Below are 56029 nucleotides of genomic sequence, written 5' to 3'. Positions count from 1 at the left end.
CATCTCCGGCAGCACCTCGGCGGAGACCGGCTCCGGGCAGGTCGAACTGTCCCGGGTCAGCGGCGCCGTCTGGGCGAAGGGCGGATCCGGCCAGATCATCGGCACCGGGCTGACGTCGGCGGAGGCCAGACTCTTCTCCTCCTCCGGCCAGGTCACCCTGCAGTACGACCGCCCGCCGACGTCGGTGACGGCCCGGCTGGCCTCCGGCAACTTCGTCCTCCAGGTCCCCGACGACGGGAGCCAGTACCGGATCGACCTCAGCAGTGACGGCGGCCGACAGGAGATCGATCCGGCCCTGCAGGACTCGGCCTCGCCCCGGCTGCTCGACATCGTCACGGCCTCCGGCACCGTCACCCTCGGCCGGCGCGAGCGCCACTGACCGCGCGGCCCGCCGGTCCGGACCCGGCAGGTCGGCGGCGGACGGCCGGGCCCGGCGGATCGCGGCCGCCACCCGGTCATCACCGGTCACCACGCGGCCGACAGCGCGCCCGGTCGGGGGAGCCCGTGGGCGTCCCGACGGGCCGAAGTGGCACGCGCGGGCGGTGAGGGAGAATGGAGAGTCCGGAACTCCCGCCGCTGGGCCCCTACCCGTTTGAGGATCTGCCGCGCATGACCATCACGCCCGACTCCGCCCAGGCAACGCCGGCAGCACCCGAGGCGCCGGAGTTCGCCCCGCTGAACATCGGGCCGATGCAGGTGTGGCCGCCAGTGGTGCTCGCGCCGATGGCCGGCATCACCAACGCCCCGTTCCGCACCCTGTGCCGGGAGCAGAGCGGCGGCCGGGGCCTGTACGTCTCCGAGATGATCACCACCCGGGCGCTGGTCGAGCGCAACGCCAAGACGATGCAGCTGATCAAGTTCGATCCGAGCGAGAAGCCCCGGTCGATCCAGCTGTACGGCGTGGACCCGGAGACCGTCGGCAAGGCGGCGCGGATGATCTCCGAGGAGGGGCTCGCCGACCACATCGACCTCAACTTCGGCTGCCCCGTCCCCAAGGTCACCCGCAAGGGCGGCGGCTCCGCGCTGCCGTACAAGCGCAACCTGCTGCGGGACATCCTGCGCCAGGCGGTCGGCAACGCGGGCGACCTCCCGGTCACCATGAAGATGCGCAAGGGCATCGACGACGACCACCTGACGTACCTCGACGCCGGTCGGATCGGGGCCGAGGAGGGCGTGGCCGCGATCGCCCTGCACGGCCGCACGGCGGCCCAGCACTACGGGGGCACCGCCGACTGGTCGGCCATCGCCCGGCTGCGGGAGTCCGTGCCCGACGGCATCCCGGTGCTCGGCAACGGCGACATCTGGTCCGCCGACGACGCGGTGCGGATGATGCGCGAGACCGGCTGCGACGGGGTGGTGGTCGGCCGCGGCTGCCTCGGCCGGCCGTGGCTGTTCAAGGACCTGGTGTCGATCTTCGAGGGCGACGTCGACTACGCCCGCCCGACCTTCGGTTACGTGGCCCGCGCCATGGTCCGGCACGCCCAGCTGCTCGGGGAGTGGCTCGGCGACGAGGCCCGCGGCGTCATCGACTTCCGCAAGCACGTGGCCTGGTACACCAAGGGCTTCTCGGTCGGTTCCGAGCTGCGGGTGAAGCTCGCCAATTCCAGCTCGCTCGACGAACTCGCCGAAACCCTCGCGCTGGTCGACCAGGAGCAGAGCTGGCCGCTCGGCGCCGACGGCCCGCGCGGTCGAACCAGCGGCAACAACCGGGTGGTCCTGCCCGAAGGCTGGTTGGACGATCCGTACGAGTGCGCCCGGCTCAGCGAAGATGCCGAATCGGACACCTCTGGCGGATGATCTGTACGACTCGGCGAAAATGGTTCCGATCGAAGCCTGGCCGAACCGTCCCAGCCGACTTGTCCAAGATGGACAGCAGGGTGCCTCAAAGGCGAAATTCCGCCACGCAGAGCGGTGATCCAGTCAACAGAAAGCGACGGTTGGCGTAGAGTTCCTCGGCTCGACAGTTGAGATGCGCTCGTGACGCTGGCCACATATCGTGGCAAGTGACGACCAGTCAGCAGACTTCGCCAAGGTGTACAAGTCCGGATCGCTTCCCGAACGGGCTCCGGGGCGGATCGCCGCGGCTGGTTGCAGGAAATCAAGCCGGGGAACCGCGGTGAGGCCTGTGTCGTCACTGTGTGTCCGGTTCGAGTGAGCTTCGCGTGGCGATGTGTTCACTTCTTGAAGCATCGCAAACGTCATCCGGACGATTTCAGCAACGCAGGCAAACGCCCAATCGGGCATTCGATCTGCTGGTCAATCGCCCGGTTAGCGGCTCGTACGAGCTATTCGCTCCCCTAAACAGCCTTCGAAATGGGTATGTTCTCCGGCGTCAGGGCAACCGTGTGCGAGGAGAACGACCCGTGGCGGCGCAGCAGAAGTTTGTTTACTCCTTCACCGAAGGAAACAAGGACCTGAAGGATCTTCTCGGCGGGAAGGGTGCGAACCTCGCCGAGATGACCAACCTGGGCCTCCCCGTCCCTCCGGGGTTCACCATCACCACCGACGCCTGCAAGGTGTTCCTGGAGACCGGCACCGAGCCGGCCTCGCTGAACGAGGAGATCACCGGCCACCTGGCCGCCCTCGAGGCCCAGATGGGTAAGCAGCTCGGCCAGGCGGACAACCCGCTGCTGGTCTCGGTGCGGTCCGGTGCCAAGTTCTCCATGCCGGGCATGATGGACACCGTCCTGAACATCGGCCTCTCCGACGCCTCGGTGACCGGGCTCGCCGCCCAGTCCGGCAACGAGCGCTTCGCCTGGGACTCGTACCGCCGCCTGGTCCAGATGTTCGGCAAGACCGTGCTGGGCGTCGACGGCGAGCTGTTCGAAGAGGCGCTGGACGAGGCCAAGCACGCCAAGGGCACCGCCAACGACCTGGACCTCACCGCCGAGGACCTCAAGGCGCTGGTCGAGACCTTCAAGGCGATCGTGCTCCGGGAGACCGGCCGCGAGTTCCCGCAGGAGCCGCGCGAGCAGCTCGACCTGGCCATCCACGCGGTCTTCCACTCCTGGAACGGCGACCGGGCCCGCCTGTACCGTCGCCAGGAGCGCATCCCGAACGACCTGGGCACCGCCGTCAACGTCTGCACCATGGTCTTCGGCAACCTCGGCGAGGACTCCGGCACCGGTGTCGCCTTCACCCGCGACCCCTCCACCGGCACCCAGGGCGTGTACGGCGACTACCTGCAGAACGCGCAGGGCGAGGACGTGGTGGCGGGCATCCGCAACACCCTCCAGCTGGCCGACCTCGAGCAGCTCGACAAGAAGTCGTACGACGAGCTGATGTCCATCATGGAGACCCTGGAGAACCACTACCGGGACCTGTGCGACATCGAGTTCACCATCGAGCGCGGCAAGCTGTGGATGCTGCAGACCCGGGTCGGCAAGCGCACCGCCGCCGCCGCGTTCCGGATCGCCGTCCAGCTGGTCGACCAGGGCCTGATCGACCTGGACGAGGCGCTGCACCGGGTCACCGGCAACCAGCTCGCCCAGCTGATGTTCCCGCGCTTCGCCCCCACCTCCGAGACCCGTCCGGTCGCCTACGGCATCGCGGCCTCGCCCGGCGCCGCGGTCGGCAAGGTGGTCTTCGACTCGTACACCGCGGTCAAGTGGTCGCGCTCCGGCGAGAAGGTCATCCTGGTCCGCCGCGAGACCAACCCGGACGACCTCGAAGGCATGATCGCCGCCGAGGGCATCCTCACCTCGCGCGGCGGCAAGACCTCGCACGCGGCCGTGGTCGCCCGCGGCATGGGCAAGACCTGTGTCTGCGGCGCCGAGGAGCTGGAGGTGGACACCAAGAACCGGAAGTTCACCACCACCGACGGCCAGGTCGTCCACGAGGGCGACGTGGTGTCCATCGACGGCGCCAACGGCAAGGTGTACCTGGGCGAGGTCCCGGTGCTGCCGTCCCCGGTGGTCGAGTACTTCGAGGGCACCCTGCACGCCGGCGCCGACGTCCAGGGCGGGCTGGTCCAGGCCGTGCACCGGCTGATGTCCCACGCCGACGGCCGCCGCCGCCTCGCGGTGCGCGCCAACGCCGACAACGCCGAGGACGCGAACCGCGCCCGCCGGTACGGCGCCCAGGGCATCGGCCTGTGCCGCACCGAGCACATGTTCCTCGGCGAGGAGCGCCGCAAGGAGGTCGAGCACCTGATCCTGGCGGACAACGACAAGGACCGCGAAGCCGCGCTGTCCGCGCTGCTGCCGCGGCAGAAGGGCGACTTCCTGGAGCTCTTCCAGTCGATGGACGGCCTCCCCGTCACGGTCCGCCTGCTCGACCCGCCGCTGCACGAGTTCCTGCCCGACATCACCGAACTGTCGGTGCGGGTCGCCCTCGCCGAGGCCCGCAAGGACCCGAACGAGAACGACCTGCGCCTGCTGCAGGCGGTCCACCGCCTGCACGAGGCCAACCCGATGCTGGGCCTGCGCGGCGTCCGCCTCGGCCTGGTCATCCCCGGCCTGTTCGGCATGCAGGTCCGGGCGATCGCCGAGGCCGCCGCCGAGCGCAAGCTGGCCGGCGGCGACCCGCGCCCCGAGGTGATGATCCCGCTGGTCGGCACCGTCCAGGAGCTGGAGCTGGTCCGCGACGAGTGCGAGCGGGTGCTCGCCGAGGTCGCCTCCTCCACCGGCGTCAACCTCGACATCAAGCTCGGCACCATGATCGAGCTGCCGCGCGCCGCCGTGACGGCCGGTCAGATCGCCGAGGCCGCCGACTTCTTCTCCTTCGGCACCAACGACCTGACCCAGACCGTGTGGGGCTTCTCCCGCGACGACGTCGAGGCCTCCTTCTTCACCGCGTACCTGGAGAAGGGCATCTTCGGGGTCAGCCCGTTCGAGACCATCGACCGCGACGGCGTCGGCTCGCTGGTCCGCAGCGCCGCGAAGGCCGGCCGGGCCACCCGCCCCGACCTCAAGCTCGGCGTCTGTGGCGAGCACGGCGGCGACCCCGACTCGGTCCACTTCTTCCACGAGGTGGGGCTGGACTACGTATCCTGCTCTCCCTTCCGGATTCCGGTGGCGCGCCTGGAGGCAGGCCGCGCCGCCATCGAGACGGCGGGAAGCGACTCGCGCTGACACGAAGCAGCGCGGATCACTGACCGCACCCCTCCGCAGGGGAGGGGCGTACGGCGGAGCTCGGCGCAGGAGAGCCGCCGTACGAAGCAGCCGGGGCGGGAACGGACAATGGCGTCCGTCCCCGCCCCGGCGGCGTTTTTCTGTCGTGCCCGGAGTGCTCCAGCGACCCGGCGCGGCGCGCGATCGGCGGCGACGGCCGCTGCGCCGTCCCCACTCGCACGCGCGGTCGGCGGCGGCCCTTGTGCCGTCCCCGCTCGGCACGCGCGGAGCCTCCGCCGTTCGGGTGAGCGTGTCGGGCAAGCTTAGGCCCATGAGCAGCCGCAATCGCCTGATCAGCCTCGCCGTCCTGGTACTCGTCGGCATCGTCGCCGCAGTGGCCGCCCTGCTGGACGGCGGAGGAGGCTCCGGCAGCCCCGCCGCCGCGAAGTCCCCGTCCGCACCCGCCGCCGCGGCGACCCGCAGCGGTACCGCGACCGCCCCCAAGCCCTCCGCCCCGGCGAAGACGCCCTCCGGCGGGGCCACCTGGGTGCCGACCTCCACCGCGCTGGCCGACGTGTGCCGGAGCAAGCTGCCCCCGCAGGCCATCGACACCCTCAACCTGATCGCCAAGGGCGGCCCCTACCCGTACCGCTCGGACGGCATCGTCTTCGAGAACCGGGAGAGCCGCCTGCCGCGCGAGAGCAACGGCTACTACCACGAGTTCACCGTGGTCACCCCGGGTTCGGACGACCGCGGCACCCGCCGGGTCGTCACCGGCAACGGCGGCGAGCAGTACTGGACGGCCGACCACTACGCCTCCTTCCAGGAGATCGATCCGCGCTGCTGAGAGCGTCGCTGACGGTCCGTCGGAAAATTACTTTCCATCGCGGAAAGTATGTGCCAGAGTGGCAGCACTTGATCCGGCAGCGGGCCGGATCCGACGGCACGCCGCCCGGGGGATTCGATGGCCGACGACAAGCAGTTCACCAACGGAGAGACCGACGGGCTCCCGCCCGGAGCCCTCGCACCCGCCGAGGCGCTGGCCATCGCCGGCCGTGCCGAGGCCGCCGCGCGGCGGCCACTGCCACTGCCCTGGTGGTACGGGCCCGGCGTGGGGCTCTCGATCGCCGCGTACGGGGCGGCCATAGGGCAGTCCTTCGAGCATCAGGCGCAGTGGCTGATACTGCTGTGCCCGCTCGGCCTGGTGCTGGTGCAGGCCGCGATAGTGCGGGCGACCACGCACGCCCGGGGCGTCGCCAGACTCGCCGAGCGCGGGCTCCCGCCGCACACCCTGCAGGCGTTCGGCGCCGTCGTCCTGGTGGCGGCGCTGTCCGGCCTCGCCGCCTGGCTGGCCACCGGAGACCAGACCTGGATAGGGGCCTCCGCCGGCGCGGGCGGCGGCGTCGCACTCTGGGGCGGCATCGTCCTGCTCAACCGTCACCTCAAGGAGCAGAGCATGAGCAGCGCACAGTGAACGGGCTCGAACCAGCCCTCCACCAGCCCACCAGGCTCACCGTCCTGGCCTTCCTCAGCGGGTGCCAGGAAGCGGAGTTCTCCGTGGTCCGCGACTACTGCCAGGTCTCGGACTCGGTGCTCAGCAAGACCGCGGCGAGCCTGGAGACGCTCGGCTACCTGCGGGCCCGCAAGGGCTATGTGGGCAAGCGTCCGCGCACCTGGCTCTCCGCGACCCGGCAGGGCCGGGCCGCACTCGCCGCCCATCTCTCAGCACTCCAGCAGTTGGCCGCCGCCGCGGAGGCCGCCGCCGCAGAGACCGCCGGCTCGGAGACGGACGGAGGCGGCGGCTCCGAGAGCGACCGGGCCGAGGGCTGAGGCGGATGCAGGCCCCGGGTGGGCCCAGGCCTGGCGAAGTGTCAGAAGGATCACACACCGGGACGGGAGGTGGCGCCAATCCTCATGAGGCCCACGCTCCTTGACAACTCGACAGAGCGTCGAAGTCCACGGCCGCGAACCGTCCGGGGCGGGAGCGCGGAGGCCGACCCCACACGCTCCCGCCCCGGACGGGTCGGCGCCACCGGAGCGGCAGCCGAACGGGCGCTCAGGCGGCCGGGAGCAGCGAACTGCCGATCACAGGCTCGCCGACCAGGGAGCCGCCGTGTCTAAGGCACTCCTGGTTGAGCGGCGCCGGGTCCGGCGCACTGGGCGAGGTCGCGGCGGCGATCCGCAGCTCGATGATGTCGCGGACGGCCGGCCACTCCTCGTCCAGGATCGAGTAGAACGCGGTGGACCTGACCACCCCGTCCAGGCCGCGGGAGTGCGCCCGGCGGATCCCCTCGGAGGTCGCGCCCAGCCGCTCGATGGCGACCCGGGAGCGGGCGTTGCGGGCATCGGCCCGCAGCGAGATCCGCTGCACGCCCCAGACCTCGAAGGCGTGCCGCAGCATCAGCAGCTTCGCCTCGGTGTTGATGCCGGTGCCCTGCGCGCGCGGCGACAGCCAGGTGTTCCCGATCTCCGCCGCATCGGGCACCGCTTCGAGCGGATCGCCGTAGGGGATCCCCGGCACGGGCGGCCAGACCAGCGGCCCCTGCCAGTAGTCGAGTTCGAGGAACCGCGTCGAGCCCACGACCCGGTTGTCCGCCGTGCTCACGGTGGCGAACGGCATCGACCGGCCCGCTGCCTGATCGGCGAGGGCGCGCGCGATGTACTCCCGGGCGGCTTCCAGGCCGTGCGGGACAGGGGTGAAGGCGTAGGTCGTACGGTCCTCGGCGCCGGCCTCGGCCAGGGCCGCGGCGTGGTGCTCGGCGAGGGGCTCCAGCCGCACGGTGCGGCCGTAGAGGGTGACGGGTACGGGCACGGATCCTTCGGTCCTTCGGCTGTCGTCGGGGCCCGCGTGCCGGGTTCGCGGCGTGCGGGCAGTGGTCGTTCGCCCCGGCCCCGGACGACGGCCGCCCGGGCGCGCTACGCCAGAGGCTCGGGCGTGCGACGGGTCGGCAGCCCGGAGGCGGGCAGCGCGGTGCCGGTACGGACACGGGTCGACGGACCGATCCGGCGGGATGAGCGACGGGACAGTGTGCGTCCGCGAGATGGCCGAGAGAGAAACGAGATCACGAAGCGAAGCAGGCGGCCAGGTGAAGGCAAGGTGCGCAATGGATGGCTGGCCGCGCAACGGACCGGGGCGTGGCCCACGACGTGACAGACGGCGTGGCGCGACGACGCGACGATGCGAGGCAGCGAGAGGACGATACCCGCCAGAAGGCGGTGCGTCACTTCGCGGCGCGCCAACGGGGGCGCGCAGGTCCTTTCGGCACGCCGAGACGCCCCGTCATCCTACTGCCCGCCCGCCGCGCCACCGCCACGACCAGCGACTTTGGCAGGAGGTGAGAGGATTCGAGAGACGGGGTGAAGACTCGTGCGTGGGCGGGAATTCCGGCGAGCCGTCGCACGCTGGACAGATCAGATCCGAAAGCATTCCGAGACGACGAGACGGAACGGGGTTGGGTGGGCAGTGCGTGATCCCAAGGAGCTGTACGAGCTGGAACCGCAGGGCGTGACCGCCCTGGCGGCGGCCCGCGCCGCTGCCGAGGCCGGGGCCGGCCTGGTGCTGCTGTACCACTTCGAGGGCTTCATGGACGCCGGCGAGGCGGGCGGCCAGGTCGTGGCGCACCTGCTGGAACACGGGTCGCCGCAGGTGGTCGCCAGGTTCGACCACGACCGGCTGGTCGACTACCGGGCCCGCCGCCCAGCAATGACCTTCGACCGGGAGAGCTGGACGGACTACGACCCGCCGGAGATCCTCCTCCAGTTGGTGCGCGACTCGGTCGGCGCTCCGTTCCTGGTGCTCACCGGCCCCGAGCCGGACACCGAGTGGGAGCTGTTCGCCGCCGCCGTCCGTGATCTGGTCGAGCGCTTCGAGATCCGGTTGGCCGTCTCCTTCCACGGCATCCCGATGGGCGTGCCGCACACCCGGCCGGTCAGCCTCACCCCGCACGGCAACCGGGTCGACCTGGCGGCCGGCCACCCCAAGTGGTTCGACCAGGCGCAGGTCCCGGGCAGCGCACAGGCGTTGGTCGAGTACCGGCTCGCCGAGGCCGGCCACGACGTGCTGGGTTTCGCGGCGCACGTCCCCCACTACATCGCCCGCTCCCCGTACCCCGCCGCCGCGGTGGTGATCCTGGAGGCCGCCCAGTCCGCGACCGGCCTGGTCATGCCCGGCAGCGAACTGCGGGCCCGCGTCAACGAGGTCTACGCCGAGATCGAGGACCAGCTCTCCCAGGGCGACGGCGAACTGCGCACGGCGATCCAGGGCATGGAGAGCCAGTACGACGCGGTCTCCGGCGCGGCCGACCGCGAGAGCCTGCTCGCCGAGACGGCCGACCTGCCCTCCGCCGACGAGTTGGGTCGCCGCTTCGAGGAGTTCCTCGCCGAGCACGAGCGCGGCGCGGAGTAGGTGCGCCGCCGCCTGCTGGCCGCCGCTGCCGCGGTGCTGATCGGCACCGCGGCATGCAGCGCCGCCGAGACCTCCCGGACGCCGGGCCCCGAGGGCCCGGCGTCGTCGAGCCGCTCCGCGACGCCCGTCACCGGGGCCTACGTGGCGGCCGGGGACTCCTTCACCTCCGGCGTGCAGATCCCGCCCCAGGGCGGCTCCCCCCAGGGCTGCGGCCGATCCGGCGTCAACTACCCCTCCCTGGTGGCCCGGCAACTCGGCCTGAAGGACTTCACCGACGTCAGCTGCAGCGGGGCCCGGACGACGGAGCTGACGACGGCGCAGCAGACCGGCAACGGGGTCAACCCGCCTCAGCTGGACGCGCTCGGCCCGGAGACCGGCCTGGTGACGCTCGGCATCGGCGGGAACGACCTCGGGTTCATGGACGTACTGGGCCGCTGCGCGGTGGAGAACGTCCGCCACACCCTGACCGGCGGCAGCAGCGACGCGCCCTGCCGCAGCTACTACACCGACGGTGCCGGGCGCGGTGAGATCGGACGGCGGCTGCAGGCCGCCGACGAGCGGCTCGCCGCCGCCCTCGCCGAGGCCAAACGGCGGGCACCGCAGGCCCGGGTCCTCCTGGTCGGCTACCCGGCGCTGCTGCCGCAGGACCCGGCCCGGTGCGCCCAGACCCTGGGCAACGGGATAGCGGCGGGCGACGTCGAGTTCGTCGGCGCCCAGGAACAGCAGTTGAACGCCATGCTCCGCAGACGGGCCGAGGCCGCCGGTGTGGGCTTCGTCGACACCTACACCCCGTCCCTCGGCCACGACCTGTGCGAGCCGCAGGACACCCGCTGGATCGAACCGCTCAGCGCTGCGGCCGGGCTGGCGCCGATACATCCGAACGCGCTGGGCGAGCAGGGCATGGCCGGTGCCGTCCTGGCGGCCCTGGGGCAAGCGCACTGACTCTGCCGCCCGGCCTCCACGGGCACTGATCCTGCCGCCCGGCCGCACGAGCGCCGATCCCGGCCGCCCAACCTCGGCGGGGGCCGGGCGGCAGGGATCGGGGCTGTGCCGACCGGATCTGGCGACCTGTCACCCCTGCCGGACCCGTCAGACCGGTCGGACGGAATGGACGGCGATCCGGACGCCGTCGTCGTCCAGGCACACGCCGGTGGCCAGGTCGAAGCGCTGCTTGAGCAGCGGGGAGGCGACGTACACCCGGCCGTCCGCGGTGGAGCCGAGCAGGCCGCGGGAGAGCACGTACGCGCCGGTGAACGGGTCGCGGTTGTCGGTGGCGTAGAGGCGGTCGTTCGCGTCGCGGAACACGGCGACCTGCCGGCCGTCGGGCAGCAGGGCGGCGACGCCGCGGCCGGGGGCCAGCAGGTCCCAGTCGCAGACCGGCGACCAGCCGGCGGGGGTGAGCAGTTCGACTCGGGCGGCCGAGGCGGTGACGGTCATCGGACTTCCTCCAGCGGGCGGGCGGACAGGGACGCGGCGAGGCCGGGCCGCAACGGCACCTCGCCGGACAGCAGCACCAGGTCGGGCTTCACCTGGTCGCGTTCGGGCACGAACCGGATGCTCGGGTCGGGCACGCCGGGGGCGTTGACGAAGGAGACGAACCGGCGCAGCCGGTCGGGATCGGCGAGGGTCGCCGCCCACTCGTCCTGGTAGCCGTCGATGTGACGGGCCATCAGCGACTCCAGTTCGGCGGCGAGGCCGAGGGAGTCGTCGACCACCACCCGGCGGACGTGTTCCAGGCCGCCGTCGATCCGCTCCAGCCACCCGGAGGTGCGCTCCAGGCGGTCAGCGGTGCGGATGTAGAACATCAGGAAGCGGTCGATCAGGCGGAGCAGGTGTTCGTCGTCCAGATCCTGGGCGAGCAGGTCGGCGTGCCGGGGCGTGGCGCCGCCGTTGCCGCCGACGTAGAGGTTCCAGCCGGTCGCGGTGGCGATCACCCCGAAGTCCTTGCCCCGGGCCTCCGCGCACTCCCGGGCGCAGCCGGAGACGGCGGCCTTCAACTTGTGCGGCGAGCGCAGGCCCCGGTAGCGCAGTTCGAGCCGGATCGCCATGGCCGCCGAGTCCTGCACGCCGTACCGGCACCAGGTCGAGCCGACGCAGGACTTCACGGTGCGCAGGGACTTCCCGTACGCGTGGCCCGATTCGAAGCCCGCGTCGACCAGTCGGCGCCAGATGTGCGGCAGTTGGTCCACGCCCGCGCCGAGCAGGTCGATCCGCTGACCGCCGGTGATCTTGGTGTAGAGGCCGAACTCCTTGGCCACCTCGCCGATCACGATGAGTTTCTCCGGGGTGATCTCACCGCCGGGGATCCGCGGCACCACCGAGTAGGAGCCGTTCCGCTGGAGGTTCGCCAGGAAGTGGTCGTTGGTGTCCTGCAGGGCGGCCTGCTCGCCGTCCAGGATGTGCCCGGAGACGCCCAGTTCGGGTGCCAGCGAGGCGATGATCGAGGCGACCGTCGGCTTGCAGACCTCGCAGCCCTCGGCCCCCTCGGGTGCCCGGCCGTGCTCGGCGAGCAGCTGACGGTGGGTGGAGATCCTGCGGACCAGGACGATCTCGTACAGCTCGGCCCTGGTGTGGGCGAAGCACGGGCACAGGCCGCGGTCGATCTCGGCGCCGCTCGCCGCCAGTTCGTCTCCGACGATCGTGCCCAGCAGCTTCACGCAGGAGCCGCAGTTGGTGCCGGCCCGGGTGCAGGACTTCACCTGGGCGACGGTGCTGCAGCCGTGGTCGGCGACGGCGGCCCGGACGGCGCCCTTGGTGACGTTGTTGCAGCTGCACACCACCGCGTCGTCGGGCAGCGCGGAACCGCCCAGCCGGACGGCGGAGTCCGCGCCGGCCGGGAGCACCAGCGACTCGGCGGGGACGGGCAGCGGACGGCCGGTGCCCGCCAGCGGGCGCAGCGTCGCGTAGGCCGAGGCGTCGCCGACCAGGATGCCGCCGAGCAGCGCACCCTCGCCGGAGACCACCAGCTTCTTGTAGACGCCGGCGCGGGCGTCGGAGTAGACCACGTCGAGCGCGCCGGGCGTGCTGCCGAAGGCGTCGCCGAAGCTGGCGACGTCCACGCCGAGCAGCTTCAGCTTGGTGGACAGGTCCGCGCCGGTGAACGGCTCTGCGGCCTGCCCGGCGAGCCGCCGGGCCACCGAGACCGCCATCTCGTAGCCGGGGGCGACCAGGCCGTACACCCGGCCGTCGGCCGCGAGGGCGCACTCGCCGATCGCGTAGACGTGCGGGTCGGACGTGCGGCAGTGCGCGTCGACGGCGATGCCGCCGCGCTCACCGACGGTCAGGCCGGCATCCCGTGCCAGCTGGTCGCGGGGGCGGACCCCGGCGGAGAACACCACCAGGTCCGCGGCCAGTTCCGAGCCGTCGGTGAAGGACATGCCGGAGGCCCGCCCGGCCGAGACGGTGACCGCACTGGTGCCGACGCCGGTGTGGACCACCACGCCCAACTGCTCGACGGACCGCCGCAGCGCGGCGCCGCCGGCCGGGTCGACCTGAACGGGCATCAGGCGCGGGGCGAACTCCACCACGTGGGTCTCCAGCCCGAGTCCCCGCAGTGCCCCGGCCGCCTCCAGTCCGAGCAGGCCGCCGCCGACCACCGCACCCACCCGGGCCCCGGCGGCGTAGGACTCGATCGCCTGCAGGTCCTCGATGGTGCGGTAGACGAAGCAGCCCTCCGCGTCCCGGCCGTCCACCGGGGGCACGAACGGGGCGGATCCGGTGGCCAGCACCAGGGTGTCGTAGCGGAAGACGTCCCCGGCGGCGGTGGTGACGGTCCGGGCCGCCGGGTCGAGAGCGACGGCAGGAGAGGAGAGGTGCACCCGGAAGCCGTGCCGGTCGGCGAACCCGGGGTCGGCGAGCAGCAGGTCCTCGGGGGTCCGGCCGGAGAAGTACGAGGTCAGGGCGACCCGGTCGTAGGCGGGCCGGGCCTCCTCGGCGAGCACCACGACGTGGTGGCGGTCGGCGGCCCCGGTCTCGGCCAGGGCTTCCAGGAAGCGGTGGCCGACCATGCCGTAACCGACCAGCAGCAGGGTGGGCTTGGTGGTGGTCATCGGGAAGTCCCTCCAGGATCGTGCCCCGGTGCCGCCGGAGCGCCGACCGGTGGGACCACTCCTCGGCACCCCGGTCGCTGTCGTGACACCGAGCCTCGCCCGGGGGTGTTTCCCGGCCCGTGCGGCACGGTTTCGCCGCCGGAACTTCGGTCTCAGCGGTGGGCGGCGGCAGGTGTGAGAGCGGCGACGCGATGCGGCGGGTCCTATAGCAGGTGACGGGCTCCGGCGCGGGCAGGATCGCGGATCCCGCAGGAGATTCCCGAAGAACTGGGTACGACGGGGTGGGGGAGTGCGTACCCTGCACGCAGAGGAGCGGATTCGAAGATCGGCTCCGAGTCCGGCCGGGGAGCTGGCATGGCAGCTGACGTGCGGGTGAGGGGACGTGCCGCCCACTCCGCGGTGCTGCGCGAGCTGCACCGGCTCTGGGAAGCGGCCCGTACGACCGGGGACCGGACGATCACCCAGAAGCGCCTGGCCCGACTGGGCGGCATCGGCCCGTCCACTCTCAACGGCTGGCTGACCGGCCGCTCCGTTCCCCGGGAGACCGACCGACTCGCCGTCGTGGCGGGGGAGTTGGCCCGTGCCGCCGGTCGGCCGGTGCGCCGGGCCCGGTACTGGGCCGCCCTGCTGGAGGCCGACCGGGCCCGCCAGAGCGGGAGCGTGGCGGTGTCGCGCAGGTCCGGCCGGTTCGTCGCAGCGAACGCCGTCGCTGCCCCGAGCGGCGGCGGTCGGCCCGCCGGATGCCGGCGTGCGTCCGCCAAGACCGCCGGGCCGGCCGGGGCGCGGCTGCTCAACCGCCATCGCTCGGTGCCGGCCGCCGCCTCGCAGTCCCTGACGGGCTGTGAGCGCGAGATCCCCGCCGCGAGTCGGGCGACCGAGGCGGGTTCGTGCCGTCGGACGGCGAGCCCGGGTCAGGACGCTCCTCCGGCGGGCAGCCGGACACCGGGCGGCCCGACCACGGTCGACGACTGCGCGGAGGTCGCCGAACCGGGTGCAGCGACAGCCGAGGTGCACCTCCCCGAGGGGAGCCGCGCCGTCGAGACCGTCGGCCGGTACGCCCGGGAGGGGCAGTTGCTCGTCGGTGCTGACGGTGTCGACCAGGCCCGCCACGGGGCTGAGCGGGCCGACCGGCTGGCGGGTGGCGGACGGTTCGGGGTACCGGCCGAGAGTGGCGAGGTCCGGGTGGCGGTCGGGGGAACGGGCCAGGCGATCGTCCGGTGGGGAAGCGCGTGGGAACAGGGGGTCACCACGGTGCGCAAGGCAGTGGAAGTACGGAAAGCGGCAGGCCGGATCGACGAGGCGGTGGCCTGCCGGGAGCAACGGGGAGCTGCCGGCGACGAGTTGGCCTGGCAGGAGGCCGCGGCGCCGTTCGCCCGGCAAGGCCGGTGCGGAGAGCCCCAGTTCGCCTACCTCGGCGATCCGCACGCACTGCGCGAGCGCGCCGAACAGTGCGAGCGGGACCGCGACCTGGCGGGCGCGCTGCACTGGTACCGCAAGGCGGCCGGAGCCGGCAGCGAGGCGGCCCTGTTCCAGGCCGCGGACATGCTGGAGCGGAACGGCGACCGCGTCCGGGCGGTGCACTGGTACGAGCTGGCCGCCCGGCGCGGCGACGTCTACGCGATGCGTGAACTCGGTCGTCTGCTGGGCGAACTCGGCCGGACCAGGGAGTCCGCCGCCTGGTACCGGGTCGCCGTCCGCGCGGGCGGCCGACCCGAACGGTCGGAGTCCGTGGGCACGGTGGAGCAGTACGACCGACAGTCGGCGGCCACCCAGCCGACCACCGGGGCGACCGGGGGCGCCCGACCGGCCGACCCGCCGGCCGGGACGGTCGTGCCCCGGTCCGCCGGGCGGCCGGGCCCTGCGGGCGCCGCACCGGGCCTTGCGGATTCCGCGCTGCTGCCCGCCGCGGTGGAACTGCTGAAGGACGGTGGCCGGTACTTCGAGGCGGACCTGCTGCTGCGCTCGGCGGACCGCCCGGAGCAGGACCGGCTGCGGGAGGCGTCCCGGATGCTGTGCGGCTCGGTGGCCTCCGACGGGGCCGTCGAGTGGGTGCAGCGGTTCGCCGACACCGGGGACCGGCAGGCCGTACGGGAGGCGGCCGAGATGCTCGAGAACCGCGGCCGGATCGAGGAGGCGCTCGACTGGTACGCGCGGGCCGCCGCCGACGGCGACCGGGACGCCTTGGTCGCGGCCGCCCGGATGCTGGCCGACCGCCACCAGGTGCAGCGCGCCCTGGACTGGTACCGGCGGGCCACCGATGCGGGCGTTCAGACCGCCGAGCACGAGGCGCTGATCTTCCGTCAGCAGGTGGACGCGGCCGAGGAGCGGGCCGTACGGCGGCGCCGCGAGCGGGAGCAGCGGACGCTGTCGGCCGCACCGGCGGTGCCCGTCCCGCCGGAGGCCGGGGGCGCGACGGCCGGACCCTCCGGACCCACGCCCGTCCCCGTCCCCGTCTCCGCGCCCGTCCCCGTCCCCGTGCCCGGGCCCGCGTCTGCCCCGTCACCAGGCCCCGTCCGCGGCCCGCACTGACCCGCCAACCCAGCCCGGAGACCGCCCGGAGACCGCCCTCACCCCGGCCGATCTCTGGCCGGCCGTCAGGCCACGTGCCCGCACTCACCCGTGTGAGGCCTGGGAAACCGGCCGTGACCGGCGGGCAACGGGGGTGAAACAGGCGTCCGGCAGGGTGGCGGAATGACGACCCCCTCGTTTCCCGGCCGTCCCGCTCCGCTGCGGGTGCTGCACGCGGCCCGCCGTCCGGCCCTGGTGCTCGTGGCGCACGGGTCGCGCGATCCGGCGGCGGCCGTCGAACTCGGACGGCTGCACGCCAGGTTGCGCGGGGAGCGGCCGGAGCTGGACATTCGGCTCGGGCATCTCGGGCTGAACGAGCCGCTGCTGCCGCAGGTGCTGGACGGGCTGAGCGGCCGGGCGGTGCTGGTGCCGCTGCTGCTCAGCCGTGGCTACCACAGCAGGACGGACATCCCGCGGACGCTGTCCGCCGCCCCGCACCTGGCGGGGGAGTGCGCCCCGCCGCTGGGGCCGGACCCGCTGCTCACCGGTGTGTTGGCCGACCGGCTGGCCGAAGCCGGATGGCGGGGGGAGCCGGTGGTGCTCGCCGCGTCGGGCTCCCGGGTCCCGGACGCCGCCGAGGACGTGGGAGTGCAGGCCGCGCTGCTGTCCGCGCGGCTCGGTGTCGACGTCCGGGTGGGGTTCGTGTCGGCCGGCGGTCCGAGCGTGGCTGCCCGGGTGGCCGAGCTCTCGGCGGAGGGGTACGGGCGGGTCGCGGTCGCCTCGTACTTCACCGCCCCGGGTGACTTCGCCCGCCTGGCGGCCGCGGCGGGCGGTGCCCTGACGTCGGCCCCGCTCGGGGACCACCCGCTGCTGGCACGGCTGGTGCTGGAGCGGTACCGGTCCGGTGTCCCCAGCGCCCTGCGCCCGACCGGTTGAGCGGACACCTGGGAGTTGAGGGCGCGTCAGGTCGCGCAGGGCACCGTCGACGCGGGCACGTCGGTGGCGTCCGCGGTGTCCAGTGGTCGGCGCTCGGTGGGCAGGTCGCGGACGCGGCGCATCGGGGAGCACCAGAGGATCAGCGCGGCCAGCGGCACGCCGACGGTCATCAGCCACATCGCCGGGCGCACCCCGATCTGGGTGCCGAGGAAGCCGGCCAGCAGCGCGCCGAGCGGGATCGAGCCGAAGTTGAGCACCGCGCTGCTGGCGGAGATCCGGCCGAGCAGCTCCGGCGGGCAGTAGCGCTGCTGGAAGGTCGACTTGATGACGTTGCCGGCGACCACGCCGGCGGAGGCGCCGAAGCCGCCGATCAGGTACCACGCCAGGCCGAGGCCGCGGCCGGTCAGCGGGATCAGGACGGTCAGGGCGGGCAGGGCGAGTTCGAGCACCAGCATGGCGCGCGAGGTGCCGAGCCGGGCGGCGACCCGGCGGGCGAACGCCGCGCCGACGATGCCGCCGGTGGACGCCAGGCCGACCAGCAGTCCGACGGTGCCCTCGCCGATGCCGACCTCGCGGATCAGGAAGACCACCAGCAGGGACTGGTAGCCCGTCAGCACCAGGTTGGAGGCGGCGCCGAACAGGGTGAAGGTGCGGAACCAGACGTCGGAGCCGAGCAGGCGCAGTCCCTCGCCGATCTCCTGGCGCAGGGCCCGGCGGGGCCGGTCGGTGCGGGCGGTCTCGCGGTGGCCGATCCGGGCGGTGCAGCAGAGCGAGAGCAGGAACGTCGCGGTGTTGGCGAGCAGTCCGTTGACCGGTCCGGCGAGTTGGGCGATCAGGCCGCCGCTGCCGAGTCCGACGATGCCCGCGGCGGAGGCGCTGCCGTGCAGTTTGGCGTTGCCCTCGGCCTGGTCGGCGGTGGCGAGCAACTGCGGCAGGTAGGCGGTGTACGCGGTCTGGAAGAACACCCCGGCCGCTCCGGCGAGGAGGGCGACGGTGAGCAGGTGCCACAGCGTGAGGGTGCCGGCGAGGGCGGCCAGCGGGACGGTGGCGTACAGCACCAGCGAGACGGTGGTCGCGGTGAGCATGATCGGGCGGGACCGCAGCCGGTCCACCCACACGCCGGCGGGCAGGCCGATCAGCAGCCAGGGCAGCCAGCCCGCCGCAGTCAGCAGGCCGATCTGGAAGGTGCTCGCGTGCAGGGTGCTGACCGCGATCAGCGGCAGGGCCAGGCCGGTGACGGCGGAGCCGTACTTGTTGGCGGTCTCGCCGATCCACAGCAGCCGGAAGTCGCGGTGGCGGCGCAGCAGTCCGGCGGGTCGGCGGGCGGCCGGGTCGGCGGGGAGCGGCCCCGGGCGGAGCGGCTCGCCGGGGGGCGCGGTGCGGCGGGGCCGAGCAGGCGTGGGTGACGTCATGGCCGGTCGGGGTCCTTTCGGGGCAGTGCCTGGATCTGGACGAGGACCGGCCGGGCGTCGGGGTCGGGGGCGGCGTCCGGGTCGGGGGTGTGGCGGGCGACGACGGCGCTCAGCTCCTCTCCGAGGGCCAGTAGTTGAGCGGGCGTCAGGCGGAGGCTGTTCCAGCTGCTGATCAGGCCGGAGCCGTGCCAGTCGCCCTCCCACTCGGCGGCGAGCGAGTCGGCGACCCGCTGGAACTGGGTGCGCAGGTTCTCGGCCTGGTAGAGGGCGACCGCGGCCTTGGCGGCGGGGTCCTCGTCGAAGTCGGCGGCCGCGACGGTGATCGCGCCCGGAGCGGCGCGCCACCAGCGTTCCCGCTTGGTGCCGCGGCCGGTCTCCTCCTCGATGAACCCGTGTTCGGCGAGGTGCCGCAGGTGCCAGCTGACGGTGCCGGTGGACTCGCCGGTGCGGTCGGCGAGCCGGGCGGAGGTCGAGGGGCCGTTCAGTCGGAGCTCCTCCAGCAGCCGCATCCGCAGCGGATGGGCCAGCCCGCGCAGGCTGCCCGCGTCGAGTCGGCGTCGCGGGGGCTCGTTCCTCGGAGCGGGTGCGGCGGGCCCTGGTGCAGCAGACCCGGACGCGGCGGACTCGGGTGCGACGGGGTGTTCTTCGGGGCGGTGCTCGTTCATGGGGATCACACTAGAATGCAGAGACTCCTCTGCATAGACCTCTTTGCAGAGAAATCTCTGCAAGATTCGGGCGGTCGGCCCGAGCGAGTCGGCACCCGCCGTACAGGGCACCCGTCCGACGTCCGCCGTTCGCGCGGCGCACGGCCGAATGTCCGTCACCCGGCGTACGGTGGCGGATATATGAAGACCACCCCGTACGATCCGCAGTCCGAGGCACGCTGGGTGCCGGAGCCCGACAAGCGGCCCGGCCGTACCGCCTTCCAGCGCGACCGCGCCCGCGTGCTGCACTCCGCCGCGCTGCGCCGCCTGGCCGGGACGACCCAGGTGGTCGCGCCGATGCGCAGCGACTTCCCGCGCACCCGGCTCACCCACTCGCTGGAGTGCGCGCAGGTCGGCCGCGAGCTCGGCGCGGCGCTCGGCTGCGACCCGGACCTGGTGGAGACCGCCTGCCTGGCCCACGACATCGGCCACCCGCCGTTCGGCCACACCGGCGAGGAGGCCCTCGACCAGGCCGCCGAGGAGTGCGGCGGCTTCGAGGGCAACGCCCAGTCGCTGCGCATCCTCACCCGGCTGGAACCCAAGCGCTTCGCCCCGCTCGACGAGCCCGAGGTCCGGCTCTCCCCGTGGCCCGGCCGCAGCGTCGGCCTCAACCTGACCCGCGCCGCCCTGGACGCCGCCACCAAGTACCCGTGGGCCCGCGGCGGGCACCCCGCCGACCCGGCCTCCACCAAGTACGGCGTGTACGGCGACGACCTGCCGGTCTTCCGCTGGATGCGGACCGGCGCGCCGGACGGCCGCAGGTGCTTCGAGGCCACCGTGATGGACTGGTCCGACGACGTCGCGTACTCCACCCACGACGTGGAGGACGGCCTGCAGGCCGGCCACATCGACCCGGCGGCGCTGTACGCCCCGCACGAGCGGGCCGAGCTGTTCCGGATCGCCGAGCGGTTCGCCGCCGGAACCGACCCGGAGGAGTTCGGCGAGGCCCTCGACCGCCTGCTCGCCGCGGAGTGGTGGCCCGCCTCGTACGATGGGACGGCCCGCGCCCGGGCCGGCCTGAAGGACCTCACCAGCCAGCTGATCGGCCGGTTCTGCCTGGCCGCCGAGCAGGCCACCCGGGCCCGCTACGGCCCCGGCCGGCTCACCCGCTACGCCGCCGAGCTGGTCGTCCCGCGCGAGGTCCGGCTGGAGTGCGCGGTGCTCAAGGCGGTCGCCGTCCGGTACGTGATGCAGCGCGACGAGCAGGCCCAGCTCCGGTCCCGCCAGCGGGTGGTGATCGCCGAACTCGCCGAGGCCCTGCTGCGCACCGCGCCGGACGGGCTGGACCCGGTGTTCGCCGCCCTGTACGCGGAGGCCGAGGACGACCGCGCCGCCCTGCGCACCGTGATCGACCAGATCGCCACCCTGACCGACGCCTCCGCCCTCGCCCTGCACACCAAGCTGGTCGGTCGGTGAGGCCGGAGGCGTAGCACGTCCGCTCCCGTAGACTTTCCCAGTGGCCGGGAGGATCAGGGACGAGGATGTGCAGGCGGTGCGTGCCGCCCTGCCGATCGATGCCGTGGTCGGCGACTACGTGCAGTTGGCCAACGGCGGCGGCGCCCAGCTGAAGGGCGTGTGCCCGTTCCACGACGAGAAGTCCGCGTCGTTCTACGTGCACCCGGGCAAGGGCGTCTTCCACTGCTTCGGCTGCGGCGAGTCCGGCGACACGATCACCTTCCTGATGAAGATCGAGCACTGCTCGTTCGCGGAGGCGGTCGAGCGGATGGCCGCCCAGGCGGGCATCACCCTGCGCTACGAGGAGGGCGGCTACAGCCCGCGCCACCAGCAGGGCGAGCGGACCAGGCTGATCGAGGCGCACAAGGTCGCCGCCGCCTGGTTCCAGGAGCAACTGGCCACCCCCGAGGCGGAGATCGGCCGTCGCTTCCTCGCCGAGCGGGGCTTCGACGAGGCCGCCGCCAAGCACTTCGGGGTGGGCTACGCTCCGGCCGGCTGGGAGCACCTGGTGCGCTTCCTGCGCGGTCGCGGTTTCACCGACAAGGAGATCTCGGTCGGCGGCCTGGCCTCGCAGGGGCAGCGCGGCGGCCTGATCGACCGGTTCCGGGGCCGTCTGGTCTGGCCGATCCGGGACAGCGCGGGCGACGTGGTGGGCTTCGGCGCCCGCCGGCTGCGCGAGGACGACAACGGACCGAAGTACCTGAACACCCCCGAGACGCCGATCTACAAGAAGTCGAACGTCCTGTACGGCATCGACCTGGCCCGCAAGGAGATCGCCAAGTCCGGCCGGGCGGTGGTGGTCGAGGGCTACACCGACGTGATGGCCTGTCACCTGGCGGGCGTCACCACGGCGGTGGCCACCTGCGGCACCGCGTTCGGCGAGGACCACATCAAGATCATCCGCCGGCTGCTGATGGACACCTCCACCTACCGCGGGGAGACGGTGTTCACCTTCGACGGCGACGCCGCCGGCCAGAAGGCCGCCCTGCGGGCCTTCGAGGACGACCAGAAGTTCGCCGCCCGCACCTCCATCGCCATCACCCCCGGCGGCATGGACCCGTGCGAACTGCGCCTCGCCCAGGGCGACGAGGCGGTCCGCACCCTGGTGGAGAACCCGGTCCCGCTGTTCGAGTTCGCGCTCCGCTCGGCGGTGGCCCGGCACCGGGTCGACACCGCCGAGGGCCGCGCCGCCGCCCTCGAAGAGGCCGCCGGAATCATCGTCAAGATCAAGGACCGCTCGATCCAGCACGAGTACGCCGTCCAACTGGCCGGCATGGTCGGCATCCTGGACGAGCAGTTCGTGGTCCGGCGGATCTCCCAGCTGGCCCGCTGGCAGCGGGAGAACCAGCAGAACGGCCAGCACCGGCAGCTGCGCCGCGCCGAGCCCGCCGGGCAGCAGCCCGTCCGCCCGGAGCGGCCGGCGTTCCGGCTCAACCCGCGCGACCCGGCGCAGTTCGTCGAACGCGAGCTGCTCAAACTCGCCCTCCAGCACCCGGACCTGGTCAGCCCGGCCTTCGACCAGTACGGCGAGGACGAGTTCCCCACCCCGCCCTACCGGGCCGTCCGCCGCGCCATCGGCCAGTGCGGCGGCGCCGCGTACGGTGCGAGCCTGCCCGACTTCACCGGCGCCGTCCGCGAGGCCAGCCCGGACGACCGGGTCCGCGGGCTGGTCACCGAGCTGACCGTGGAGCCGATCCGTTGCCGTCGCAAGGTCGACGAGGTGTACGCGGGAGAGTTCCTGGTCAAGCTCCGCCTGCAGGCCGTGGACCGCCGGGTCGACGAGGTCCGCGCCCACCTGCGCCGACTGGGCGACCGCGCCACCGCCGAGGAACTGCACCCGGTGCAGAGCGAGTTGTGGGCCCTGCAGCAGTACGGCCAGCAGTTGCGCTCGCGCGGCGTCGCCGCGCTCTGAGCCGCCCGGGCCGCGCCCGGCCGCCGACCGTGCGGTGTGGCATCCGGGCACCCGTCGGGTGCCGAATGTCCGGCTCGCGGATGCCCGCAGGTGCCCGGGCCCGTCGGGCTGGGTATCCCCTCCGGTGTGGCGCGGCACCCCCAGGCCGCGCGCGGCCCCTGGAGGGATGCCCGTGGAGCTGTCATTCGCCCGCCCGCACCGATCCGCCCCCGCCCGCGACGCCGCGATCCCGCTCCAGCCCGGTCCGGCCGGCCCCGAACGCGCCGGCTGCACCGGCCCGCACCCCGGGCCGCCCGCCGGTGACCCAGGCACCGCCGAGGACGCCTTCGGGGCCACCCCCGGTCCGGCCGCCGACGAGGTTCCCGACGAGCCCCCGGAAGCCGCCCTGGACGAGGGCACCGGTCCGGCCGCCGACCTGCTCCGGCAGTACCTGCGCGAGATCGGCCGGATCCGGCTGCTCACCGCCGCCGAGGAGGTCGAACTCGCCTGCCAGATCGAGGCCGGCCTGTTCGCCGAGCTGGCGCTCGACCGCACCCCGGGCGGGGACGAGCGGCTCACCGACGACCTGGACCGGCTGGTGGTGCTCGGCCGGATCGCCAAGCGCCGTCTGATCGAGGCCAACCTGCGGCTGGTCGTCTCGGTCGCCAAGCGCTACGTGGGGCGCGGCCTGACCCTGCTCGACCTGATCCAGGAGGGCAACCTCGGTCTGATCCGGGCGGTGGAGAAGTTCGACTACGCCCGCGGCTACAAGTTCTCCACCTACGCGACCTGGTGGATCCGCCAGGCGATGAGCCGCGCCCTCGCCGACCAGGCCCGCACCATCCGGGTGCCGGTGCACGTGGTGGAGCTGATCAACCGGGTGCTGCGGGTGCAGCGCGCCCTGCTGCAGGAGCGCGGCGTGGAGCCGACCGCGGCCGAGGTCGGCCTGGTGCTGCAGCTGTCGCCGGAGCGGGTCCGGGAGATCCTCAAGCTCGCCCAGGAGCCGGTCTCGCTGCACACTCCGGTCGGCGAGGAGGACGACGTCGCCCTCGGCGACCTGATCGAGGACGCCGACGCCGCCTCCCCGCCGGAGAGCGCCGCCTTCCTGCTGCTGCGCGAGCACCTGGAAGCGGTGCTGGCCACCCTCGGCGAACGCGAGCGGCAGGTGGTCCAGCTCCGGTACGGCCTCGACGACGGCCGCCCCCGCACCCTGGAGGAGATCGGCCACCTGTTCGGCGTGACCCGGGAGCGGATCCGGCAGATCGAGGCGAAGACCCTCCGCAAGCTCCGCGAGCACGCCTCGGCCGACCAGCTCCGCGGCTACCTGGACTGACGGCCCGTCAGTGGTGGAACCCGGTGCGCTTCGGAACTCCCAGCTCGCTGAGCGGCGCGGGCTGGCGCTCCAGCTCGGGCAGCAGCCGCCGCAGGTCGGCGAGCAGCAGGTCCGCCAGGTCGCGGGTGAACCCGTTGCGGCACACCACCCGCAGCACGGCCAGGTCGGTGCGCCCCTCGGGGAAGGTGTACGCGGGGACCTGCCAGCCGCGTTCGCGCAGCCGCCGGGAGACGTCGAACACGTCGAACGGGCTCTCGGCGACCGTGCTGAACGCGAACACCGGCAGCTGGTCGCCCCGGGTGATCAGCCGGAACGGGCCGAGCTTCTCGATCTCCCCGGCCAGGTACTGGGCGACGTCCCGGCAGGCCTGCTGGACGGCGTGGAAGCCGGAGCGCCCGAGCCGCAGGAAGGTGTAGTACTGGGCGACCACCTCCGCGCCCGGCCGGGAGAAGTTCAGCGCGAAGGTCGGCATCTCGCCGCCCAGGTAGTTGACCTTGAACACCAGTTCCTCGGGCAGTGCCTCGCCGTCCCGCCACAGCGCCCAGCCCACGCCGGGGTAGACGAGGCCGTACTTGTGGCCGCTGGTGTTGATCGAGGCGACCCGGGGCAGCCGGAAGTCCCACACCAGGTCCGGGTCCAGGAACGGCGCGACCATGCCGCCGGACGCGCCGTCCACGTGCACCGGCACGTCGAGCCCGGTGCGCCGCTGGAGGTCGTCCAGGGCGGCGCAGATCTCGGCGATCGGCTCGTACGAGCCGTCGAAGGTGGAGCCGAGGATGCCGACCACGCCGATGGTGTTCTCGTCGCAGTGCGCCGCGGCCTGGTCGGCGGTCAGGTGGAAGCGGTCGCCCTCCATCGGCACCAGCCGCGCCTCGACCTCCCAGAAGTTGCAGAACTTCTCCCAGCAGACCTGCACGTTGATGCCCATCACCAGGTTGGGCCGGGCCCCGGCCGCGTACCGGTCGGCGTTGCGCCGCATCCAGCGCCGCTTGAGCGCCATCCCGGCGAGCATGCACGCCTCGCTGGACCCGGTGGTGGAGCAGCCCACCGCCGCGCCGGGGTCGGGCGCGTGCCACAGGTCGGCGAGGATCGCCACGCAGCGCCGCTCCAGTTCGGCGGTCTGCGGGTACTCGTCCTTGTCGATCATGTTCTTGTCGCGGCACTCCGCCATCAGCCGGTCCGCGTACTCGTCCATCTGCGTGGTGACGAAGGTCGCCAGGTTGAGCTTGGCGTTGCCGTCCAGCATCAGTTCGTCGTGGATCAGCTGGTGGGCGACCGACGGCGGGATCGGCACCCGGGGCAGCCGGTGCAGCGGCGGGGCCACCTGCATCGCGCCCAGCGGATCGGTCAGCACGTGCAGCGGGCTGAACGGCAGCCGGCGCTCCTCCCGCCCGTGCTCCGACCCCTGCCCCTTGTGCAACGCCATGACGAACCGTCCCTCCACTGGTGAGAGCCCCCACGTTGCCACCGCGCGGCTGCTGACGCATCCTCAGCAGCCTGCCGGAGGACGGTTCCCGACGCCGCGTCAGGACGAGGCGGCGGTCTCCGGGTGGTGCTGCTCGCGCATCGCCGCGTACTGCTGGCGCACCGCGTTGCCGACCGCCAGGTCGTGCTCCTGCTCGGGGGCGAGCAGGGTGACGTCCGGCAGCTCCCAGTGCGGGGGCTCGGGCGTCCCGGCGAGCGCCCAGGCGGCCTGCCGGGCCGCGCCGCGCGCCGCGTGGTCGCCCCGCGGCGGAACCACCACGGGCAGCCCGAACACCAGCGGCGCGATCTGCTGGACGGCGGGCAGCCGCCCGGCCGTCCCCAGCAGGAACACCCGGTTCACCGTGACGCCGTTCGCGCGCAGCACGTCCAGCGCCTCGGCCAGGTTGCACAGCATGCCCTCGACGGCGGCCCGCGCCAGGTGCTGCGGACCCATCGACTCGGCCCGCAGGCCGGTCAGGGTGCCCGCCGCCTGCGGCAGCTTCGGGGTCCGCTCGCCGTCCAGGTACGGCAGGAAGACCATCCCGTACGCGCCCGGCGAGGACTGCAGGGCCAGCTCGGACAGGCCCTCCAGGTCGGTGCCGAGCATCCCGGCAGTGGAGCGCAGCACCTGTGCGGCGTTCAGCGTCGCCACCATCGGCAGGTGCCGGCCGGTCGCGTCCGCGAACGAGGACACCAGGCCGGACGGGTCGACCACCGCCCGGTCGTGCACCGCGAAGATCGTGCCGTTGCCGCCCAGCGACACCACCGCGTCGCCCGGGACCAGCCCCAGGCCCAGCGAGGCCGCCATGTTCTCGCCGGTGCCCGCCGAGATCAGCAGCCCCTCGGGGGTGTGACCGGCCGGCTCGGCCGGGCCCAGCACGTCCGGAACCTTCAGCTCGTGGCCGAACGCCAGCTTGATCAGGTCCTGCCGGTACTCGCCGGTGATCGGCGACCAGTAGCCGGTGCCGGACGCGTCGCCGCGGTCCGTGGTGCGCCGACGGGCGCCGCCCAGCAGCTGGGAGACCAGCCAGTCGTGCGGCAGCAGCACCTCGGCGATCCGCTGCGCCGACACCGGCTCGAACTCGGCCAGCCAGCGCAGCTTGGCGATGGTGTAGGTGGGGCCGGGCACCGCGCCGATCGCCTCCACCCAGGGCTCCGGCCCGCCGAGCGCGTCCAGCAGCGCGGCCGCCGAGCCCGCCGAGCGCGGGTCGTTCCACAGCAGCGCGGGCCGGACCAGCACGCCCCCGGCGTCCAGGCCGATCAGGCCGTGCTGCTGGGCGGACACCCCGATCGCCCGGACGCCCTCCAGCAGGCCGCCGGCCGCGGCGTCGCCGAGCGAGTGCAGCCAGGTCTGCGGGTCGACCTCGGTGGATCTGGCGTCGTCGCCCTCGGGGAGCGGATGAGGGGCCCGGCCCTGTCGCAGCACGGCGCCGGTGTCGGCGTCGCACGCGACGATCCGGGTGCGAGTGGTGGAGCTGTCGATGCCCGCGACGATGGCCATGCCGAGATCATGCCGCAGTCGGCGGCCGGGGCGGGCCCGACTGCCGCAAGTGTTGCCCAGTCGGTACCGGAACCAACCCCGCCGCCGACCCTCCGTGCCTGCTCGGGGGCGTTCCGTGCCGGGCCGGGGACTTCAGTGCGGTCAGGGGCGGACGGTGCCCCAGCCGTCGTCCTCGCCGTGGTGCTTGGCGAAGTACGGGACGCGCTCGGTCAGCGCGTTCGGCAGCTTCTCCCCGACCTTGTCGGCCACCGCCCCGGCGGCCTTCCCGGCGACCGCGCCCGCCTGCTGCTTGGCCTTGCCCGCCGCGTCCTGCACCCGCGGGTTCTCCCGCAACTGCTTGGCCGCGCCGGCCAGCTGGTCGTACCGCTCCCGGCCGGCCCGGGCGCCGAGGACGTACCCGATCCCGACGCCCACGATCAACGACACCTTCCACATGCCCTGGTTCCACCCTTCGTCACCGCGCGATTGTGTGCCGCGTCTACCCGTCCGGCCGGGCCGTGAACCGCCCCGCCGGTGGCGGGTCCGGGCCAGCCGGAGCCGCCGTGCACCAGCATCCCCGTCCGCACCGTGCGGCGCGCGCGGGGCGCGCCGGACCGGGCCCGTCGCCGAGGTGGGGGAGGCGGGGGCCGAAAGCGATTGGCGGAACACCCCCCTGAGTGCGCTAATGTATGTCCCGCAGCGAGCACCGTGGGCCCCGGAGAGATCCGGAGACCGGGGTGGGCGAGGCGGAAGCACGATCCTCCATAGCTCAATTGGCAGAGCAGCCGACTGTTAATCGGCAGGTTATTGGTTCGAGTCCAATTGGAGGAGCGCGGTCCCCCATAGCTCAATTGGCAGAGCAGCCGACTGTTAATCGGCAGGTTATTGGTTCGAGTCCAATTGGGGGAGCTTCACCGGACGTCACGGTGATCAGTACAGAGCGAAGGCCCTTCGGTGAGACCGAGGGGCCTTCGTGTTCTCCGTCTTCGGTGCGTCGTCCCCGTGTTCTCCGTCACGGTCGGGGTCGCGGACGCGTCAGCCGCCGGCCTGCCGGTAGAGCGCGGCGAGGCGGTCGCCGAAGGCCACGCTGTAGGAGATCTCCGGGCTGATCCCGCCCTGCTGGTAACCCCCTATCACCCCGACCACCTGGCCCTTGTCGGTCACCCAGGGACTGCCGCTGGTGCCGTCGGTGAAGCCGGCGCAGTCGAAGCGCTGCTGGGTGGCGCTGCGCGAGGTGGTGCGGCCCTGGCAGGTGATCGGGGAGCCGGCCGAGTTGGGGTAGCCGGTGACCGTGACGTTCAGCCCGAAGCCCAGGCCGGTGGCGACGGTGTCGGCGCCCACCACGTCCTCGATCTGCCGGCCGTTCAGCGGGGCGACGACGAGGAAGGCGACGTCGTACCCCTCGTCCTCGTCGGTCCCCCAACGCGGGTCGAACAGGACCTCGGAGACCTGCCAACTGCCGTACGGGGCCTGCTGGTCGCGGTATCCGGGGGCGAACACCAGGTCGTCCAGCGCGGTGCCGCGCGGGGCCGCGCAGTGGGCGGCCGTGATCAGCAGGTTGTGGCCGCGGCTGTGCACCACGCCCGCCGTGCAGGCCCGCAGGCCGTCGGTGCCGTCCACGAACAGCGCCCCGATCCGGTTGCCCGCCGCGTCCGCCGGGGCGGGCCGGGCGGTCGGACGGCTGCCCTCGGTCTTCGGAGCGGAGTCGCAGCCGGTCGCGGCGGTCGCCAGCAGGAGCAGTGCGCAGGCCGCTGCGGCCGTGACACGGCCGGTTCGGGGAGAGGTGCGCGGCACTGTCACTCGCTTCCGCTCGGCGGCCCGCCCGAGGATGTCGAGCGGCGGACGCAGCAAGATCTACCAGGGCCCGCGCCACACCGGCAACCGCCTCGGCGGTGGGCCGGCCGCCCGCGTGTCGGGAACGCCGGAACGCCCGCCGACCTGGTGCGAACTGCTGTGCGGAGGGCCTCCTTCCCGTATCCCTGTCCGCGCCCGGCGTCGCCCGGGCGATCGGGCGTGGCCGCCGCTGCGCGACCGCTGCGGGCCGCTACCGGCAGCGACGGCCGGACCGGCGGGCCGGGGGCGCGAACCGGCGGCGCGGGCGGGAGCGGACGGGGCGTACCCGGATGAGCCCCCGGCGCGCACCACGGGTGATCGACCGGCTATGCTGCCGGGGGCGGCCCTGAGGGGCCGTCTGCTGCTGCCAGGACCGCTCGTCGGCCCCGGCGGGTCGAGTCGGGGGGCGGTAGCTCAGCCGGTTAGAGCAGGGGACTCATAATCCCTTGGTCGTGGGTTCGAGTCCCACCCGCCCTACCTCGGCCGCTGACCGTTCCTCCGCCGATGGGCCCCTGAGCAGGCGAAACGCCCGGGCTCGCCACGCAACTGTAGAGCACCGGCGCATCCGGCGGCCCGGTTCTCCGCCGAGATTCACCCTCCAGTGGACATCTCCTGGACAACTTGCCGTACAGCCGCCGCTTCTGACGCCGCCTCAACTGCGCGCCGCAGCGGCCCGCAAGCCCGCTGCCGCACCTGCTGCCCGCTCGTGCATCCACCGATCGGATGATGCCGGTGTCAGCCGGAAAGCTCGCCAGGACTGGCCGGTTCGCCGACGAAGCGACGGGGCGGGCGGGGCAAGTATGAAGTGGAACCGGCTTCCGCCCCCACACCGCGTCTGTTGAGGCATTCCCGTGCTGTACCTGCCGTCCCTCAGGAGGAGGAGCGTGATGACGACCGCAATCGACCAGCGCCTGCTCGGTGCCGCGCACACCGGCGATCTCGACGCTGTCAGGGCCGCCCTGGAGGACGGCGCCCAACTGGAGGCCCGCGACCCGCAGGGGCGGACGGCGCTGCTGAGGGCCGCGCTCGCCGACCACGTGGCCGTCGCCGAGTTCCTCGTCGCGGCCGGTGCCGATCCGGATGCGCAGGACCACCGCGAGGACAGCCCCTGGCTGGTCACCGGCGTCACCGGCAGCGTCGCCATGATGCGGGCGCTGCTGGTCGCCGGGCCGGACTTCGGGCTGACCAACCGGTTCGGCGGGATCAGCCTGATACCCGCCGCCGAGCGGGGCCATGTCGCCTACGTACGGGCCGTGTTGGAGGAGACCGATCTCGACGTCGACCACGTCAACCGGCTGGGGTGGACGGCCCTCCTGGAGGCCGTGATCCTCGGCGACGGCGGCCGCCCGCACACCGAGATCGTCCGCCTGCTGCTCGCCGCGGGCGCCGACCCCCGGCTCGCCGACGCCGACGGCGTGACGGCCCTCCAGCACGCAGAGCGCCGCGGCTTCCGGTCCATCGCCGCCCTGCTGCGCGAAGCCGCACCCGATCAGGAGAAAGGAGTCGCCCCATGACCGGCCGCCACCGTCACCGGCACACCGTGCCGCTGCTGCTCGCCGTCGTGTCGACGCTGGCCGCGCTGCTGGCCGGCTGCGCCACCCGGGCCGACAGCTCGCCGGCCTCGCCGCCGCCGGGCGCGGCAGCCGCGTCACCGCCGCCGACCGTCGCATCGACCGACGGAGCGTCAATCACCGGGCCCACCCCGCCGGGAACGCTCCTGGTCGCGGACTTCGGGGCGGACACCGCGACCTTCGTCGATCCGGGGCGCGGCGCGATCGGCTCGGTCCGGGTCGGCACCGCCCCGTACGCCGTGGCGCTCGGGGTGGACGGGCGGGCCTGGGTGAGCACCGCGGAGGGCGTCACCGAAGTCGACACCCCTACCCGCACGGTGCGCCGGACCATCGCCCACCGCACCGACACCGGCCCGGCCGGGGGCGGCGAGTACCGGGGCGGCGCCATGGGGCTGGCGCTCTCGCCGGACGGCAGCCGGCTGTACGTGGGCGTCAACATACCGGGGCGCAACGGGGTGTTGGAGGTGGTCGACACCGGCTCCGGCCAGGTCGTGGGGGTCGCCCCGGTGGGGCGCCGACCATTCGACGTGGACGTGTCGACGGACGGACGGGAGGTGTACGTGACCGGCCACGACTCCTTCGACGTGACGGTGGTGTCCGCCGACGGTCTGGCCACCCGGCGGATCGAGGTCGCACCGTACGGGACGGAGGGCGGGCTCGGCTCCTGGCTGAAGCCGCACTACGCGGCCGTCCGGCCGGGCGACGGGAAGCTGCTGCTGCCGTTCGAGGGCGAGCGGCTGGCGGTCGTCGACCCCGCCACCGGGCAGGTGTCCGTGGAGCCGATGACGGCCGACACCCACCAGCACGGCGTCACCGTCGCCCCGGACGGCCGACTGCTGGTGGTCGGCAGCGGCCCGATCACGGGAAGCGACGCCGGCCCCAGCCTGACCGTCCGTCAGCCCGACGGCCATGAGCGGATCTACCCGCTCGGCATACCGCACGAAGCCGTCGCCCTCTCCCGGGACGGGCGGACGGCCTACGTCACCGGAGGCTTCACCCGGGACGGCTACTGGGACGGGATCACCCTGGTCGACCTCGGCTCCGGCGCCACCCACCGTCTGGAGGCCGGCCACCGGCCCCTGGGGGTTGCCGTGCTCTGACGGCCGGGCGGGGCACTCGTCCCGCCGATTCCGGGCCGGGCCGAGTCCGCGCCGCCACCGCGGGGCAGCGCCCGTGTACCGCCGGGGCTCTGATGCTCCGTCGCCTCGGCGGCCCGGTCGGAAGGGCTACTCCCGGGGGAGCGAGGCCAGGGCCTGGCAGAGGGCGTCGACGGCGGCGGGGAAGGCGTGGTCGGGCGGCGTGCCGTAGCCGATCACCAGGCCGTCGCGGGGCGGCATCGTGCTGTCGGGGTGGCGGTAGGGGCGCAGGCCCTCCAGGGCGAGGCCCAGCCGGCGGGCGGTGCCGAGGGCCAACGGCTCGGAGCCCGGCGGGAGTTCGAGGACGGCGTGCAGGCCGGCGGCGATGCCGCTGACCCGGACGTCGGGGGCGCGTTCGGCCAGGGTGCGGACCAGCAGGTCGCGGCGGCGGCGGTAGTGGCGGCGCATCCGGCGCAGGTGGCGGTCGTAGGCGCCGTGGGCGATGAAGTCGGCGAGGGTGAGTTGGTCGATCACGCCGGAGGTCAGTTCGCGGGTGCCCTTGGCGGCGAGCACCGGGTCGACCAGGGTGTCGGGCAGCACCATCCAGCCGAGTCGCAGCGCGGGCGACAGGCTCTTGCTGGTGGAGCCCAGGTAGACCACCCGGTCGGGGTCGAGGCCCTGGACGGCGCCGATCGGCTGGCGGTCGTAGCGGAACTCGCCGTCGTAGTCGTCCTCCAGCAGCAGGCCGTCGTGGGCGCGGGCCCAGTCCACCACGCCGGCGCGGCGGTCGGCGTGCAGCGGTCCGCCGGTGGGGAACTGGTGCGCGGGGGTCAGCAGGGCGGCCCTGGCGCCGGTGGCGGCCAGTTCGTCGGTGCGGGCGCCCGCCCGGTCCACGGTGAGCGGGACGGTGCGGCGGCCGGCCGCGGCGAGCAGGTCGCGGTAGAACGCCAGGCCGTACGACTCGACCGCGACGGGTCCGTCCAGGATGCCGCCCAGCAGGCGGAGGGCGTGGGCGAAGCCGGCGCAGACCACGATCCGGTCCGGGTCGGTGCGGACGCCTCGGGCGCGGGCCAGGTACTCGGCGAGCGCGGTGCGCAGTTCGGGACGGCCGCGCGGGTCGCCGACACCGAAGGCGTTGCTGGGGGCGGCGGTGACGGCCCGGCGGGCGGAGGTCAGCCAGTCGGAGCGGGGAAAGGCGGAGGCATCGGGCGAGGAGGGCATCAGGTCGTGGACGACGGGACGGGCGGCCGTCGTGCGCGCGGGGGCGCTCCGGCCGGTGGGCAGCGGGGCGGCCCGGTGGGCGACCCGGGTGCCGGAGCCCTGGCGGGCCGACAGGCGTCCCTCGGCGACGAGTTCGGCGTACGCGTCGGCCACCGTGTTGCGGGCGATGCCCAGGTCGCGGGCGAGACTGCGGTACGGGGGAAGGCGGGTGCCGGGGGCGAGGCGTCCGGAGTCGACGGCCTCGCGCAGGGCGTGCATCAGCTGGGCCCGGCGGCTGCCCCGGCCGGAGAGTTCGAGGTGCAGGTCGGTGCCGAGCGGCTCGGCGGCAGCGGGGCCGTCCGGCTGTTCGCGCGGGCGGGGGACCGCCCGCGGCGTCTCGGCGGGGGCGGGCTCCGACGGGGAATTGACCCATGTTTCCGGCACGGACATGCACCCTACTGCCGGTCGGTCGGTTTCCTAGGGTTGAGTCATGACAACGCATCAGGTACCGCAGCGCATGAACTTCTCCGCCGTCGCCCCGAAGGTCTTCAAGGCCGTCCTGGCCCTCGACGCCGCCGCCCGCGAGGGGCTGGACCCCGAACTGCTGGAGCTGGTGCAGATCCGGGTCGCCCAGGTCAACAAGTGCGCGTACTGCATCGGCTACCACACCGCGGACGCCCGGAAGGCGGGGGAGAGCGAGGAGCGGATCTACCAGCTCACGGCGTGGGAGGAGTCCAGCCTGTTCACCGAGAAGGAGCGGGCCGCGCTGGCCCTGGCGGAGGCGGTCACGCTGCTGCCCTCGGGTGTCCCGGACGAGGTGTACCAGGAGGCGGCGAAGCACTTCGAGGAGCGGGAGCTGGCCCAGCTGATCGCCCTGGTGTTCACGGCCAACGCGTGGAACCGGATGAACGTCACCACCCGCAAGACGCCCGGCACGCTCTGACCGGGCACTTCGGAGTCCGGGCACGCCGGGTACCTGAGGCCTCCGGGTCGCCGGGCCCGCGGGCCCTCGGTGGAAGGGGGTCCGACGGGGACCGGCGGGGGGCGGCGGTCCCCGGTTAGGGTGGGCGGGTGCTCGTGCCCGCTGATCTGCCCACGCCGTTGACGGTGGTCGACGACCCGGAGCTGGCCGCGGCGGGGGTGGAGCTCCGGCTGAAGCGGGACGACCTGGCGCATCCGACGGTGCCGGGCAACAAGTGGCGCAAGCTCGCGCCGAACCTGGAGCGGGCGGTCGCGGACGGCAGCCGGGCGCTGCTCACCTACGGCGGGGCGTACTCGACCCACGTGCGGGCGGTGGCCGCGGCGGCGCGGGCGCTGGGGCTGGGGAGCGTCGGGGTGATCCGCGGGGCCGAGCTGGCCGGGATGCCGCGCAACTGGTCGCTGGCCAGGGCCGAACGGGACGGGATGGTGCTGGAGTTCGTCGAACGCTCCGTCTACCGCGAGGTCGCCTCCGGCCGGCAGGAGCGCCGGCCGGAGCACTTCGTGCTGCCCCAGGGCGGCTCGAACGCGGCGGCGGTCCGCGGTGCGGCGGTGATCGCCGCGGAGCTGGCCGCCCAGCTGCCGGAGCCCGGCGACCGGGACGTGGTGTGCTGCGCGGTCGGCACCGGCGGCACGCTGGCCGGGATCGCCGCCGGCCTGCCGCCGGGCGCGCGGGCGCTCGGCGTGGCGGTGCTGCGCGGCGAGGGCTACCTGGAGCGCGAGGTGACGGCGCTGCACCGGGCCGCGTACGGGCGGGAGTTCGCCAACTGGCGGCTGGTGCACGACTGGCACGGCGGCGGGTACGGCAAGGTCCCGCCGGAGCTGGAACGATTCGCCGCGGGGTTCGAGGACCGGCACGGGGTGCCGGTGGAGCGGCGGTACGTGGCGAAGGCGCTGTCGGCGGTCTACGGCCTGGCCGGGGCGGGCCGGCTGACGGGCCGTCGGGTGACCCTGGTGGTGACCGGAGTCCCCGACCCCGGCCCGGAGGCGTAGCGCCCGGCGCGGGACGGGCCGTCGCCCGGACCGGAGCGGCCCGGGCGACGGTGCGGGGATCGGCCGCCGTGCGGGGATCAGCCGAAGCTGAGGTCGCTGCAGAGGTCGCTGTCGGCGGGCCGGGTGTTGTCCGTGATGCCGTTCGGGATGGCGGGCGGGACGCCGGTGGCGGAGGCTCCGGGCAGCGGGCTGTCCCCGGTGTCGGCGCCGGCCCGGTCCTGACCGATGGTCAGCACGATGCTGTCGGCGTTCGAGCCGGCCCGGAGTTCCGCGCCGGGGTACAGCAGGGCGAGGCGTTCGGCGGCCGGTCGCAGGCCGAGCGAGTACTCGATCAGCGTGGTCGGCCGGGCGGGCGTGTTGCTGCCGATGGTGATGTCGCGGTAGCCGTTGCCGCGCAGCGCCAGCGCGGTGCGGCCGGCCAGTCCGGCGGACTTGGCGGCGTTGTGGACCACGATCGGCACGTCCAGGCTCGCGGCGTCGGGGCTGCCGGTGGCCGACGGGCCGCCGGACGCGCCGGGAGGGGCCCCGGGGGACGCGCCGGGCGACGGACTGCCGGACGCACCGGGTGCGCCGGTCGCACCGGGCGAGCCGTCGGCCGAGGGCGCGGTGGACGGGTTCGCGGCGTCGCCGGTGAGGCGGCCGTCCAGGGTGCGGTCCTCGCGGAGCAGGTTCCACAGGATGGTGGCGTCGGGCTGCACGACGGCGACCCGGGCGCCCTGGAAGCGCCAGGGCAGGGTGACGAACTGGATGTCGGCGAGCTTGATGTTCTGCAGCGACTGGGCGAACTCGGCGAGCTTGTACGGCGAGCCGAGGTCGGGGTCGACGGTGAGCGACCTGGTCGCGGCGTCGGCCAGCGGCAGCAGGGTGGTCAGGTCGAATCCCCGCCCCTGCACCTTCTTGATCAGCGAGGACATGAACGCCTGCTGACGGCGCATCCGGCCGATGTCGGAGCTGTCGCCGAGGCCGTGCCGGGCCCGGACGTAGTCGACGGCCTGCTGGCCGGCGACGGTCTGGCGGCCCTTGGTCAGGTGGATGCCGTAGGAGTCGACGTCGTTGGGGACGCACACGTCCACGCCGCCGACGGCCTCGGTGACGGCGGCGAAGCCCTTGAAGTCGACGACGAGGGTGTGGTCCACCCGCAGGCCGGTCAGCTCCTCCACGGTGTTCTGCGTGCAGGCCGGGTTGCCGGCCTTGAACTCGCCGATCGTGAAGGCCGAGTTGAACATCTGGTTGGTGCGGGCGGTGGTCCACCGGCCGTCGGCCAGTCGGCAGGGCGGGATGGTGACCAGGGTGTCGCGCGGGATCGACACGCCGACGGCGTGTTTGTGATCGGCGTAGACGTGCAGCAGGATCGCGGTGTCGGAGTGGCCGACCCCCTCGTCGCCGCCGCCGAGGTCGCTGTTGCCGTCGCTGCGGGTGTCGGAGCCGAGCAGCAGGACGTTGACGGGTCGTCCGCCGGTGGATGCGGTCGGTCCGGCCGGCGGGCGGCTGGACGCGATGCCTTCCGGGGCGAAGGTCGTGATGTTGTGGTCGAGCCGCTGGTAGTACCAGGCGCCGAGTCCCGCGGCGACGACCCCCATGACGGCGGCGGTCGCCCCGAGACCCTTGGCTATTCGTCTGCCCCGGCCGCCGCGGGACGGGGCCGCGGCGGTGCTCTGGGTGGCGTCGGTCATCGGTCCGGGATCTCCCTGCGCGCAACGGGAACTGGTGCCCGAGGGCAGGCACTTGCCCCGGCCGCGATACTGCGGACGGGGCGTTCGTCACCACTTAGACGGCGCGGTGGCCGGAATGGTTACAGGCGAACCATCATTTCCGACAGATTTTCCGGACCTCGAACCGGGGTGCGGTCGGACCGCCCGGCCGGCGCTCCGGCGGGGGGTCAGTCGCGGGCCGAGGAGTCGAGCATCCGCCGCAGCAGGTCCCGCAGTTGGGCCCGCTCGGGGCCGTCCAGCGCGGCCAGCGGTTCGCGGGCGAAGTTCAGCGATTCGCGGAGTTCCGTCGAGGCGGAGAGCCCCGAGCCGGTGGCGACCACCAGCTTCACCCGGCGGTCCTGCGGGTCGGACTCGCGGGTGACGAACCCGCGGGCCTCCAGCCGGTCGACGATGCCGGTGATGTTGGACGGCTCGCAGGAGAGGGTCTGCGCGATGTGCCGCATCGGCATCGGGCCGCGCCGCAGCAGCGCCAGCACCTTGGCCTGCGCGCCGGTCAGCGAGCGGGCGGCGGCGGCCTCCTCGTACTCGCGGTGGAAGAGGGCGACCAGACGCGCCATGAGGTCGACGACCTCCAGGGTGATCGGGTCGGCGGTGGGGACGGGGGCCTGCTCCGTGACCTGCTCCATGCCGTCGAGTCTACCTGAACAGTTGACAACATGAACCTTTCATCCACAGGATTACTTTAGTAGCTGAATGTTTCAGGCTCAGAAGGAGAATGTGATGGCAGAGCAGGACCTTCCCGCGACCGGCCGCGAGTGGCACCTGGCCGCCCGACCCCAGGGCTGGCCCGTCCCCGCCGACTTCGCCCTGGTCGAGGCCCCCGTCCGGCAGCCCGGCCCGGGTGAGATCACCGTGCGCAACGCGTACCTGTCGGTGGACCCGTACATGCGCGGGCGGATGAACGACGTGAAGTCCTACGTCCCGCCGTACGCGCTCGGCGCGCCGATGGACGGCGGCGCGGTCGGCCACGTGATCGCCTCCCGCGCCGAGGGCTTCGAGGTCGGCGACGCGGTGCTGCACGGACTCGGCTGGCGCGAGTACGCCACCCTGGACGCCGCGCACGCCGTCAAGGTCGACCCCGAACTCGCCCCGCTCTCCGCCTACCTGGGCGTGCTCGGCATGCCCGGCCTGACCGCGTACGCCGGCCTGCTGGAGGTCGCCTCGTTCCAGGAGGGCGACATCGTGTTCGTCTCCGGCGCGGCCGGCGCGGTCGGCTCGCTGGTCGGCCAGATCGCCCGGCTGAAGGGCGCGAAGCGGGTCGTCGGCTCGGCCGGCTCCGCCGAGAAGGTCGCCACCCTGGTCGACCACTACGGCTTCGACGCCGCCTTCAACTACAAGGACGGCCCGGTCGCCGAGCTGCTCGCGGAGGCCGCCCCCGACGGCATCGACGTGTACTTCGACAACGTCGGCGGCGAGCACCTGGAGGCCGCGATCGGCGCCCTGCACGTGCACGGCCGGGTCACCATGTGCGGGGCCATCGCCCAGTACAACGACACCTCCGCCCCGGCCGCACCGCGCAACCTGGCCCTCGCCATCGGAAAGCGGCTGCGGCTGCAGGGCATGCTGGTCGGCGACCACGGCGCGCTGCGCGGACGCTTCCTGGAGGAGGTCGGCGGCTGGCTGCGGGACGGCTCGCTGCGCTACGACGAGACCGTGGTCGAGGGCGTGGAGAACGCCGCGGACGCCTTCATCGGACTGCTCCGCGGCGCCAACACCGGAAAGATGGTCGTCCAGGTCTGAGAACGGCCGCTCGCCGCGCCGAACTGACGGAGCGTCGGCTTTCGGTCCGTCAACCCGCCCCCGCCGGACGCACGATCCGGTGGGGGCGCGCGTTTAGGTCCGTTCGGGGGAGGTGAGCGCTGAGAGGGTAGACCTCCCGGGGGAACCGACTAGCATGGAGTGAAAGCTTGTCCGTTTTGCTCGATTTGATGACCTAATGTCGAATAAGTTGAGCGTCACGGGGTAGCCACTGGTCAGTACCTACCGGCGACGGCGCGAGGCAGCTGGGGAAGGCGACCCTCGTCCACAGCCAGGAGGTCCCGGTGACGACACGTGGTGTGCTCTACATCCACTCCGCGCCACGCGCGCTGTGCCCGCACGTCGAGTGGGCGGTGGCGGGCGTCCTCGGCGTGCGGGTCAACCTCGACTGGATCAGGCAGCCCGCCGCGCCCGGGCACTGGCGGTCCGAACTCTCCTGGCAGGGAGAGCCCGGCACCGCCTCCAAGCTCGCCTCCGCGCTGCGCGGCTGGCAGTTGATGCGCTACGAGGTGACCAGCGAGCCCTGCGCCACGGCCGAGGGCGAGCGGTACTCCTCCACGCCCGGCCTCGGCATCTTCCACGCCGTCACCGGCATCCACGGCGACATCCTGATCCCCGAGGACCGGCTGCGCGCCGTGCTGCTGCGCGCCCGCAGCGAGGGCAGCGACCTGGAGACGGAGATCGGCCGACTGCTCGGCAAGCCGTGGGACGACGAGTTGGAGCCGTTCCGGTACGCCGGGGAGGGCGCGCCGGTGCGCTGGCTCCACCAGGTGGTCTGACCGGGCGCCGGACGGGACCGGCCCGGCACTCGCTCGGAGTGCCGGGCCGGTCGCGCGGTGGCGGGTGCGCGGGTCTCAGACGGTGCGGAACGCCAGGACCACGTTGTGGCCGCCGAAGCCGAAGGAGTTGTTGAGCGCGGCGATGCGGCCGTCCACCGGGAGCTTGCGGGCCTCGTCGCGGACGATGTCGGCGTCGATGTCGTCGTCCAGGTCGACCACGTTGGTGGTCGGCGGGGCGATCCGGTGGTACAGCGCGAGGACGGTGGCGACCGTCTCGATGCCGCCCGCGCCGCCGAGCAGGTGGCCGGTCATCGACTTGGTGGCGGAGATCGCCACGTGCTCCAGGTGCTCGCCGAGTTCGCGGCGCAGCGCCTTGATCTCCGCGGTGTCGCCCTGCGGGGTGGAGGTGGCGTGCGCGTTGACGTGCACCACCTCGGACTTGTCGAGCTCGTTGCGGTCGAACAGGTCGGCGATGGCGCGGGCCACGCCGGCACCGGTCGGCTCCGGCTGCGCGATGTGGTGGGCGTCCGAGGACAGGCCCTGGCCGATCGCCTCGCAGTAGACCCGGGCGCCGCGGGCGGCGGCGTGCTCGGCGGACTCCAGGACGACGACGCCGGCGCCCTCGCCGAGGACGAAGCCGTCACGGGCCTTGTCGTACGGCCGCGAGGCGTGCTCGGGGTCGTCGTTGTTCTTGGACATCGCCATCATGTTGGAGAACGCGGCGATCGGCAGCGGGTGGATCGCCGCCTCGGTGCCGCCGGCCACCACGACGTCGGCGCGGCCGGTGCGGATCATCTCGATCGCGTAGCCGATCGCCTCGGCGCCGGAGGCGCAGGCGGAGACGGGGGTGTGCACGCCCGCGCGGGCGCCGACCTCCAGGCCGACGTTGGCGGCCGGGGAGTTGGGCATCAGCATCGGGACGGTGTGCGGGGAGACCTTGCGGACGCCCTGCTCCTTGAGCACGTCGTACTGGTCGAGCAGGGTGGTGACGCCGCCGATGCCGGAGGCGATGACCGCGCCCAGGCGCTCGGGGGCCAGCTCGTTGGACTCGTCGGTGGCCGGGGCCTGGTAGCCCGCGTCCTTCCAGGCCTCGCGGGCGGCGATCAGCGCGAACTGGGCCGAGCGGTCCAGCTTGCGGGCCACCGGGCGGGGCAGGATCTCGGACGGCTCGACGGCGACCCGGGCGGCGATCCGGACCGGCAGGTCGGCGGCCCACTCCTCGGTGAGCGCGCGCACTCCGGACCGGCCGGCCAGCAGGCCCTCCCAGAATGTGGCGGCGTCGCCGCCCAGCGGCGTGAAGGCGCCGATACCCGTGACGACCACGGTGCGGTTTTCAGCAGTCACTGGTTGCTTCTTCTCTCACGTTGAGCGTTGCGGAGGGCCGGACGAGCCGGGGGAAAGGGGGACGGTCGGGGCGCGACGGGCGCGCCCCGACCGGCAGCCTGACGGCAGGTCAGACGTTGGCGACGATGAAGTCCACGGCGTCGCCGACGGTCTTCAGGTTCTTGACCTCGTCGTCCGGGATCTTCGCGCCGAAGCGCTCCTCGGCGGCGACGACGACCTCGACCATGGAGAGCGAGTCGACGTCCAGGTCGTCGGTGAAGGACTTGTCGAGCGCGACGTCCTCGACCGGAATGCCGGCGATCTCGTTCACGATCTCGGCGAGACCTTCGAGAACCTCTTCGCGGGTAGCCATATCGGCTGCTCCTCTTCGGTGTTGAGAGCGTGCGGCCCGGTGGACCGCCGCGGGTTTCGGTGGGTGGTGCGGAGAAAAAACGCCTAGGGGAGAGTAACGACTGCTGCGGCGTAGACCAGACCGGCCCCGAAGCCGATGATCAGCGCCAGGTCGCCGCTCCTGGCCTGACCGCGCTCCAGCATCCGCTCCATGGCGAGCGGAATGGAGGCGGCCGAGGTGTTGCCGGTCTCGACGATGTCGCGGGCCACCGGAACCTCGGCGGGCAGCTTCAGCGCCTTGATCATCGAGTCGATGATCCGCATGTTGGCCTGGTGCGGGATGAACGCGCCGAGCTGGTCGGCGGTGATCCCGGCGGCGTCCAGCGCCTGCTGGGCCACCTTCGCCATGTCGTACACGGCCCAGCGGAAGACCGTCTGGCCCTCCATCCGCAGCGCGGGCCACTTGGCCTCGTCACCGGCGCCGTTGACGGCGTCCGGCTTGGCGAAGGCGGTGTCCCACGCCTGGGTCTGCGAGATCACATCGGCCTGCGAGCCGTCCGAACCCCAGATCACCTTGCCGATGCCGGGGGTGTCGGACGGGCCGACGATCGCGGCGCCCGCGCCGTCGCCGAAGATGAACGCGGTCGAACGGTCCGACTTGTCGGTCAGGTCCGAGAGCCGCTCCACGCCGATCACCAGCACGTACTCGGCGCTGCCGCCGCGCACCATGCCGTCGGCCAGGCTCAGGCCGTAGCCGAAGCCCGCGCAGGCGGCGGAGATGTCGAACGCCGGGGCGGTGCCGCAGCCCAGCCGCTGGGCGATCTCGGTGGCGATCGCCGGGGTCTGCTTCAGGTGCGAGACGGTGGCGACGATGACGCCGCCGATCTGCTCCGGCGAGATCCCGGACATCGCGATCGCCTTGCCGGCCGCCTGCACCGACATCTCGGCGACGCTCTCCTCCGGGCCCGCCCAGCGGCGCTCGGCGATGCCCGACCGGGTGCGGATCCACTCGTCCGAGGAGTCGATCCAGTTCAGCACCTCGGAGTTCGGGATTACCCGGGTCGGACGGTAGCCGCCGACACCGTGGATGCGCGAGAACTGGGCGCCGGTGGCCGGCCTGATGGTGACGCTCATGCGGACTTCTCCTGGCTGCCGTGCTCGGCCACGAGCTCGCGGGCCCGGTCGAGATCGGCGGGGGACTTCAGGGCCAGCGTGGCGACGCCCTTGACGTTCCGCTTGACCAGGTTGGTGAGGGTTCCGGCAGGGGACAGCTCGATCACGGCGGTCGCGCCCAGCTGCTGCAGGGTCTCCATGCACAGGTCCCAGCGGACCGGGTTGGACACCTGCGAGACCAGACGGGCCAGCACCTCGGCGCCGTTGCCGACCACCTCGCCGTCCCGGTTGGACACGTACGCCACCGCCGGGTCGGCCGCGGTCAGCGACGGCGCCAGCTTCTCCAGCCGCTCCACGCCCGGCGCCATGTGCGCGGTGTGGAACGCGCCCGCGACCTTCAGCGGGATCAGCCGCGCGCCGGCCGGCGGGTCCGCCTTCAGCGCGGCCAGCTGCTCCAGCGTGCCGGCCGCGACGATCTGGCCGCCGCCGTTGTTGTTCGCCGGGGTCACGCCGTGCGCGGCGAGCTTCTCGGCGACCGCCTCCGGGTCGCCGCCGAGCACCGCCGTCATGCCGGTCGCGGTGGCCGCGGCGGCCTCCGCCATGCCGAGGCTGCGCTCGCGGACGAAGGCCAGCGCGTCCTGCTCGGACAGCACCCCGGCCAGCGCCGCGGCGGTGATCTCGCCCACGCTGTGGCCGGCCACCGCGCCGACGGACGCGGACACGCCCTGCGGCAGCAGCGCGTGCGCGGTCACCAGGCCGGCGGCCACCAGCAGCGGCTGGGCGACGGCGGTGTCCTTGATCTCCTCCTCGGAGGCCTCCGTCCCGGCGTGAACCAGGTCGAGGCCGGCCACCGCCGACCACTGGCGCAGCCGGTCGGCGACGCCGTCCAGTTCGAGCCAGGGGTTGAGGAAGCCGGGAGTCTGGGCACCCTGTCCAGGGGCGACGATAACGAGCACGGTTCAACCCTCTCTCGCCGGACGCCGTGGGGCGGGTAGGCGACGATGACGAAGAAAAGCACGCCGGATTGTGGATTCCCTACAGTTCGGTCAGCCCTGGTCGGGCCCGGAGCCGAGACGCCCCAGGGCAAGGGCGATGCGCAGGGTGAACGCCGAACGCACGTCCGACGGAGCATAGCCGGTGACATCAGTCACACGACGCAGCCGGTAGCGCACGGTGTTCGGGTGGACGAAGAGCATCCGTGCGGCGCCCTCAAGGGACGACGCCTGTTCCAGATAGACACTCAGCGTCTCCAGGAGTGCCGAACCGGCCTCCTCCAGGGGTGTGTAGATCTCCTCCACCAGCTGACGGCGCGCCACCTCGTCGCCCGCCAGGGCGCGTTCGGGCAGCAGGTCGTCGGCGAGCACCGGACGCGGCGCGTCCGGCCACGCCGCGCACGCCTTCAGCCCCTGCGCCGCGGCGTGCGCCGAGCGCGTCGCCGACAGCAGGTCGCCGACCGTCGGGCCGACCACCACCGGACCCGGCGCGAACTGGCCGATCAGCGCCCGGGCGGCGTGCACCGGCTCCTTGTCGCCGCCGACCACCACCACCAGCCGGCGGCCCAGCACCCCGGTCAGCACGTGCAGCTTGGCGTACCGGGCGGCCCGCCGGATGGCCTCCACCACCAGTTCGCTGTCACCGTCCGGGGCGCTGCCCATCACCACCCGCACCTGGCTCGGCTGGCCCCAGCCGAGCGCCGCCGCCCGGGACAGCACGCCCTCGTCGGCGTCCCCGGACAGCAGCGAGTTGACGACCAGCGCCTCCAGCCGGGCGTCCCACGCGCCGCGCGCCTCCGCGGCCTGCGCGTACACCTGGGCGGTGGCGAACGCGATCTCCCGGGCGTAGACCAGCACCGACTCGCGCATGCCCGCCTCGTCGCCGGGCGCGGCCACCTCCTCGATGGCCTCCTCCATCACCTCGATCGTGGTGCGGATCAGCTCCACCGTCTGCCGCAGCGTGATCGCCCGGGTCAACTCCCGCGGGGCGGTGCCGAACACGTCGGTGGAGATCGCCTGCGGCGCCTCCGGGTGCCGGTACCACTCGGTGAACGCCGCGATGCCCGCCTGCGCGACCAGGCCGATCCACGAGCGGTGCTCCGGCGGCATCCGCCGGTACCAGGCCAGTTGGTCGTCCATCCGGGCGATCGCCGCGGACGCCAGCTTGCCCGCCGACTTCTCCAGCCGCTTCAGCGTCGCGGCCCGCAACTCGGCGCGCTCCGAGGCGAGTCGGCGCTCCTCGGTGGTCATCCGGCCGCGCCCGGGCACCCCGGCGGCACGCGCCGGTGCGGCCGGACGTCTCGCCGGCTTCTTCTCCGGGCCCCGGTCGGCGGACCGCTCCGGGGCGGGGGGCTCGCCGGACGTCCGGTCGGATGCTTTGTCGGGTTTCGCTGAAGCGGATGGCACGGCACTAGCCTGCCTCACGCGGACGGGTGCTCGTGCACACCCCGCCCCGAAGTGTCCGGTGGCACCCGTCACACCGACTACCGTGGTGCCCGTGAGCGTGGATTCCTCGCCCCGGGACGGGCACCCATTCGAACCCGCCGAACCCGCGTTCGGGGCCGGACGGAAGGAGCGCGGCCGGGCCGACCTGCGCCGCAGCGCCGAGCGCTACCTGTCGGAACCCGCCGAAGGCATCACCACCCGGCACGCGTTCTCCTTCGCCGGCCACTACGACCCGAAGAACACCTCCTTCGGCGCGCTGCTGGCCTGCAACGAGGAGACCCTCGCCCCCGGCGCCGGGTACGACGCCCACCGGCACGCCGACACCGAGATCGTCACCTGGGTGGTCCGCGGCGCCCTCGCCCACCGCGACGACGCGGGCCACGCGAGCGTGGTGCGGCCCGGCATGGTCCAGGTGCAGTCCGCGGGCGCGGGCACGACCCACACCGAGCGCAACCCCGGCGGGGCGACGGAGCCCGTGACGTTCCTTCAGATGTGGCTCCAGCCCGACGAGTTCGGCGGCGCGCCGGGCTTCGGCCTACGCTCCGTCCCGGCTGCGGACGGGCTGACGCTGCTCGCCTCCGGGCAGCCCTCGGACGGGAACGCGCTGCGCCTGCGGCGGCGCGACGCGGCGCTCTGGCTGGTCCGGGCCGGCGCGTGGGCGCCCCTGCCGGAACTGCCCGCCGCGCCCTACCGCTACGTGCACGTGGTGACCGGCTCGGTCGGCTACCGCACCGTCCCCGGCCCCCAGGGCGGCGGCCGCTCCGCGACGGCCGGCGACGCGGTCCGGATCACCGGCGACGCCTTCGCCGACCCGACGGCGGGGGAGGACGGCGTCGAGCTGCTGCTCTGGGAGATGCACACGCCCCTGCAGTACGGGTGAACCACCCGGGAGGACGCGGGGGAGGTACCCCCGCGCCCCCCGGGGTCAACCGAGCTCCGCGAGGACCGCGTCGCCGAGCCGCGGCCACACCTCCGCCGCCCAGGGTCCGAAGTCGCGGTCGGTGAGGGCGATGCAGGCGAGGCCGGCGGCGGGGTCGACCCAGAGGAAGGTGCCGGACTGGCCGAAGTGGCCGAAGGTCCCGGGGGAGTTGGCGGTGCCGGTCCAGTGCGGGGTCTTGTGGTCGCGGATCTCGAAGCCGAGGCCCCAGTCGTTGGGCCGGCGGTGGCCGAAGCCGGGGAGGACGCCGCTGGTGCCGGGGAAGGCGACCTCGCGGGTCGCGGCGTGCACGGTGGCCGGGTCGAGCAGCTGCGGGGCCTGGAGTTCCGCGGCGAACCGGGTGAGGTCGGCGACGGTGGAGAGGCCGCCCGCTCCGGCGGGGGCGCGGTGGGCGGTGTTGATCAGGGTGGCGTGCATGCCGAGCGGCTGGAAGACCGCCTCCGCGGCGTACTGGGCGAACGGGATGCCGGAGGCCTGCTCCAGGGCGGCGGCGAGGACGTCGAACCCGGCGTTCGAGTAGAGGCGGCGGTTGCCGGGGGCGGCCATCACGCGGTGCTCGTCGAAGGCGAGGCCGGAGGTGTGGGCGAGCAGGTGGCGGACGGTGGAGCCGTCGGGGCCGGCCGGGTCGTCGAGTTCGAAGACGCCCTCCTCGACGGCGACCAGCGCGGCGTACGCGCTGAGCAGCTTGGTGACCGAGGCGAGCGGGAACAGGTGGTCCTGCGGTCCGTGCGCGCCGAGCACGGCGCCGTCGCTTCCGCGGACCACCGCCGCAGCGGCGTTCGGTACCGGCCAGTCCTCGATCATCCGCAAGCTCTGCATGGGCCGAACTCTAAACGACGGGCGGTCCGCCGCGGTGTGCCAGGCTTGCTTGGAGTGCGCTCCAACTGAGTAGCGTCGGAGCCGTCGTCGCCGAGACCGGGGGTCAGTCCAGATGGCACAGCGGGAGATGCAACTGTCCGGGTGCGAGCGGGCGTTCGGTGCGCCGAGTGCGGCGCCCGACCGGACGCCGCGGCACCCGATCAGCGAGGTGTCCGCGGCCAGCGGCCTGTCGGCGCACACGCTGCGCTGGTACGAGCGGATCGGCCTGCTGGACCCGGTGGACCGCTCGTACGCGGGCCAGCGCCGGTACAGCGACGCGGACCTGGCCCGGCTGGCGTTCCTGACGAAGCTCCGGCTGACCGGAATGCCGGTGGCGGACATGGTCCGGTACATCGAGCTGGTGCGGGCCGGGGACGACACCCGGGCCGAGCGCCGCCAGCTGCTGGTGGACCACCGGGCGGAGGTCCGGCAGCGGCTCGCGGACCTGCACGCCACGCTCGCCGTGATCGATCTGAAGATCGAGATCTACGGCGACCCGGCGCTGCCCGCCCCGGGCGACGACGAGACCGAGACGACCGAGACGACGGGGCACCACCCGATCGAGGACAGGAAGAGCGCATGAGCAGCATCGAGACCACCCGGCTCGGCAGCAACGGCCCCGTCGTGGGCGTGCAGGGCCTGGGCTGCATGGGCATGAGCGAGTTCTACGGCCCGACCGACACCGAGGAGGCGCTGGCCGTCCTGGGCCGGGCGCTGGAGCTCGGCGTGACCCTGTTCGACACGGCCGACATCTACGGCTCCGGCGCCAACGAGGAGCTGATCGGCCCGTTCGTCCGGGCGCACCGCGACCAGGTGGTGCTGGCCACCAAGTTCGCGATCGAGCGGCGCGCCGACGACCCGTCCTACCGGGGCGTCAACAACGACCCGGCGTACATCCGGCAGGCGGTGGACGCCTCGCTGCGCCGGCTCGGGGTGGACGAGATCGACCTGTACTACATGCACCGGCGCGACCCCGCGGTGCCGCTGGCCGAGTCGGTCGGCGCGATGGCGGAGCTGGTCGCCGCCGGCAAGGTGAAGCACCTGGGCCTGTCCGAGGTGACCGGCCCGGAGCTGCGGGAGGCGTACGCGGTGCACCCGATCGCGGCGCTGCAGTCCGAGTGGTCGCTGTTCGCCCGGGGCGTGGAGCGCAGCGCGGTGCCGGCGGCGGCCGAGCTGGGCGTGGCGCTGGTGCCGTACTCGCCGCTCGGCCGGGGCTTCCTGACCGGGGCGTTCGCCGACGCCGGGCAGCTGGGTGCGGACGACTTCCGGCGCTACCTGCCGCAGTTCACCGGCGCGAACGCACAGGGCAACGCGGAGCTGGTCGAGCCGATCCGGAAGATCGCCGCCGATCGCGGCGTGACGGCCGCCCAGGTCGCGCTGGCCTGGGTGCAGCAGCGGGCCGAGGTGCACGGCCTGACGGTGGTGCCGATCCCGGGCACCCGCAAGCGCACCCGGCTGGAGGAGAACGCCGCGGCGACCGCGCTGAAGCTGTCGGCGGCGGAGCTGGCCGAGCTGGAGCCGATCGCCGGCCGGGTGCGCGGCGACCGCTACGCGGACATGAGCAACACCTCGGACGCCCGCGAGGTGTGACGGTGCGTCAGTCGCCCGGGTTCGCCGGGTGGCTGACGTCGCCGTAGTGGCCGAGGGCGATCGCGGCGAAGTTGTGCCGGCTGGCGGTGCCCGCGGCCAGGTAGCCGTTGTGGCCGCTGGCGCCCGCGGAGGAGACGGTCATGGCGCCGAACGCCTGGGTGGTCGGGTCGGCGCCGTGGCCGAGGCCGCCGACCTCCAGGTACGGGACGTTGCCGATCCAGTCGCCGGGGTTGCGCGCCGCCCACACCTGGACGCCGCTGCCGAGTTCGGCGGCCGACTCGACGCCCATCCCGGGGCTGCCGAACGCGACCAGGTCGGTGGGCTGCGTCCCGTGCACGGTCGGCGCGGCGGTGCCGCACACCACCGAGCCGTACGAGTGGCACAGCAGCGCGGGCGGCGCCTCCGGGTGGCTGGTCTGCTTCAGGCCGGCGAGCAGCCGCTCCAGGCGGGGCGCGGCGGCCTCGGCCAGCCGGGAGGTGGCCGCGTCCGGGCCGAGGCCCTGCGGGGTGACGTAGCCGGTCCAGGCGATCACCGCGGCGCGGGTGCCGGGCGACTGGGCGCGCTCCTCGGCGAACAGGGCGCGGCCCATGCCGGCGGGGGAGCGCAGCGGGTCGACGGCCTGGTCGAAGTGGCCGAGGTCGGCGTCCGAGCCGGGCACCAGGACGGCGACCCGCTGGGCGGCCGCGAGGTCGCCGTAGACCTCGGTGACCAGGCCGCGGCCGCGCGGGTCGAAGGCGAGGATCTGCCGGCCGTCGGCGAGCAGCGCCTCGGAGTCGTTGGCGCGGGAGGCGGCCAGCGCGCGGGCGGTCGGGTCCAGGCTGCGGTCCTCGGCGCGCTGCCGGGCCCGGTCGCGCTCGGCGGCGATCGCCTCCCGGTTCGCCCGGTACCGGACGGCCAGCGGCGCGCCGTCCAAGTTGCCGACCACCAGCGGGTATTCGAGGACCAGCCGGTCGATCTCGGCGTTCGTCAGGGAGGCGAAGAACGCGGCGACGGCGGCCGGGGTCGCGGTGGCCGGGTCCGGCAGGGCGCGGCCGAAGGAGCCGTCGGCGACCCAGGCGGCGCTGCCGGCCGGCGGGGTGGTGATGGCCAACTGCTCGCTGGACGCGGTGGCCTGGGCGACGGCCGCGCCGGCGTCCACCAGGGCCGCGCAGCCCGCGAACACGCCGATCAGGATCCGCTTGACCCGCCTGCGGTGCATGGCGTCCACTCCCTCGGGCCGGTACATCGCGGCGGGACGCGCCCGACGGTGCTACGACTGCCAACTACTAGTCAGCCAGACTAGAGGGCGGCCGACCCGCCGGGCAGGGAGCAAACAGTGTTCCGCGTCACATTCCCCCGGACGTTACCCCACGTACCCCTCCCGGACCCGCTTCGGCGCGATCGAACGCCAGGCCTCGGTGAGCAGTTCGCCCAGTTCGTCCGCCTCCACCAGGGCCAGTTGGACCCGTACCCAGCCGAACCGGCCGGTGTACGGGGCCACCGAGTACACCTCGGGCGCGGCGGCGATCAGTTCGGCCTGCTCGGGCACGGTGGCCTTCACCGACACCTGCCCCGACTCCGGGTGGCCCATCGCGAAGATCTTCCGACCCACCCGGAACGTCGTCTGCTCCCAGGTGGTCTCCCGGTGCGCCTGCGGGAGTCGCAGCGCCAGCGCGGTCAGCTCGTCGAAGGTCGCCATGGCCGTCAGGGTACGGCCCGGCGCCGACAGTCGGCGGGTGACGACGCGTCGGCGGATTGACGCGCCGTCGGCGGGCCGACGCCACGTCAGACCGCGCCGAGCGCGTACACCGCGAACAGCGCCGCACCGGCCGCCGCCACCGCCCGCCACAGGCGCGACGGCCACGGGGCGTCGAAGCGCCGCGCCCACCGGCCGATCAGCGCCAGCACCACCGCGAACACCGGCAGCCAGGCCACCCGGGCCAGCGCCCACAGCCCCGAGTCCGGGACGGCGGTCAGACCGGGCACCGTGCCCAGCCGGGAGCCGGCCAGCGCGGTCAGGAACATCGCCGTCTGGTGCCAGCAGAAGATCGTCATCGCGCCCAGGTTGACCACCACCACCGGCAGCCACAGCAGCGGACGGCGCAGCGCCCGGCCCAGCCGGTCCTTCAGCAGCATCGCCGCACCGCCCTGCACCGAGGCCAGCGCCAGCACCAGCAGGGACGGCGGGTGCGAGTTGGTCCGGGCCGCGCCCGGCACGCCGACCATGCTCGCCGGGTAGTGGAACACCGCCAGCAGCACCGCGAACAGCACCGCCCCGCCGGCCGCTGTCAGCCACGCCCCGGCCCGGGAGATCCGGCCGTGCGCCCAGTCCACGCCCAGCTGGTAGGCGAACAGCCAGCCCGGCAGCAGGTTCAGCAGGCTCAGCCACCCCGGCATCGACGGGCCCCACGGGCCGTACCGCAGCAGGTCCACCGCGGCGACGGCCGCCAGCAGCAGCGCCGAGGCCCAACCCCTCGTCCTGGCACCGAACCTGACGCACAGCGGAGTGAGCGCCGTCAGCACCAGGTACATCGCGATGTACCAGAGCGGCTGCACCATCAGCACCGCCCCCGTGCGCACCGTGTCGGCCGGCACCCCCAGCGCCCGCAGCAGCGGGATCAGCGCCGCCCACACCGCGGCCACGCCCAGCACCGGCCGGGCCAGCCGCAGCACCCGGCCGCGCAGCCACGCGCCGGCACCCACCCCGCGCTCGGCCGACCGGCGCAGCGACAGCGCCGACGCCCGGCCGCCGACCAGGAAGAACACCCCCAGCATCTGCAGCACCCAGCTGAGCGGCGCCATCGACGGCAGCGCCGCCAGCGGGCTCGCGTTGTGCAGCACCCCGTCGGACAGGGTGAACCCGCCGAGCAGCCAGTGCCCCAGCGGCACCGACAGCAGCGCGACGGCCCGCAGCCCGTCCAGGGCGCGGTCCCGGGAGGCGGGGGTCTTGGCGTCGACGGTCGCCGCGGCGCGACGAACGGAAACAGGCAGCATCGGACGTCTCCTCTACGGGTCGTCAGGAAGAGGTGGTGGGGGAGCCGGTCGCGGCGAGGGCGGCGAACGCCGCGAGCGAGGCCGAACCGGGGGCGAAGTAGTCGCTGTGGCCGTGCGAACCGGTCGACGGCAGCAGGTGTGCGCGGAAGCCCGGCGAGGTCGGGTCGGCGCCGTGCCCGAAGCCGAACAGCGACACGTTCGGCACGTCGGAGATCCAGTCCTCCGGATTGCGGGCCACCGCCCACACCGGCACCCGCAGCCGGTCCGCCCGCTCCAGGCCCATCCCGGGCGAGGCGAGCACCACCACCCCGGCGACGTGCGCCGGGTCCGGGGCGGACTGCCCGCACAGCACCGAGCCGTAGCTGTGGCAGAACAGCGTCACCGGGCCGGTGACGGGCGCGAGGCCGGCCACCAGGCGCTGCAGCCGGGGCGCGCCGGCCCGGGCGAGTTCCTCACGGGCCGCGTCGATGCCCACGCCGACCGGGGTGGTGTAGCCGGTCCACGCCACCACGGCGACTCGCTCCCCGCTTGCGGCGCGCAGCGCCCGGGCCATCCCGGCGAGCCGGTCGGACGAGGCCAGGTCGACGTCCGACCCCGGCACCAGGACGGCCGTGCGGGCGTCGTGCTCCAGGTCGCCGAACACCTCGGCGACCTGGCCGCGGCCGCGGGGGTCGAAGGCGAGCAGCCGGCGCCCGCCCAGGTCGGCGTAGCGGGCGGCCTTCCGCGCCGACAGTTCACGGTCGCCCCGGGGCAGCGCGGGGTCGGCGGCGCGGGCCAGCTCGCGCCGGCGCTCCTCGGCGACGGCGAGGGAGTTCGCCAGGTAGCGGAGCGCCACCGGGGCGCCGTCCAGGTTGCCGAGGACCTGCGGGTGGCGGAGCGCGAGCTGCTGCTGCGCCTCCGGCGTCAACCCCGCGAAGAACGCGGCCACTTCGGCCGGCGACGCCTTCGCCGGATCGGGCAGCCGCACCCCCGGCGCCGTGTCCGCCATCCACTCCGCGGATCCCGGCGGCGGTCCCGTCAGCGGCGTCTGCGCGTCCGCCGACGCCCACGACCCCACCCCCAGCACCGCCGCCAGTACCAACCCCGCAACGGCCGTGCCCCGACGCAGACGCGACAGCATCGATTCCTCCTCCGGTTCGCCAACGGGGAGGAAGGTAGGAAGGGAGTGCCTGACGCGGCGTCACCCTGCGGAGCCAAGCCGGATGTCATACCGGGGAGGGAGAGCCCCCAGGACCGCGCGGAGCGGAAGGCGCACGTCGAAGAGGTCGCGGTCCACGGCAACGGCCTGCACGTGGTCGCGACCTCGGCGGAGCGCCCTCCTGCTACTGCCCCGGCTGCACCAGGCCGCTCTCGTAGGCCAGGACGACCGCCTGGGCGCGGTCGCGGAGGCCGAGCTTGGCGAGGATCCGGCCGATGTGCGTCTTGACGGTCTGTTCGGCGAGGACCAGGTGGGCGGCGATCTCCTGGTTGGACAGGCCCCGGGCGATGAGTTCGAGCACCTCGGTCTCGCGGGGGGTCAGCCCGTTCAGTCGCAGGCGCGGGTCGCGGCGGGGCGCGGGCCGGCTCTTGGCGAAGTCGGCGATCAGCCGGCGGGTGACGGACGGGGCGAGGAGCGCGTCGCCGGCGGCGACCACGCGGACCGCGGAGATCAGGTCCGCGGGCGGGGCGTCCTTGAGCAGGAAGCCGGACGCGCCGGCCCGCAGGGCCTCGTACACGTAGTCGTCGACGTCGAAGGTGGTGAGCATCAGGACGCGCGGCCGGTGGACCACGCCCGGCGGCGGGTCGAGGAGGCGGCGGGCGGCTTCGAGGCCGTCCATCTCGGGCATCCGGACGTCCATCAGCACCACGTCGGGGTGGGTGCGCCCGCTGGCCTCGATCGCCTGGCGGCCGTCCGCGGCGTCGCCGACCACGTCGATGTCGCTCTGCGCGTTGAGCAGGGCGGCGAAGCCGGCGCGGACCATCGCCTGGTCGTCGACGATGAGGACGCGGATGGTCATGCGGTGTTCTCCCCTGGGGCGGCGTCAGCCGCCCCGGCGGGGCGGTCGATCGGCAGGACGGCGGCGACCCGGTAGCCGCCGTCGGCGGTCGGGCCGGTGTCCAGGGTGCCAGCCAGCAGCCGGACGCGCTCGCGCATTCCGGTCAGTCCGTGCCCGGTGGAGCCGGTGGCCTCGACGGCGCGGGCCTTGCCGGGCGCCGGGTCGTTGTCGACGTCCACGGTGAGTGCGCCGCCGTCCACGGCGACCCGGACCCGGGCGGTCGCGCCGGGCGCGTGCCGGACGACGTTGGCCAGTGCCTCCTGGACGATCCGGTACGCGGACAGCCCGACCGCCTCCGGCACCGGGCCGAGCTCCCGGACGGCGGCGGCGACGTCGAGTTCGGCCCGCACGCCGGCCTGCGCGACGGTGGTGAGCAGGCCCGGCAGGTCGTTCAGCCCGGGCTGCGGGGCCTTGTCGGCCTCGCTGTCGGCGGCCCGCAGCACACCCAGCAGGCGGCGCATCTCGGCGAGCGACCCGCGGGCCGCGGTGGCGATCTGCCCGAATTCGGCGACGGCGGGCTCGGGCAGGCCCTCGATCCGGTACGGGGCGCTGTCGGCCTGGACGGCGATCACCGACATGTGGTGGGCGACCACGTCGTGCAACTCCCGGGCGATCCGGGTGCGTTCCTCCAGCAGGGTGCGCCGGGCGCGCTCGGTCTCGGAGATCTGCTCCTGGGCGGCGAGCAGCCGCTGGGCCTCGCCCCGGCCGCGCAGGCTCCAGCCGAGCAGCAGGATCACGCCGGACAGCGCGGTCACCACGACCGAACTGCCGTCGAAGTGCTCGGAGAAGGCCGTCCAGCTGAGGCTGCTGCCGAGGAAGGTGACCACCCAGACCGCCAGCAGGGTGCGGCCGCGCTCGCGGACCGAAAGGAACACCATCAGGAACAGGTAGCCGAGCAGCGTGGTGACCGGCCACGGCCACGGCTGGGTGGCGGCCGAGCCGTGGGTGGCGATCGCGCCGACCACCACCGAGGGCGCCACCAACTGCCAGGCGGTGAGCGGCCGGACCAGCGCCAGCGGCAGCGCACCGGCCTGGACGACGGCCAGCGCGGTGGCCAGGCCCGCGCTCACCCCGTAGAACTGGGTGAGCGCCACGATGCCGGTCGGCAGCAGCGATCCCACCATGGCCAGCACCGCGGCGAACGGCAGCGCCCGCACCCACGGTCTGCGGGCGTCGGCCAGGGGCGGCCGGCGGTCCGGGACGGGCTCGACGAGGGCGCGGAGAAAGCTCTTCCAGGTGGTCACCGGGCCGAGGGTAGAGCGGGGCGGGGCCGCTGTCCTCATACTCCGGTCGGGCCGGGCGGTGATACCGCAGTACTACCCGCCCGTGCGGGCCGGGCCGGTCAGCGCCAGGAGCCGGCCAACGCCGGTCCCAGCTGGTCGAAGTGGCGTTCCATCAGCTCCAGCATGCCGTCCACGCCCTGGCGGTGGTGCTCGCGCTCGGTGGCGAAGGTCAGGTGCGAGAGCCGTATCACGGTGCCGAACACGGCGGCCAGCAGCCGTGGACGGAGGTCGACCGCCGGGTCGAGCCCCTCGCGCTCGGCGAGCACCCGGGTCACCTCGACCTCCTGCTGCAGGGTGTGCCGCAGGTGGGCGGCGAGCAGGGTGGGCGTGGACTCGATCAGCTCGAACAGCTCCAGCGCGCCGTTGACGGAGCCCCGGTCGGCGACCCGGCCCTGGTCGAGCAGCTGCCACACCTGCCGGGCCGCGCCGCGCATCGCCTCCAGCGGGTACTCGTCGGCGGGCCGCGCCCGCAGCAGTTCCAGGAAGGTCTCCTCGGCGTCGGCGAGCACCGCGAGGGCGACCTCCTCCTTGTTGGCGAAGTACCGGAAGAAGGTGCGCTGGGAGACCTCCACCGCGGCAGCGATCTCGTCGACCGTGGTCTTCCCGTACCCCTGCTCCAGGAACAGCCGGTTGGCGGCGTCGACCAGGGCGCCCCGGGTGCGCAGCTTCTTGCGTTCGCGCAGGCCAGTGGGCTGCGGGTCGACGGCGGCGGAGGGGGTGGCCATGGTCTCAACGATAGCGCTCTGCCACTTGTCATCAAGTGGCACAAGTCACCGGTTGTCGATTGTCAGCGGCTGACATAATGGGCGGGCCGCTCTCTCGTCACACCACACGAACGGGGATGTCCCGAGCCATGAGCCAGTCCGTCGTACTCGACAAGGAGGCGGCCCCGGCCGCCGGAGGGAAGCTGCGGGGGCACCCCTGGCTGACCCTGCTCACCGTCGCCGTCGGCGTCATGATGGTCGCCCTCGACGGCACCGTCGTCGCCATCGCCAACCCCGCCATCCAGCTCGACCTGCACGCCAGCCCCGCCGACATCCAGTGGGTCACCAGCGGCTACCTGCTGGCGCTCGCGGTCTTCCTGGTCACCGCCGGCAAGATCGGTGACCGGTTCGGCCACAAGTCCACCTTCCTGGTCGGCGCGGTCGGCTTCGCCGCCACCTCCGCCGCGATCGGCTTCGCCGGCTCGGTCCAGCAGGTGATCTTCTTCCGCGTGCTGCAGGGCCTGTTCGGCGCACTGCTCCAGCCCGCCGCGCTCGGCCTGCTGCGCGGGGCCTTCCCGGCCGACAAGCTCAACATGGCGATCGGCATCTGGGGCGGCGTCATCGGTGCCTCCACCGCGGCCGGCCCGATCGTCGGCGGCCTGCTGGTCGAGCACGTCAACTGGGAGTCGGTGTTCTTCATCAACGTCCCGGTCGGCGTCCTCGCGCTGGTCCTGGGCCTGCTGATCCTCAAGGACGTGCGCGCCGAGAAGGCCGCCAAGTCCTTCGACATCCCCGGCATCGTGCTGCTGTCCGGCGCGATGTTCATGCTGGTCTGGGGCATCATCAAGGCCCCCACCTGGGGCTGGGGCGACCCGGCCACCCTGCTCTTCCTCGGCGGCGCGGTGCTCGCCCTGGTGGTCTTCGCGGTCTGGCAGAACTACGCCGAGGAACCGCTCATCCCGCTCGCGCTGTTCCGCTCCGTCCCGCTCTCGGCCGGCACCCTGCTGATGGTGCTGATGGCGTTCGCGTTCTTCGGCGGCATCTTCTTCGTCACCTTCTACCTGCAGAACGTGCACGGCATGGCGCCGGTCGACGCCGGCGTCCACCTGCTCCCGATGACCGGCATGATGATCGTCGGCGCCCCGCTGGCCGGCTTCCTGATCGGCAAGGTCGGCCCGCGCATCCCGATCGTCGGCGGCATGGTGCTGACCACCGGGGCGATGCTCGGCATGTCCACCCTCGGCATCCACTCCGGCAACGGCGTCATGTCGCTGTGGTTCCTGCTGATGGGCCTCGGCCTCAGCCCCGTCATGGTCGGCGCCACCGAGGTCATCGTCGGCAACGCCCCGCTGGAGCTGTCCGGCGTCGCCGGCGGCCTCCAGCAGGCCGCGATGCAGGTCGGCGGCAGCCTCGGCACCGCCGTCCTCGGCGCGGTGATGGCCTCCAAGGTCACCAGCGTGCTGCCCGAGAAGTGGGCCGCGACCGGCGTCCCCTTCCCGGCCGGCGAGCAGGGCGAACAGCTCAAGCAGGCCGCGCAGCTGGGCATGGCCCCGCCGATGCCGCAGGGCACCCCGGAGCAGCTCACCACCGCGGTCGCCGACGCCGTCCACTCCTCCTTCGTCAGCGGCATGGGCGTGGCCTTCACCGTCGCCTCCGTCGTCGCCCTCGTCGCGGCGGGCCTCGGCCTGCTCACCAAGCGCGGAGCGAACGAGGCCGGCCCGGCCGTGCACATCTGACCCGGCCTGCGGTGCCGCGCGGGGGGGGGGGCCCCGCCCCCCCCCGCCCCCCGCGGCGGTGTATGTAGAAAAAAAAGACACCCCACACAAGAGAGAGAA

The 56029-nt window shown here is 73.6% G+C and carries 48 protein-coding genes and 3 tRNA genes (1 of these 51 cut by a window edge); 26 read left to right on the top strand and 25 right to left on the bottom strand.

The window, feature by feature from the left end; all coding sequences use genetic code 11:
• The 6 genes from ACFV1L_RS28010 to ACFV1L_RS27985 all read left to right on the top strand — a co-directional run.
• A protein-coding gene (locus ACFV1L_RS28010; protein ID WP_380370798.1) for a hypothetical protein crosses the window boundary here: on the top strand, positions 1-379 show its final stretch. 506 nt of this gene lie to the left of the window's left edge; the window shows 379 of its 885 coding nt (coding positions 507-885); its start codon lies off the left edge, out of view; it ends in the stop codon at positions 377-379.
• Positions 380-690: 311 nt separating this feature from the next.
• Positions 691-1797: a tRNA dihydrouridine synthase DusB gene (dusB, locus tag ACFV1L_RS28005; protein WP_380370813.1), complete on the top strand. Its 1107-nt coding sequence runs from the start codon at positions 691-693 to the stop codon at positions 1795-1797.
• Positions 1798-2363: 566 nt separating this feature from the next.
• Positions 2364-5072 (top strand): pyruvate, phosphate dikinase, encoded by a 2709-nt coding sequence (gene ppdK, locus ACFV1L_RS28000; RefSeq protein WP_380370796.1) that lies wholly within the window; start codon positions 2364-2366, stop codon positions 5070-5072.
• A gap of 310 nt (positions 5073-5382) precedes the next feature.
• A complete protein-coding gene (locus tag ACFV1L_RS27995) occupies positions 5383-5898 on the top strand; it encodes a ribonuclease (protein ID WP_380370794.1) in 516 nt (171 codons plus the stop codon).
• A gap of 117 nt (positions 5899-6015) precedes the next feature.
• Entirely contained in the window at positions 6016-6525 is a 510-nt protein-coding gene (locus ACFV1L_RS27990; protein WP_380370791.1) for a hypothetical protein, read from the top strand.
• Positions 6522-6881, top strand: a complete 360-nt coding sequence (locus ACFV1L_RS27985; RefSeq protein ID WP_380370789.1) for a transcriptional regulator — start codon at positions 6522-6524, stop codon at positions 6879-6881. The genes ACFV1L_RS27990 and ACFV1L_RS27985 overlap by 4 nt, the downstream gene beginning before the upstream one ends.
• 226 nt (positions 6882-7107) lie before the next feature.
• On the opposite strand, the gene ACFV1L_RS27980 is transcribed toward ACFV1L_RS27985, so the two are convergent.
• Complete coding sequence (locus tag ACFV1L_RS27980; RefSeq protein WP_380370788.1) at positions 7108-7863, bottom strand: GNAT family N-acetyltransferase; 756 nt, start codon at positions 7861-7863, stop codon at positions 7108-7110.
• A 651-nt stretch (positions 7864-8514) separates the two neighbouring features.
• Between ACFV1L_RS27980 and ACFV1L_RS27975 the strand changes: the two genes are divergently transcribed.
• Both ACFV1L_RS27975 and ACFV1L_RS27970 read left to right on the top strand, forming a co-directional pair.
• Positions 8515-9456 (top strand): PAC2 family protein, encoded by a 942-nt coding sequence (locus tag ACFV1L_RS27975; protein WP_380370786.1) that lies wholly within the window; start codon positions 8515-8517, stop codon positions 9454-9456.
• The gene (locus ACFV1L_RS27970; protein ID WP_380370783.1) at positions 9457-10398 is read left to right on the top strand and encodes an SGNH/GDSL hydrolase family protein; all 942 of its coding nucleotides are present in this window, start codon (positions 9457-9459) and stop codon (positions 10396-10398) included.
• Between the two features lie 147 nt (positions 10399-10545).
• On the opposite strand, the gene nirD is transcribed toward ACFV1L_RS27970, so the two are convergent.
• Together nirD and nirB are read right to left on the bottom strand one after the other, a co-directional pair.
• Complete coding sequence (gene nirD / locus ACFV1L_RS27965; RefSeq protein ID WP_380370780.1) at positions 10546-10893, bottom strand: nitrite reductase small subunit NirD; 348 nt, start codon at positions 10891-10893, stop codon at positions 10546-10548.
• Positions 10890-13505, bottom strand: a complete 2616-nt coding sequence (gene nirB, locus ACFV1L_RS27960) for a nitrite reductase large subunit NirB (protein ID WP_380370778.1) — start codon at positions 13503-13505, stop codon at positions 10890-10892. The genes nirD and nirB overlap by 4 nt, the downstream gene beginning before the upstream one ends.
• Positions 13506-13859: 354 nt before the next feature.
• Between nirB and ACFV1L_RS27955 the strand changes: the two genes are divergently transcribed.
• Positions 13860-16034: a hypothetical protein gene (locus ACFV1L_RS27955; protein ID WP_380370775.1), complete on the top strand. Its 2175-nt coding sequence runs from the start codon at positions 13860-13862 to the stop codon at positions 16032-16034.
• Between the two features lie 162 nt (positions 16035-16196).
• Entirely contained in the window at positions 16197-16949 is a 753-nt protein-coding gene (locus ACFV1L_RS27950; RefSeq protein ID WP_380370772.1) for a sirohydrochlorin chelatase, read from the top strand.
• 26 nt (positions 16950-16975) lie between these two features.
• On the opposite strand, the gene ACFV1L_RS27945 is transcribed toward ACFV1L_RS27950, so the two are convergent.
• A complete protein-coding gene (locus ACFV1L_RS27945) occupies positions 16976-18361 on the bottom strand; it encodes an MFS transporter (RefSeq protein ID WP_380370770.1) in 1386 nt (461 codons plus the stop codon).
• On the bottom strand, positions 18358-19026 hold the full coding sequence (locus ACFV1L_RS27940) for a helix-turn-helix domain-containing protein (RefSeq protein WP_380370768.1): 669 nt from the start codon (positions 19024-19026) through the stop codon (positions 18358-18360). Before ACFV1L_RS27940 ends, ACFV1L_RS27945 begins: the two co-directional genes overlap by 4 nt.
• Before the next feature lie 180 nt (positions 19027-19206).
• On the opposite strand from ACFV1L_RS27940, the gene ACFV1L_RS27935 reads away from it, so the two are divergent.
• From ACFV1L_RS27935 to ACFV1L_RS27925, 3 genes are all read left to right on the top strand, one after another.
• The gene (locus tag ACFV1L_RS27935) at positions 19207-20481 is read left to right on the top strand and encodes a deoxyguanosinetriphosphate triphosphohydrolase (RefSeq protein WP_380370766.1); all 1275 of its coding nucleotides are present in this window, start codon (positions 19207-19209) and stop codon (positions 20479-20481) included.
• 40 nt (positions 20482-20521) lie between these two features.
• Entirely contained in the window at positions 20522-22432 is a 1911-nt protein-coding gene (gene dnaG / locus ACFV1L_RS27930) for a DNA primase (RefSeq protein ID WP_380370764.1), read from the top strand.
• 166 nt (positions 22433-22598) lie between these two features.
• Positions 22599-23744: a sigma-70 family RNA polymerase sigma factor gene (locus tag ACFV1L_RS27925; RefSeq protein WP_380370761.1), complete on the top strand. Its 1146-nt coding sequence runs from the start codon at positions 22599-22601 to the stop codon at positions 23742-23744.
• A gap of 7 nt (positions 23745-23751) precedes the next feature.
• Here ACFV1L_RS27925 and ACFV1L_RS27920 read toward each other — a convergent pair whose 3' ends face one another.
• The 3 genes from ACFV1L_RS27920 to ACFV1L_RS27910 form a co-directional block, all read right to left on the bottom strand.
• Positions 23752-25170 carry a glutamate decarboxylase gene (locus ACFV1L_RS27920; protein WP_380370759.1) on the bottom strand — a complete coding sequence of 473 codons (1419 nt, stop codon included), beginning with the start codon at positions 25168-25170 and terminating at the stop codon, positions 23752-23754.
• 99 nt (positions 25171-25269) lie between these two features.
• Positions 25270-26709: an FGGY family carbohydrate kinase gene (locus ACFV1L_RS27915; RefSeq protein ID WP_380370756.1), complete on the bottom strand. Its 1440-nt coding sequence runs from the start codon at positions 26707-26709 to the stop codon at positions 25270-25272.
• A 141-nt stretch (positions 26710-26850) separates the two neighbouring features.
• Complete coding sequence (locus tag ACFV1L_RS27910) at positions 26851-27144, bottom strand: hypothetical protein (RefSeq protein ID WP_380370753.1); 294 nt, start codon at positions 27142-27144, stop codon at positions 26851-26853.
• Positions 27145-27446: 302 nt separating this feature from the next.
• Between ACFV1L_RS27910 and ACFV1L_RS27905 the strand changes: the two genes are divergently transcribed.
• Together ACFV1L_RS27905 and ACFV1L_RS27900 are read left to right on the top strand one after the other, a co-directional pair.
• Positions 27447-27519, top strand: a tRNA-Asn gene (locus tag ACFV1L_RS27905).
• A 5-nt stretch (positions 27520-27524) separates the two neighbouring features.
• Positions 27525-27597, top strand: a tRNA-Asn gene (locus ACFV1L_RS27900).
• 126 nt (positions 27598-27723) lie between these two features.
• Here the strand turns inward: ACFV1L_RS27900 and ACFV1L_RS27895 are convergent.
• A complete protein-coding gene (locus ACFV1L_RS27895) occupies positions 27724-28488 on the bottom strand; it encodes a trypsin-like serine peptidase (protein ID WP_380370750.1) in 765 nt (254 codons plus the stop codon).
• Positions 28489-28924: 436 nt separating this feature from the next.
• Here ACFV1L_RS27895 and ACFV1L_RS27890 point away from each other — a divergent pair.
• From ACFV1L_RS27890 to ACFV1L_RS27880, 3 genes are all read left to right on the top strand, one after another.
• Positions 28925-28998 (top strand) — tRNA-Ile (locus tag ACFV1L_RS27890).
• Between the two features lie 410 nt (positions 28999-29408).
• On the top strand, positions 29409-30035 hold the full coding sequence (locus ACFV1L_RS27885; RefSeq protein ID WP_380370749.1) for an ankyrin repeat domain-containing protein: 627 nt from the start codon (positions 29409-29411) through the stop codon (positions 30033-30035).
• Positions 30032-31192, top strand: coding sequence for a YncE family protein (locus tag ACFV1L_RS27880; protein ID WP_380370746.1), 1161 nt, complete (start codon positions 30032-30034; stop codon positions 31190-31192). Before ACFV1L_RS27885 ends, ACFV1L_RS27880 begins: the two co-directional genes overlap by 4 nt.
• Before the next feature lie 126 nt (positions 31193-31318).
• Here ACFV1L_RS27880 and ACFV1L_RS27875 read toward each other — a convergent pair whose 3' ends face one another.
• Positions 31319-32812 carry a PLP-dependent aminotransferase family protein gene (locus tag ACFV1L_RS27875; protein ID WP_380370744.1) on the bottom strand — a complete coding sequence of 498 codons (1494 nt, stop codon included), beginning with the start codon at positions 32810-32812 and terminating at the stop codon, positions 31319-31321.
• A gap of 46 nt (positions 32813-32858) precedes the next feature.
• On the opposite strand from ACFV1L_RS27875, the gene ACFV1L_RS27870 reads away from it, so the two are divergent.
• On the top strand, positions 32859-33311 hold the full coding sequence (locus ACFV1L_RS27870; RefSeq protein ID WP_380370742.1) for a carboxymuconolactone decarboxylase family protein: 453 nt from the start codon (positions 32859-32861) through the stop codon (positions 33309-33311).
• Between the two features lie 128 nt (positions 33312-33439).
• Positions 33440-34339, top strand: a complete 900-nt coding sequence (locus tag ACFV1L_RS27865; protein WP_380370739.1) for a 1-aminocyclopropane-1-carboxylate deaminase/D-cysteine desulfhydrase — start codon at positions 33440-33442, stop codon at positions 34337-34339.
• A gap of 77 nt (positions 34340-34416) precedes the next feature.
• Here ACFV1L_RS27865 and ACFV1L_RS27860 read toward each other — a convergent pair whose 3' ends face one another.
• Positions 34417-36012: an LCP family protein gene (locus ACFV1L_RS27860; protein WP_380370737.1), complete on the bottom strand. Its 1596-nt coding sequence runs from the start codon at positions 36010-36012 to the stop codon at positions 34417-34419.
• Positions 36013-36218: 206 nt separating this feature from the next.
• On the bottom strand, positions 36219-36677 hold the full coding sequence (locus ACFV1L_RS27855) for a MarR family winged helix-turn-helix transcriptional regulator (protein ID WP_380370735.1): 459 nt from the start codon (positions 36675-36677) through the stop codon (positions 36219-36221).
• A gap of 94 nt (positions 36678-36771) precedes the next feature.
• Between ACFV1L_RS27855 and ACFV1L_RS27850 the strand changes: the two genes are divergently transcribed.
• Together ACFV1L_RS27850 and ACFV1L_RS27845 are read left to right on the top strand one after the other, a co-directional pair.
• Positions 36772-37791 carry an NADP-dependent oxidoreductase gene (locus ACFV1L_RS27850; protein WP_380370732.1) on the top strand — a complete coding sequence of 340 codons (1020 nt, stop codon included), beginning with the start codon at positions 36772-36774 and terminating at the stop codon, positions 37789-37791.
• 302 nt (positions 37792-38093) lie between these two features.
• Positions 38094-38588 carry a DUF3145 domain-containing protein gene (locus ACFV1L_RS27845; protein WP_035862363.1) on the top strand — a complete coding sequence of 165 codons (495 nt, stop codon included), beginning with the start codon at positions 38094-38096 and terminating at the stop codon, positions 38586-38588.
• A 75-nt stretch (positions 38589-38663) separates the two neighbouring features.
• Here ACFV1L_RS27845 and fabF read toward each other — a convergent pair whose 3' ends face one another.
• The 5 genes from fabF to ACFV1L_RS27820 all read right to left on the bottom strand — a co-directional run bounded on the left by fabF (position 38664) and on the right by ACFV1L_RS27820 (position 43618).
• Positions 38664-39932 (bottom strand): beta-ketoacyl-ACP synthase II, encoded by a 1269-nt coding sequence (gene fabF, locus ACFV1L_RS27840; RefSeq protein ID WP_380370730.1) that lies wholly within the window; start codon positions 39930-39932, stop codon positions 38664-38666.
• A 109-nt stretch (positions 39933-40041) separates the two neighbouring features.
• Entirely contained in the window at positions 40042-40284 is a 243-nt protein-coding gene (locus tag ACFV1L_RS27835; RefSeq protein WP_033222346.1) for an acyl carrier protein, read from the bottom strand.
• A gap of 83 nt (positions 40285-40367) precedes the next feature.
• Positions 40368-41396, bottom strand: coding sequence for a beta-ketoacyl-ACP synthase III (locus ACFV1L_RS27830; RefSeq protein ID WP_380370727.1), 1029 nt, complete (start codon positions 41394-41396; stop codon positions 40368-40370).
• On the bottom strand, positions 41393-42331 hold the full coding sequence (locus ACFV1L_RS27825; protein ID WP_380370725.1) for an ACP S-malonyltransferase: 939 nt from the start codon (positions 42329-42331) through the stop codon (positions 41393-41395). Before ACFV1L_RS27825 ends, ACFV1L_RS27830 begins: the two co-directional genes overlap by 4 nt.
• 90 nt (positions 42332-42421) lie before the next feature.
• Positions 42422-43618, bottom strand: a complete 1197-nt coding sequence (locus ACFV1L_RS27820) for a CdaR family transcriptional regulator (RefSeq protein ID WP_051652981.1) — start codon at positions 43616-43618, stop codon at positions 42422-42424.
• Between the two features lie 247 nt (positions 43619-43865).
• Here ACFV1L_RS27820 and ACFV1L_RS27815 point away from each other — a divergent pair, with 247 nt between their 5' ends.
• On the top strand, positions 43866-44693 hold the full coding sequence (locus ACFV1L_RS27815) for a pirin family protein (RefSeq protein WP_380370723.1): 828 nt from the start codon (positions 43866-43868) through the stop codon (positions 44691-44693).
• Between the two features lie 45 nt (positions 44694-44738).
• On the opposite strand, the gene ACFV1L_RS27810 is transcribed toward ACFV1L_RS27815, so the two are convergent.
• A complete protein-coding gene (locus ACFV1L_RS27810; protein WP_380370720.1) occupies positions 44739-45569 on the bottom strand; it encodes a serine hydrolase domain-containing protein in 831 nt (276 codons plus the stop codon).
• A 112-nt stretch (positions 45570-45681) separates the two neighbouring features.
• Between ACFV1L_RS27810 and ACFV1L_RS27805 the strand changes: the two genes are divergently transcribed.
• Positions 45682-46191, top strand: a complete 510-nt coding sequence (locus ACFV1L_RS27805) for a MerR family transcriptional regulator (protein ID WP_380370718.1) — start codon at positions 45682-45684, stop codon at positions 46189-46191.
• Positions 46188-47198, top strand: coding sequence for an aldo/keto reductase (locus ACFV1L_RS27800; protein ID WP_380370715.1), 1011 nt, complete (start codon positions 46188-46190; stop codon positions 47196-47198). Before ACFV1L_RS27805 ends, ACFV1L_RS27800 begins: the two co-directional genes overlap by 4 nt.
• 7 nt (positions 47199-47205) lie before the next feature.
• Here ACFV1L_RS27800 and ACFV1L_RS27795 read toward each other — a convergent pair whose 3' ends face one another.
• From ACFV1L_RS27795 to ACFV1L_RS27765, 7 genes are all read right to left on the bottom strand, one after another.
• Entirely contained in the window at positions 47206-48396 is a 1191-nt protein-coding gene (locus ACFV1L_RS27795) for an alpha/beta hydrolase (RefSeq protein WP_380370712.1), read from the bottom strand.
• 144 nt (positions 48397-48540) lie between these two features.
• Positions 48541-48876: an MmcQ/YjbR family DNA-binding protein gene (locus ACFV1L_RS27790; RefSeq protein ID WP_380370710.1), complete on the bottom strand. Its 336-nt coding sequence runs from the start codon at positions 48874-48876 to the stop codon at positions 48541-48543.
• Positions 48877-48962: 86 nt separating this feature from the next.
• A complete protein-coding gene (locus ACFV1L_RS27785) occupies positions 48963-50171 on the bottom strand; it encodes an acyltransferase (protein ID WP_380370708.1) in 1209 nt (402 codons plus the stop codon).
• 22 nt (positions 50172-50193) lie between these two features.
• Positions 50194-51291: an alpha/beta hydrolase gene (locus ACFV1L_RS27780; RefSeq protein ID WP_380370706.1), complete on the bottom strand. Its 1098-nt coding sequence runs from the start codon at positions 51289-51291 to the stop codon at positions 50194-50196.
• Between the two features lie 202 nt (positions 51292-51493).
• Positions 51494-52168 (bottom strand): response regulator, encoded by a 675-nt coding sequence (locus ACFV1L_RS27775; protein WP_380370704.1) that lies wholly within the window; start codon positions 52166-52168, stop codon positions 51494-51496.
• Entirely contained in the window at positions 52165-53451 is a 1287-nt protein-coding gene (locus tag ACFV1L_RS27770) for a sensor histidine kinase (RefSeq protein WP_380370702.1), read from the bottom strand. The genes ACFV1L_RS27775 and ACFV1L_RS27770 overlap by 4 nt, the downstream gene beginning before the upstream one ends.
• A gap of 98 nt (positions 53452-53549) precedes the next feature.
• On the bottom strand, positions 53550-54215 hold the full coding sequence (locus tag ACFV1L_RS27765; RefSeq protein WP_380370699.1) for a TetR/AcrR family transcriptional regulator: 666 nt from the start codon (positions 54213-54215) through the stop codon (positions 53550-53552).
• A gap of 128 nt (positions 54216-54343) precedes the next feature.
• Between ACFV1L_RS27765 and ACFV1L_RS27760 the strand changes: the two genes are divergently transcribed.
• The gene (locus ACFV1L_RS27760; RefSeq protein ID WP_380370697.1) at positions 54344-55930 is read left to right on the top strand and encodes an MFS transporter; all 1587 of its coding nucleotides are present in this window, start codon (positions 54344-54346) and stop codon (positions 55928-55930) included.
• Positions 55931-56029 lie beyond the last annotated feature (99 nt).

The organism is Kitasatospora sp. NPDC059646 (assembly GCF_042734615.1).
GTDB lineage: Bacteria > Actinomycetota > Actinomycetes > Streptomycetales > Streptomycetaceae > Kitasatospora.
Note: the sequence above shows the minus strand (reverse complement) of the source record. Positions and strands in the feature narration are given on the sequence as shown.

Coding starts and splice junctions, on each gene's coding strand:
- ACFV1L_RS27795 (WP_380370712.1), bottom strand. CDS start 48,396: ATGCACCGCAGGCGGGTCAAGCGGATCCTGATCGGCGTGTTCGCGGGC.
- ACFV1L_RS27935 (WP_380370766.1), top strand. CDS start 19,207: ATGAAGACCACCCCGTACGATCCGCAGTCCGAGGCACGCTGGGTGCCG.
- ACFV1L_RS27760 (WP_380370697.1), top strand. CDS start 54,344: ATGAGCCAGTCCGTCGTACTCGACAAGGAGGCGGCCCCGGCCGCCGGA.
- ACFV1L_RS27805 (WP_380370718.1), top strand. CDS start 45,682: ATGGCACAGCGGGAGATGCAACTGTCCGGGTGCGAGCGGGCGTTCGGT.
- ACFV1L_RS27790 (WP_380370710.1), bottom strand. CDS start 48,876: ATGGCGACCTTCGACGAGCTGACCGCGCTGGCGCTGCGACTCCCGCAG.
- ACFV1L_RS27820 (WP_051652981.1), bottom strand. CDS start 43,618: ATGACCACCGAGGAGCGCCGACTCGCCTCGGAGCGCGCCGAGTTGCGG.
- ACFV1L_RS27955 (WP_380370775.1), top strand. CDS start 13,860: ATGGCAGCTGACGTGCGGGTGAGGGGACGTGCCGCCCACTCCGCGGTG.
- ACFV1L_RS27835 (WP_033222346.1), bottom strand. CDS start 40,284: ATGGCTACCCGCGAAGAGGTTCTCGAAGGTCTCGCCGAGATCGTGAAC.
- nirB (WP_380370778.1), bottom strand. CDS start 13,505: ATGACCACCACCAAGCCCACCCTGCTGCTGGTCGGTTACGGCATGGTC.
- ACFV1L_RS27830 (WP_380370727.1), bottom strand. CDS start 41,396: ATGAGCGTCACCATCAGGCCGGCCACCGGCGCCCAGTTCTCGCGCATC.
- ACFV1L_RS27885 (WP_380370749.1), top strand. CDS start 29,409: ATGACGACCGCAATCGACCAGCGCCTGCTCGGTGCCGCGCACACCGGC.
- ACFV1L_RS27950 (WP_380370772.1), top strand. CDS start 16,197: ATGACGACCCCCTCGTTTCCCGGCCGTCCCGCTCCGCTGCGGGTGCTG.
- ACFV1L_RS27860 (WP_380370737.1), bottom strand. CDS start 36,012: ATGACCGACGCCACCCAGAGCACCGCCGCGGCCCCGTCCCGCGGCGGC.
- ACFV1L_RS27995 (WP_380370794.1), top strand. CDS start 5,383: ATGAGCAGCCGCAATCGCCTGATCAGCCTCGCCGTCCTGGTACTCGTC.
- ACFV1L_RS27785 (WP_380370708.1), bottom strand. CDS start 50,171: ATGCTGCCTGTTTCCGTTCGTCGCGCCGCGGCGACCGTCGACGCCAAG.
- ACFV1L_RS27870 (WP_380370742.1), top strand. CDS start 32,859: ATGACAACGCATCAGGTACCGCAGCGCATGAACTTCTCCGCCGTCGCC.
- ACFV1L_RS27880 (WP_380370746.1), top strand. CDS start 30,032: ATGACCGGCCGCCACCGTCACCGGCACACCGTGCCGCTGCTGCTCGCC.
- ACFV1L_RS27765 (WP_380370699.1), bottom strand. CDS start 54,215: ATGGCCACCCCCTCCGCCGCCGTCGACCCGCAGCCCACTGGCCTGCGC.
- ACFV1L_RS27920 (WP_380370759.1), bottom strand. CDS start 25,170: ATGGCGTTGCACAAGGGGCAGGGGTCGGAGCACGGGCGGGAGGAGCGC.
- ACFV1L_RS27915 (WP_380370756.1), bottom strand. CDS start 26,709: ATGGCCATCGTCGCGGGCATCGACAGCTCCACCACTCGCACCCGGATC.
- nirD (WP_380370780.1), bottom strand. CDS start 10,893: ATGACCGTCACCGCCTCGGCCGCCCGAGTCGAACTGCTCACCCCCGCC.
- ACFV1L_RS27945 (WP_380370770.1), bottom strand. CDS start 18,361: ATGACGTCACCCACGCCTGCTCGGCCCCGCCGCACCGCGCCCCCCGGC.
- ACFV1L_RS27940 (WP_380370768.1), bottom strand. CDS start 19,026: ATGAACGAGCACCGCCCCGAAGAACACCCCGTCGCACCCGAGTCCGCC.
- ACFV1L_RS27990 (WP_380370791.1), top strand. CDS start 6,016: ATGGCCGACGACAAGCAGTTCACCAACGGAGAGACCGACGGGCTCCCG.
- ACFV1L_RS27925 (WP_380370761.1), top strand. CDS start 22,599: ATGCCCGTGGAGCTGTCATTCGCCCGCCCGCACCGATCCGCCCCCGCC.
- ACFV1L_RS27775 (WP_380370704.1), bottom strand. CDS start 52,168: ATGACCATCCGCGTCCTCATCGTCGACGACCAGGCGATGGTCCGCGCC.
- ACFV1L_RS27800 (WP_380370715.1), top strand. CDS start 46,188: ATGAGCAGCATCGAGACCACCCGGCTCGGCAGCAACGGCCCCGTCGTG.
- ACFV1L_RS27855 (WP_380370735.1), bottom strand. CDS start 36,677: ATGGAGCAGGTCACGGAGCAGGCCCCCGTCCCCACCGCCGACCCGATC.
- ACFV1L_RS27810 (WP_380370720.1), bottom strand. CDS start 45,569: ATGCAGAGCTTGCGGATGATCGAGGACTGGCCGGTACCGAACGCCGCT.
- ACFV1L_RS27780 (WP_380370706.1), bottom strand. CDS start 51,291: ATGCTGTCGCGTCTGCGTCGGGGCACGGCCGTTGCGGGGTTGGTACTG.
- ACFV1L_RS27910 (WP_380370753.1), bottom strand. CDS start 27,144: ATGTGGAAGGTGTCGTTGATCGTGGGCGTCGGGATCGGGTACGTCCTC.
- ACFV1L_RS27850 (WP_380370732.1), top strand. CDS start 36,772: ATGGCAGAGCAGGACCTTCCCGCGACCGGCCGCGAGTGGCACCTGGCC.
- dusB (WP_380370813.1), top strand. CDS start 691: ATGCAGGTGTGGCCGCCAGTGGTGCTCGCGCCGATGGCCGGCATCACC.